The 55,617-nt window shown below is 63.9% G+C and carries 56 protein-coding genes, 2 tRNA genes and 1 pseudogene (2 of these 59 only partly in view); 25 read left to right on the forward strand and 34 right to left on the reverse strand.

Going from position 1 to position 55,617, the window contains the following annotated elements; translation table 11 throughout:
* Window positions 1-819 carry the 5' portion of a methylenetetrahydrofolate reductase gene (metF, locus tag K3148_RS02985; protein ID WP_221425848.1) on the reverse strand. 102 nt of this gene lie to the left of the window's left edge, so the window shows 819 of its 921 coding nt (coding positions 1-819); it begins with the start codon at window positions 817-819; its stop codon lies off the left edge, out of view.
* A complete protein-coding gene (locus tag K3148_RS02990; protein WP_221425849.1) occupies window positions 816-1,787 on the reverse strand; it encodes an ArsR/SmtB family transcription factor in 972 nt (323 codons plus the stop codon). The genes metF and K3148_RS02990 overlap by 4 nt, the downstream gene beginning before the upstream one ends.
* Before the next feature lie 258 nt (window positions 1,788-2,045).
* Between K3148_RS02990 and K3148_RS02995 the strand changes: the two genes are divergently transcribed.
* Window positions 2,046-4,085 carry a glycoside hydrolase family 3 C-terminal domain-containing protein gene (locus K3148_RS02995; protein ID WP_221425850.1) on the forward strand — a complete coding sequence of 680 codons (2,040 nt, stop codon included), beginning with the start codon at window positions 2,046-2,048 and terminating at the stop codon, window positions 4,083-4,085.
* On the opposite strand, the gene K3148_RS03000 is transcribed toward K3148_RS02995, so the two are convergent.
* The 6 genes from K3148_RS03000 to K3148_RS03025 form a co-directional block, all read right to left on the reverse strand.
* Window positions 4,082-5,083: a DUF2891 domain-containing protein gene (locus K3148_RS03000; protein WP_221425851.1), complete on the reverse strand. Its 1,002-nt coding sequence runs from the start codon at window positions 5,081-5,083 to the stop codon at window positions 4,082-4,084. The two genes, K3148_RS02995 and K3148_RS03000, sit on opposite strands and share 4 nt — an antisense overlap.
* Window positions 5,074-6,024, reverse strand: a complete 951-nt coding sequence (locus K3148_RS03005; RefSeq protein ID WP_221425852.1) for a DUF979 domain-containing protein — start codon at window positions 6,022-6,024, stop codon at window positions 5,074-5,076. The genes K3148_RS03000 and K3148_RS03005 overlap by 10 nt, the downstream gene beginning before the upstream one ends.
* Window positions 6,021-6,692 (reverse strand): DUF969 domain-containing protein, encoded by a 672-nt coding sequence (locus tag K3148_RS03010; protein WP_221425853.1) that lies wholly within the window; start codon window positions 6,690-6,692, stop codon window positions 6,021-6,023. The genes K3148_RS03005 and K3148_RS03010 overlap by 4 nt, the downstream gene beginning before the upstream one ends.
* On the reverse strand, window positions 6,689-10,246 hold the full coding sequence (locus K3148_RS03015) for a hydantoinase B/oxoprolinase family protein (RefSeq protein ID WP_221425854.1): 3,558 nt from the start codon (window positions 10,244-10,246) through the stop codon (window positions 6,689-6,691). Before K3148_RS03015 ends, K3148_RS03010 begins: the two co-directional genes overlap by 4 nt.
* 37 nt (window positions 10,247-10,283) lie before the next feature.
* Window positions 10,284-11,708: an aldehyde dehydrogenase family protein gene (locus K3148_RS03020; protein ID WP_221425855.1), complete on the reverse strand. Its 1,425-nt coding sequence runs from the start codon at window positions 11,706-11,708 to the stop codon at window positions 10,284-10,286.
* Between the two features lie 98 nt (window positions 11,709-11,806).
* Window positions 11,807-12,277: an Lrp/AsnC family transcriptional regulator gene (locus tag K3148_RS03025; RefSeq protein ID WP_221425856.1), complete on the reverse strand. Its 471-nt coding sequence runs from the start codon at window positions 12,275-12,277 to the stop codon at window positions 11,807-11,809.
* Between the two features lie 141 nt (window positions 12,278-12,418).
* Here K3148_RS03025 and cysG point away from each other — a divergent pair, with 141 nt between their 5' ends.
* From cysG to K3148_RS03050, 5 genes are read left to right on the forward strand one after another with little or no spacing between them, the layout of a single operon-like run.
* The gene (gene cysG / locus K3148_RS03030) at window positions 12,419-13,819 is read left to right on the forward strand and encodes a siroheme synthase CysG (protein WP_221425857.1); all 1,401 of its coding nucleotides are present in this window, start codon (window positions 12,419-12,421) and stop codon (window positions 13,817-13,819) included.
* Window positions 13,812-14,159, forward strand: coding sequence for a DUF2849 domain-containing protein (locus K3148_RS03035; RefSeq protein WP_221425858.1), 348 nt, complete (start codon window positions 13,812-13,814; stop codon window positions 14,157-14,159). Before cysG ends, K3148_RS03035 begins: the two co-directional genes overlap by 8 nt.
* Window positions 14,152-15,840 carry a nitrite/sulfite reductase gene (locus K3148_RS03040; protein ID WP_221425859.1) on the forward strand — a complete coding sequence of 563 codons (1,689 nt, stop codon included), beginning with the start codon at window positions 14,152-14,154 and terminating at the stop codon, window positions 15,838-15,840. The genes K3148_RS03035 and K3148_RS03040 overlap by 8 nt, the downstream gene beginning before the upstream one ends.
* Window positions 15,830-16,555, forward strand: coding sequence for a phosphoadenylyl-sulfate reductase (locus K3148_RS03045; protein WP_221425860.1), 726 nt, complete (start codon window positions 15,830-15,832; stop codon window positions 16,553-16,555). The genes K3148_RS03040 and K3148_RS03045 overlap by 11 nt, the downstream gene beginning before the upstream one ends.
* A gap of 2 nt (window positions 16,556-16,557) precedes the next feature.
* Window positions 16,558-16,962 (forward strand): DUF934 domain-containing protein, encoded by a 405-nt coding sequence (locus K3148_RS03050; protein ID WP_221425861.1) that lies wholly within the window; start codon window positions 16,558-16,560, stop codon window positions 16,960-16,962.
* 39 nt (window positions 16,963-17,001) lie between these two features.
* On the opposite strand, the gene K3148_RS03055 is transcribed toward K3148_RS03050, so the two are convergent.
* Window positions 17,002-17,091: transfer RNA gene (locus tag K3148_RS03055), tRNA-Ser, on the reverse strand.
* 161 nt (window positions 17,092-17,252) lie between these two features.
* Between K3148_RS03055 and hspQ the strand changes: the two genes are divergently transcribed.
* The gene (gene hspQ, locus K3148_RS03060) at window positions 17,253-17,633 is read left to right on the forward strand and encodes a heat shock protein HspQ (RefSeq protein WP_006833258.1); all 381 of its coding nucleotides are present in this window, start codon (window positions 17,253-17,255) and stop codon (window positions 17,631-17,633) included.
* A gap of 299 nt (window positions 17,634-17,932) precedes the next feature.
* On the opposite strand, the gene K3148_RS03065 is transcribed toward hspQ, so the two are convergent.
* The 3 genes and pseudogenes from K3148_RS03065 to K3148_RS03075 all read right to left on the reverse strand — a co-directional run.
* The gene (locus tag K3148_RS03065) at window positions 17,933-19,126 is read right to left on the reverse strand and encodes an O-antigen ligase family protein (protein WP_221425862.1); all 1,194 of its coding nucleotides are present in this window, start codon (window positions 19,124-19,126) and stop codon (window positions 17,933-17,935) included.
* Complete coding sequence (locus K3148_RS03070) at window positions 19,123-20,181, reverse strand: phosphatase PAP2 family protein (RefSeq protein WP_221425863.1); 1,059 nt, start codon at window positions 20,179-20,181, stop codon at window positions 19,123-19,125. Before K3148_RS03070 ends, K3148_RS03065 begins: the two co-directional genes overlap by 4 nt.
* Before the next feature lie 345 nt (window positions 20,182-20,526).
* Window positions 20,527-20,691, reverse strand: a pseudogene (locus K3148_RS03075) (IS3 family transposase); the annotation flags it as partial.
* Here K3148_RS03075 and K3148_RS03080 point away from each other — a divergent pair.
* The 4 genes from K3148_RS03080 (at window position 20,680) to K3148_RS03095 (ending at window position 26,047) form a co-directional block, all read left to right on the forward strand.
* On the forward strand, window positions 20,680-20,820 hold the full coding sequence (locus tag K3148_RS03080) for a hypothetical protein (RefSeq protein ID WP_221426740.1): 141 nt from the start codon (window positions 20,680-20,682) through the stop codon (window positions 20,818-20,820). The pseudogene K3148_RS03075 and the gene K3148_RS03080 sit on opposite strands and share 12 nt — an antisense overlap.
* A gap of 94 nt (window positions 20,821-20,914) precedes the next feature.
* Complete coding sequence (locus tag K3148_RS03085) at window positions 20,915-21,145, forward strand: hypothetical protein (RefSeq protein ID WP_221426741.1); 231 nt, start codon at window positions 20,915-20,917, stop codon at window positions 21,143-21,145.
* A 3-nt stretch (window positions 21,146-21,148) separates the two neighbouring features.
* Entirely contained in the window at window positions 21,149-21,364 is a 216-nt protein-coding gene (locus tag K3148_RS03090) for a hypothetical protein (RefSeq protein WP_221425864.1), read from the forward strand.
* 519 nt (window positions 21,365-21,883) lie between these two features.
* Window positions 21,884-26,047 (forward strand): endonuclease/exonuclease/phosphatase family protein, encoded by a 4,164-nt coding sequence (locus K3148_RS03095; RefSeq protein ID WP_221425865.1) that lies wholly within the window; start codon window positions 21,884-21,886, stop codon window positions 26,045-26,047.
* Here K3148_RS03095 and K3148_RS14010 read toward each other — a convergent pair.
* Window positions 25,986-26,315: an Arm DNA-binding domain-containing protein gene (locus K3148_RS14010; RefSeq protein WP_425594654.1), complete on the reverse strand. Its 330-nt coding sequence runs from the start codon at window positions 26,313-26,315 to the stop codon at window positions 25,986-25,988. The genes K3148_RS03095 and K3148_RS14010 overlap by 62 nt on opposite strands.
* 485 nt (window positions 26,316-26,800) lie before the next feature.
* Window positions 26,801-26,891, reverse strand: a tRNA-Ser gene (locus K3148_RS03100).
* A gap of 343 nt (window positions 26,892-27,234) precedes the next feature.
* On the opposite strand from K3148_RS03100, the gene K3148_RS03105 reads away from it, so the two are divergent.
* From K3148_RS03105 to K3148_RS03115, 3 genes are read left to right on the forward strand one after another with little or no spacing between them, the layout of a single operon-like run.
* On the forward strand, window positions 27,235-28,284 hold the full coding sequence (locus tag K3148_RS03105; protein ID WP_221425866.1) for a peptidylprolyl isomerase: 1,050 nt from the start codon (window positions 27,235-27,237) through the stop codon (window positions 28,282-28,284).
* The gene (locus K3148_RS03110) at window positions 28,281-28,598 is read left to right on the forward strand and encodes a DUF1905 domain-containing protein (protein WP_221425867.1); all 318 of its coding nucleotides are present in this window, start codon (window positions 28,281-28,283) and stop codon (window positions 28,596-28,598) included. Before K3148_RS03105 ends, K3148_RS03110 begins: the two co-directional genes overlap by 4 nt.
* Window positions 28,595-29,029 (forward strand): hypothetical protein, encoded by a 435-nt coding sequence (locus tag K3148_RS03115; RefSeq protein ID WP_221425868.1) that lies wholly within the window; start codon window positions 28,595-28,597, stop codon window positions 29,027-29,029. The genes K3148_RS03110 and K3148_RS03115 overlap by 4 nt, the downstream gene beginning before the upstream one ends.
* On the opposite strand, the gene K3148_RS03120 is transcribed toward K3148_RS03115, so the two are convergent.
* From K3148_RS03120 to K3148_RS03135, 4 genes are all read right to left on the reverse strand, one after another.
* Window positions 29,026-29,391, reverse strand: coding sequence for a VOC family protein (locus tag K3148_RS03120; protein ID WP_221425869.1), 366 nt, complete (start codon window positions 29,389-29,391; stop codon window positions 29,026-29,028). The two genes, K3148_RS03115 and K3148_RS03120, sit on opposite strands and share 4 nt — an antisense overlap.
* The gene (locus tag K3148_RS03125) at window positions 29,388-31,481 is read right to left on the reverse strand and encodes a RelA/SpoT family protein (protein WP_221425870.1); all 2,094 of its coding nucleotides are present in this window, start codon (window positions 31,479-31,481) and stop codon (window positions 29,388-29,390) included. Before K3148_RS03125 ends, K3148_RS03120 begins: the two co-directional genes overlap by 4 nt.
* Window positions 31,482-31,542: 61 nt before the next feature.
* Window positions 31,543-32,526 (reverse strand): hypothetical protein, encoded by a 984-nt coding sequence (locus tag K3148_RS03130; RefSeq protein ID WP_221425871.1) that lies wholly within the window; start codon window positions 32,524-32,526, stop codon window positions 31,543-31,545.
* A 90-nt stretch (window positions 32,527-32,616) separates the two neighbouring features.
* A complete protein-coding gene (locus K3148_RS03135) occupies window positions 32,617-34,518 on the reverse strand; it encodes a M1 family metallopeptidase (protein ID WP_221425872.1) in 1,902 nt (633 codons plus the stop codon).
* Window positions 34,519-34,685: 167 nt separating this feature from the next.
* Between K3148_RS03135 and K3148_RS03140 the strand changes: the two genes are divergently transcribed.
* The 4 genes from K3148_RS03140 (at window position 34,686) to K3148_RS03155 (ending at window position 38,241) form a co-directional block, all read left to right on the forward strand.
* The gene (locus K3148_RS03140) at window positions 34,686-35,615 is read left to right on the forward strand and encodes a glycoside hydrolase family 16 protein (protein ID WP_247711628.1); all 930 of its coding nucleotides are present in this window, start codon (window positions 34,686-34,688) and stop codon (window positions 35,613-35,615) included.
* 72 nt (window positions 35,616-35,687) lie between these two features.
* Window positions 35,688-37,130 (forward strand): cytochrome ubiquinol oxidase subunit I, encoded by a 1,443-nt coding sequence (locus tag K3148_RS03145; RefSeq protein WP_221425873.1) that lies wholly within the window; start codon window positions 35,688-35,690, stop codon window positions 37,128-37,130.
* Window positions 37,130-38,125, forward strand: coding sequence for a cytochrome d ubiquinol oxidase subunit II (gene cydB, locus K3148_RS03150; RefSeq protein WP_221425874.1), 996 nt, complete (start codon window positions 37,130-37,132; stop codon window positions 38,123-38,125). The genes K3148_RS03145 and cydB overlap by 1 nt, the downstream gene beginning before the upstream one ends.
* Complete coding sequence (locus K3148_RS03155) at window positions 38,125-38,241, forward strand: DUF2474 domain-containing protein (RefSeq protein ID WP_221425875.1); 117 nt, start codon at window positions 38,125-38,127, stop codon at window positions 38,239-38,241. Before cydB ends, K3148_RS03155 begins: the two co-directional genes overlap by 1 nt.
* Before the next feature lie 18 nt (window positions 38,242-38,259).
* On the opposite strand, the gene K3148_RS03160 is transcribed toward K3148_RS03155, so the two are convergent.
* From K3148_RS03160 to hemF, 3 genes are read right to left on the reverse strand one after another with little or no spacing between them, the layout of a single operon-like run.
* A complete protein-coding gene (locus K3148_RS03160) occupies window positions 38,260-38,925 on the reverse strand; it encodes a potassium channel family protein (RefSeq protein WP_221425876.1) in 666 nt (221 codons plus the stop codon).
* A complete protein-coding gene (locus K3148_RS03165; protein ID WP_221425877.1) occupies window positions 38,915-40,243 on the reverse strand; it encodes a TrkH family potassium uptake protein in 1,329 nt (442 codons plus the stop codon). The genes K3148_RS03160 and K3148_RS03165 overlap by 11 nt, the downstream gene beginning before the upstream one ends.
* Window positions 40,244-40,285: 42 nt before the next feature.
* Window positions 40,286-41,143 (reverse strand): oxygen-dependent coproporphyrinogen oxidase, encoded by an 858-nt coding sequence (hemF, locus tag K3148_RS03170; protein ID WP_221425878.1) that lies wholly within the window; start codon window positions 41,141-41,143, stop codon window positions 40,286-40,288.
* Between the two features lie 126 nt (window positions 41,144-41,269).
* On the opposite strand from hemF, the gene pdeM reads away from it, so the two are divergent.
* The 6 genes from pdeM to K3148_RS03200 all read left to right on the forward strand — a co-directional run bounded on the left by pdeM (window position 41,270) and on the right by K3148_RS03200 (window position 48,102).
* Window positions 41,270-41,974 (forward strand): ligase-associated DNA damage response endonuclease PdeM, encoded by a 705-nt coding sequence (pdeM, locus tag K3148_RS03175; protein WP_221425879.1) that lies wholly within the window; start codon window positions 41,270-41,272, stop codon window positions 41,972-41,974.
* A 135-nt stretch (window positions 41,975-42,109) separates the two neighbouring features.
* Window positions 42,110-42,628 (forward strand): translation initiation factor IF-3, encoded by a 519-nt coding sequence (gene infC / locus K3148_RS03180; RefSeq protein WP_083800395.1) that lies wholly within the window; start codon window positions 42,110-42,112, stop codon window positions 42,626-42,628.
* Between the two features lie 184 nt (window positions 42,629-42,812).
* Window positions 42,813-43,982 (forward strand): DUF547 domain-containing protein, encoded by a 1,170-nt coding sequence (locus tag K3148_RS03185; protein WP_247711629.1) that lies wholly within the window; start codon window positions 42,813-42,815, stop codon window positions 43,980-43,982.
* Window positions 43,983-44,069: 87 nt separating this feature from the next.
* A complete protein-coding gene (locus K3148_RS03190; protein ID WP_221425880.1) occupies window positions 44,070-45,590 on the forward strand; it encodes an SLC13 family permease in 1,521 nt (506 codons plus the stop codon).
* A gap of 314 nt (window positions 45,591-45,904) precedes the next feature.
* Window positions 45,905-47,218, forward strand: a complete 1,314-nt coding sequence (locus K3148_RS03195) for a cystathionine gamma-synthase family protein (protein WP_221425881.1) — start codon at window positions 45,905-45,907, stop codon at window positions 47,216-47,218.
* Window positions 47,219-47,397: 179 nt separating this feature from the next.
* The gene (locus K3148_RS03200; RefSeq protein ID WP_247711630.1) at window positions 47,398-48,102 is read left to right on the forward strand and encodes an ATP-grasp domain-containing protein; all 705 of its coding nucleotides are present in this window, start codon (window positions 47,398-47,400) and stop codon (window positions 48,100-48,102) included.
* A 3-nt stretch (window positions 48,103-48,105) separates the two neighbouring features.
* On the opposite strand, the gene K3148_RS03205 is transcribed toward K3148_RS03200, so the two are convergent.
* On the reverse strand, window positions 48,106-48,381 hold the full coding sequence (locus tag K3148_RS03205) for a PilZ domain-containing protein (protein ID WP_221425882.1): 276 nt from the start codon (window positions 48,379-48,381) through the stop codon (window positions 48,106-48,108).
* Window positions 48,382-48,468: 87 nt separating this feature from the next.
* Window positions 48,469-49,002, reverse strand: a complete 534-nt coding sequence (locus K3148_RS03210) for a J domain-containing protein (protein ID WP_221425883.1) — start codon at window positions 49,000-49,002, stop codon at window positions 48,469-48,471.
* 148 nt (window positions 49,003-49,150) lie between these two features.
* Between K3148_RS03210 and K3148_RS03215 the strand changes: the two genes are divergently transcribed.
* On the forward strand, window positions 49,151-49,297 hold the full coding sequence (locus K3148_RS03215; protein ID WP_221425884.1) for a hypothetical protein: 147 nt from the start codon (window positions 49,151-49,153) through the stop codon (window positions 49,295-49,297).
* Window positions 49,298-49,371: 74 nt separating this feature from the next.
* On the opposite strand, the gene pal is transcribed toward K3148_RS03215, so the two are convergent.
* From pal to hisA, 11 genes are all read right to left on the reverse strand, one after another.
* Window positions 49,372-49,884 (reverse strand): peptidoglycan-associated lipoprotein Pal, encoded by a 513-nt coding sequence (gene pal / locus K3148_RS03220; protein ID WP_221425885.1) that lies wholly within the window; start codon window positions 49,882-49,884, stop codon window positions 49,372-49,374.
* Between the two features lie 78 nt (window positions 49,885-49,962).
* Window positions 49,963-51,345 (reverse strand): Tol-Pal system beta propeller repeat protein TolB, encoded by a 1,383-nt coding sequence (gene tolB, locus K3148_RS03225; RefSeq protein ID WP_221425886.1) that lies wholly within the window; start codon window positions 51,343-51,345, stop codon window positions 49,963-49,965.
* The gene (locus tag K3148_RS03230; RefSeq protein WP_221425887.1) at window positions 51,342-52,136 is read right to left on the reverse strand and encodes an energy transducer TonB; all 795 of its coding nucleotides are present in this window, start codon (window positions 52,134-52,136) and stop codon (window positions 51,342-51,344) included. The genes tolB and K3148_RS03230 overlap by 4 nt, the downstream gene beginning before the upstream one ends.
* Before the next feature lie 9 nt (window positions 52,137-52,145).
* Window positions 52,146-52,625, reverse strand: coding sequence for an ExbD/TolR family protein (locus K3148_RS03235; RefSeq protein ID WP_221425888.1), 480 nt, complete (start codon window positions 52,623-52,625; stop codon window positions 52,146-52,148).
* A gap of 1 nt (window position 52,626) precedes the next feature.
* Window positions 52,627-53,325 carry a protein TolQ gene (gene tolQ / locus K3148_RS03240; RefSeq protein WP_221425889.1) on the reverse strand — a complete coding sequence of 233 codons (699 nt, stop codon included), beginning with the start codon at window positions 53,323-53,325 and terminating at the stop codon, window positions 52,627-52,629.
* Window positions 53,325-53,777, reverse strand: a complete 453-nt coding sequence (locus tag K3148_RS03245) for a YbgC/FadM family acyl-CoA thioesterase (RefSeq protein ID WP_221425890.1) — start codon at window positions 53,775-53,777, stop codon at window positions 53,325-53,327. The genes tolQ and K3148_RS03245 overlap by 1 nt, the downstream gene beginning before the upstream one ends.
* A gap of 97 nt (window positions 53,778-53,874) precedes the next feature.
* Window positions 53,875-54,252 (reverse strand): histidine triad nucleotide-binding protein, encoded by a 378-nt coding sequence (locus K3148_RS03250; RefSeq protein ID WP_221425891.1) that lies wholly within the window; start codon window positions 54,250-54,252, stop codon window positions 53,875-53,877.
* Window positions 54,252-54,566 carry a phosphoribosyl-ATP diphosphatase gene (locus tag K3148_RS03255; protein WP_221425892.1) on the reverse strand — a complete coding sequence of 105 codons (315 nt, stop codon included), beginning with the start codon at window positions 54,564-54,566 and terminating at the stop codon, window positions 54,252-54,254. Before K3148_RS03255 ends, K3148_RS03250 begins: the two co-directional genes overlap by 1 nt.
* A 19-nt stretch (window positions 54,567-54,585) precedes the next feature.
* Complete coding sequence (gene hisF, locus K3148_RS03260) at window positions 54,586-55,359, reverse strand: imidazole glycerol phosphate synthase subunit HisF (RefSeq protein WP_221425893.1); 774 nt, start codon at window positions 55,357-55,359, stop codon at window positions 54,586-54,588.
* Window positions 55,356-55,586 carry a hypothetical protein gene (locus K3148_RS03265; protein WP_221425894.1) on the reverse strand — a complete coding sequence of 77 codons (231 nt, stop codon included), beginning with the start codon at window positions 55,584-55,586 and terminating at the stop codon, window positions 55,356-55,358. Before K3148_RS03265 ends, hisF begins: the two co-directional genes overlap by 4 nt.
* On the reverse strand, window positions 55,586-55,617 hold the final stretch of the coding sequence (gene hisA / locus K3148_RS03270; RefSeq protein WP_221425895.1) for a 1-(5-phosphoribosyl)-5-[(5-phosphoribosylamino)methylideneamino]imidazole-4-carboxamide isomerase. 694 nt of this gene lie beyond the right edge of the window; only the last 32 of its 726 coding nucleotides appear in the window; the start codon falls outside the window, past its right edge — the gene reads right to left on this strand; it ends in the stop codon at window positions 55,586-55,588. Before hisA ends, K3148_RS03265 begins: the two co-directional genes overlap by 1 nt.

Genomic DNA, 55,617 nt, shown 5'->3' on the forward strand with positions numbered 1-55,617 from the left:
GCGGCGGCACATTTCGGCGGCGATGGTGGCGCTGACCAGCTGGCGCGCCTCGGGACGCTCGTCGAGCCCGTCGAACAGGCCCTCCATCCAATCGGGAATCGCCGTGCCGCACAGGCCGCTCATCTTCTGGACGGCGGCAAAGCTCATCACCGGCATGATGCCCGGCACGATCTCGCCGTCGATGCCCGCAGCCGCGGCCTTGTCGCGGAAATCGAAGAAGCATTCCGGCTCGAAGAAGAACTGGGTGATCGCCCGGGTCGCGCCGGCGTCAAATTTGCGCTTGAGATTGTCGAGATCGGCCTGGCGGTCCGGCGAATCCGGGTGCATTTCCGGATAGGCGGCGACCGAAATCTCGAAATCGGCGATCTTCTTGAGGCCCGCAATAAGGTCGGCGGCGTTTTCATAGCCACCCGGATGCGGGGCATAACCCGCTTCGGCATCGGGCGCATCGCCGCGCAGGGCGACGATGTGGCGCACACCCTCTTCCCAATATTGGCGCGCGACTTCGTCCACTTCCTCGCGCGTCGCTTGGACGCAGGTGAGGTGGGCGGCAGCGGGAATGCCGGTTTCCGCCACGATGCGGCGCACCGCGTCATGCGTGCGCTCGCGGGTCGAGCCGCCCGCGCCATAGGTCACCGACACGAAGCGCGGGTCGAGCGGTTCGAGCGTCTTCACACTCGACCACAGTGTCTCGGCCATCTTCTCCGTCTTGGGCGGGAAGAATTCGAAACTCACGTCGATATCCCCGGGCAGGCCGGAGAACAAACGGGCTTCCAGCGCGCGCTGAGCTTCGCGCATCTGGTCGAGCGTCGGGCTCATGCGGATTTCCTTTCTGCGGGCCGGCGCCGTTGCGCGACCCAAATATTGATCCCGATTTCCCCGTCGTCGAGCGAGATCGGGGATTGCGGTTCGAAGCCTGCATCGTCGAGCAGGTCCTGCATCTGGCCCTGCGCAAAACCCAATCGCGCATGGGCGTGCTTCTCGCGCAGAACCTCGTGCTGGTGGGCGTCGAAATCGACGATCGCGATGCGACCGCCGGCGCGCGTCACCCGCGCCGCTTCGTAAAGGGCAGCAGCAGGGCTGTGGGCAAAATGCAAGACCTGATGGAACAGCACCGTGTCGAAACTTTCGGGCGGGAACGGAAGGCTGGTGAAGTCGCCCTGCACCACTTCGACCTGTTCGGCCGAGAGGTGCTGGAGCTTGGCGCGCGCGACGCGCAGCATGGCGAGGCTCTTGTCGAGCGCCACGATATGGTCGGCCTTTTCGGAGAACAGCTCTGCCATTCGCCCCGTACCGGTGCCGATGTCGAGCAAGCGCCCCAGCCCATCGGTGCCGAGCGCTTCGGCCAGCGCGCGTTCGACCTGTTCGTCCGAGGAGTGTAGGCGTCGCAGCTCGTCCCAGTCATGCGCGTGCTCGGCAAAATACTCCTGCGCCTGCGCTTCGCGCGCGGTGCGGATTTCGGCGAGCCTCTGGCGGTCGCTTTCGCAAGCTTCACCGAAGGAGGGATCGAAGCTTTCAGCCCGCGTGAGCAAGCGGGCGATGTCGGAGCGCACCGGGGAACCTTCAGGTGGATCGCTCGCGGCGCGCAGGAATATCCAGCTGCCTTCGCGGCGGCGCTCGACAAGGCCAGCATCGACGAGGATGCCGATATGGCGCGAGACGCGAGGCTGGCTCTGGCCGAGCACTTGCGCGATCTCGCCCACCGCCAGCTCCATCGAGCCCAGCAGGCGCATGATCCTGAGGCGCGTGGGATCGGCCAGCGCGCGAAAGAGTGTCTCGGTTTTCATTCCAGCGGCATATAAGGATATTTTTATGTCCGTAAATGGACAAGCACGAAGGTTCGGCTTGTGTTCCCATAAGCACGGCTCTCTGCGGCGATTACCCTATATTCATCCTTTGGTCGCAAGCTGCCTGCCTGCGACTTCCTCGACTCACAGGATCGGACGAGGCGGCCGCGCGGGGTCATTTAGATTGGGCGCAGCTATGTACGGCATAAGGGATCAGCTTGGCATGACAGCCTCGCCTCGCCGTGCGCGCTTCATACGATGACGGCGGCCTTCAACCACATCGAATGCGAAAGGGTCGTCGCCGACCTGCTGGGGATGCTGTCGCCCGCCGAAAAGGCCGGGCAGCTCGTGATGCGCCCTGTGCCGCCGGTCGAGGACCGGGAGGCGACCGAAAGCTTCCTTGCCGATCTTCGTGCCGGTCGCATCGGGACGGTCACGGGTGTTGGCGATGCACAGGAGGCCGAAAACCTTCAACGGCTTGCGCAGACGGAAACGCGGCTCGGCATCCCTCTCCTCATTCCGGCCGAAACCGGCTCGGGCGTGGAAACCATTTTTCCTTCCGCGCTGGCCGTCGCGGCCAGCTGGGACGCCGATGCGGTCGAAGCCGCCGGTGCCGTGTTGGCACAGGAACTCGATGCGCGCGGTGCCAATTGGGCGCTCACGCCTCCCTTACCGCCGAGCGGTATCGGAGGACTCGAGGGTCCGCAGGCCGACACCGCGCACACGCATCTCGGCGCGCAGCTCGCCGCAGCGCATATTCGCGGCCTTCAGGGCCGCAGCAGCCTGCGCAGCCCGGGCGTGCTCGCCAATCTGGCGTTTGGCGCGTCCGCTCGCGGCCAGGCCATATCGGCAGAGAGCAAAGCGGTCGCCGCGCTTGAACTCGCCCATACCGCCATCGGCGAAGGCGCTGTCGGCAGCCTTGCCTGCGACGCCATCACGCGAGAAATGCAGCCGGCGTTCGAAACAGCCTTTGGCCTGCTCAAGGGACCCGGCGGCTTCGACGGCGTCTTCCTGTGCGAATGGAAGGCTCTCGCCGCTGAGCTGGCGGGGGATGAACTTGCGCAAGCCGACGAACGGGAAATCGATCCCGACACGTTGGTGGAGGCGCTGCAAACAGGCCGGATCGACCGCCACCGTGTTGACGACATGGCAGCGCGGGTCCTGCGGGCGAAATACCGCCTTGGCCTGCTAAGCTCGGCCATCGTCGGCAGCGTCCGCCCACAGCGTCACACCATGCCGACGCCGATCCATAACCGCGAAAGCGCGCTCGATCTCGCGCGCCGCAGCCCGGTGCTGCTGCGCAACGAACCCGCGCTGCTGCCGCTGGGTATCGATTCGGGGGATGTGCTGGTCGTCGGGCCGACCGCCGCCGACCGCCACGCCCCGCTCGATGGGCGCGCCGGGGTTGCGGCCAGCCTGCTCGACGGGCTGGAGCAACTGGGCGTGCCGCATCGCTATGTGCCGGGCCTCGCCCTGCGCGATGCGGACCAGCCAGTGGATGCGCTCATCGGGGCAGACAGCATGGCCATCGGCATGGCCTGCGAAGCCGCTAAGCGCGCGGGAACGATCGTGCTCGCCATCGGAGGCAACGCGCAAGGCGAACTCGGTGATGCCGAGAACGCCTTACTCGGCGGCCTTGCCTCCGTGACCGAGCGACTCATCCTCGTCGGCATGGGAGCCGCCCCTCTCGATCCGCGCCTGTCGGGGCGGACGCAGGGCACGGTCCTCCACGCCGGGCGGCTCGGCACGATGTCGGGCCACGCGATCGCCGAATTGCTGACCGGCGAGGCCTCGCCCTGCGGCAAGCTACCCCTCACCCTCGCCCGCCCCGATGGAGCGCCCGGCCTGCCCTTCGGCCACGGGCTCACCTATGGCGATTTCGCCCTCACCGACCTCCGGATCGAAGTCGGGCGACAGCGCATCTACGCCTCGGCGCTTTTGCGCAACGCTGGCGAGGTCGCGGGGCTGGAGACCGTGCAGCTTTATGTCGGCGGACGAGGCGCGGCGGACGAAGACCCCGAACCCCTGCGCTTGGCCGATTTCCAGCGCGTCCGGCTTCACGCCGGTGGCAGCGAGCATTTGACTTTCGAGCTGGGGCGCAAGGAAATCGGACATTTTGCCGCGAACGGCAGCTTCCGGATCGAGGAAGGCGACCTCACCATCGCGATGGGGCTGAGCAGCGCGCGGCTGATGACAGAGACTGTCGCAATTTCGGATGAACTCGCCCGCAGCCTCGCCGGAGCCGACCGGCGGCTGGGCAACCTTCCGATCCGTCCCGTGGTCCGTCGCCGGGCCTAGGAAGCTTCCCGGAGTTCGAGAAAGGCGAGCAAGGCAAAGCTGGCGAGCCAATGTTCGCCTGCATAGTCGCCTGCCACGTGGTCCAGCCCGGCATCGAGATGGCGCCGCGCCCTTTGCGCCACGAGCGCGCTCGCGGGATGACCCTCGCCCAGCGCCCGGCCAATGGCGGCAAGGCACCAACCGCGGCTGAGGTTGAGCCCGTCGAGGTGGGCGATCTTGCCGTCGGTCCGGTCCGACACCGTCACCGGACGGCAGTCGCGCTCCAGCCAGCCGTTGGCGAGCACCAGATCCTCGAACCATCCGGCGAATTGCAAATGGGGCATGACGCGGCTCATCAGCAGCGCGGCGGTCAGGACTGGCGAAAGGAAGTCGTCCCCGCCCGGCTCCCAACCCGCGTAATCGCGCCGATTGGCAAAGGCGGCGAGCGCCCATTCGTCGATCGTCGTCAGCAGCTTGGTATCGCGCGTGGTCGCCCATTCGCGCGCAAGGACCAATGCAAAAGCGGTGTTGAAGTGCGTGCCGACAGTGATCGGATAGGTCAGCACGCGCAGGTATTCGCCCAGCTTCTCAGCGAAGGCGCGCGCGAGCGGTTCGAGCCGTTTGCCCCAATTGTAGTCCGAGTGTCGCTCCACCTCGTGATGGAGGTATAGGAGCCATGCCCAGCCATAGGGCCGCTCGAAACCGCGCGCTTCCGGCCGGTCGAGATAGGCCACCTCGACCGCGAGCTTTTCCGGCGTGAAAGTCCTCTCGGCCAGCGCGGCGATGTCCGATGCTTCGGGAATGTCGGGGAACAGCCGCCGCAGGGTGAGCAGCGTCCACCAGCCATGCACGCAGCTGTGCCAGTCGAAGCTGCCGAAGAACACCGGATGCAAGTCGCGGGGCGACCGCACATCCGCATCGCCCGCCATCACGTGGTCGAGCTTGTGCGGATATTCGCGCGTCACATGGCCCAGCGCGATGCGCGCGAAGCGGGCGGCAATGTCCTCGGTCAGTTCCACAGCAGGAAGGCTCCGACATAGATGATGGCGACGTTGCACAGCCAGAGCGGGATGGCCGTGCCGATCTGCTGCCGGATGACGCCGTTCTGGTCTTTGAGTTCCAGCAGCGCGGCGGGCACGATGTTGAAGTTGGCCGCCATCGGGGTCATCAGCGTGCCGCAGAAACCCGCCAGCATCCCGACCGCCCCGATCACCGCGGGATTGCCGCCGTAATCCTCCACCAGCAGGGGTATGCCGATAGCCGCCGCCATCACCGGGAAGGCGGCAAAGGCGTTGCCCATGATCATCGTGAACAGCGCCATGCCGAGCGCGAAGACCACCACGGTCAGGAACACGCTACCCCGCGGGATCACCTCGCCCGCGATGCCGCCGATGATGTCGCCTACGCCCGCAAGCGCGAAGACTGCGCCAAGCGCCGCGAGCATTTGCGGCAGGATGCCCGCCCAGCCGATGGAATCAAGCAGGCGGCGCCCTTCCTCCGCCGGGGCGAGTAGCGGGGGATTCAGCCACACCATGGCAACGGCGATGGCTACCAGCACACCGATGCCGAACAGGATCAGCGTCTCGCGGCGCTCGGCGAATAAGCCAGTCTCGCCGAAGGGCGTGTAATTGTAGAGCAGCGTGCCCGCGACGGCGGTCATGGGCACGATCAGGGCGGGCAGGAAGAGCCGGTTGCCGAGCTTTTCGGAAAAGGCCTCGCGCTCTTCGGGCGAGGTTGTCGGCGGATCGCTCCGCTTGAGCAGGCCGAAGCCCGCAATGGCGACCATGGCGAGGACCAGAACGCCGTTCGCGAAATCGGACAGGTGCGTGCCGAAGAGGAAGCTTGCGGCCAGCAGCCCCCAGAAGCCGGCGTTGCCCCATTTGCCGTCCCGCGCCGAAAGCAGCGCCCAGACGACGAAGAAGCCGCCGGTCAGGATGTAGAGCCATTCGTAGTCGATCATCGCGCGGCCCTCCCGAGACGACGGTCGAGCGCGCGGATGCGCCAGCCGTGGATCAGGAAGGCGCAGATCGCCGTCGGGATCGCCCAGACCGAAAGCTGCAGCGGGGTGAGCGGATAGCCGTAGCTTTCGAATACGCCTTGGATCAGCAGGATCGAGGCGATGGCGAAAAAGATATCTTCGCCGAAGAAAAGGCCGACATTGTCCGTCGCCGCCGACATGGCGAGGACCTTTTCGCGGTCCTCTTCGGCGAGCGTGCCGTGCGACATTTCCGCCGCGGCCTCGGCCATGGGGGCGACAAGTGGCCGCACTGCCTGCGGGTGGCCGCCGATGTCCTTCATGCCGATGGCGGCCGTGAACTGGCGGAACAGGAGGTAGACGGTGAGCAGCTTGCCCATGGTCGCGCCTCGCAGGTTTGCGATCACCGCGCGTGCGCGCTGCTGCAGGCCGTAACGCTCAAGCAAGCCGATCACCGGCAGGATGATCCATGTGACGGAGATGTAGCGGTTGTCGTTGAACGCCTTGCCCAACGCCTCGACCACGGCGACGAGGTCGAGCCCTGCCAAGACGCCCGTCGCCAGCGCCGCGCCGACCACGACCAGCAGCGGATTGAAACGCAGGGCAAAGCCGATCACGACGATGGCGATGCCCAGCAGCGGCCAGTAATTCATTCCTGCTCCTCCCCGAAGCCGCCCCCTCCGGGCGTCAGGATGACGAAGGTATCGCCCGGCTGCATGTCCGCATGGCCGGTCGCCTCCAGTGTCTCGATCTCGCCCGAAGCGCGCTCCACCCAGTTGCGACCGGGCTGGGCATCGCCGCCGCCCCTGATGCCGCGTGGGGGGACCGCGCGCCGGTTGGCGAGCATATTGGCGCGCATGTCTTCGAGGAAGGTCACGCGCCGCTCCACGCCGTCGCCACCGCAATGCGCGCCGCGGCCTCCCGAACCGCGCCGGATTGCGAAGCTTTCGAGCCGCACCGGCAGGCGCGTTTCGAGGATTTCGGGATCGGTCAGCCGACTGTTGGTCATGTGCGTCTGCACGGCGCTGGTTCCCTCGTGGTCCGGCCCAGCACCCGAGCCGCCGCAAATGGTTTCGTAATACTGATGCGCCTCGTTGCCGAAGGTGAAGTTGTTCATCGTCCCCTGGCTCGGTGCGAGGCGCCCGGTGGCGGCGAACAGCGCATCGGTGACGACCTGGCTCGTCTCGACATTGCCCGCGACGACAGCTGCGCCAGGGCGCGGATTGAGCATGCTTCCTTCGGGCACGATGAGTTCAACCGGCCGCAGGCACCCGTCGTTCATCGGGATCTGGTCGTCGATAAGCGTGCGCAGCACATAGAGCGCGGCGGCGCGGGTGATCGAACGCGGGGCGTTGAAATTGTCGGGCAGCTGGTCGCTCGTGCCGGCAAAGTCGAACACCGCCGAACGGGCATCCCGGTCGATCCTCATGGCCACCTTGACCAGCGCGCCATTGTCCATCTCGTAGGCAAAACTGCCGTCCTCCAGCCGGTCGAGCAGGCGGCGCACGCTTTCTTCCGCGTTGGCGATCACATGGGCCATATAGGCCGCGGCGACATCAGCCCCCTGCGCCCGCGCCGCGCCCTGAAGCAGTTCCGCGCCGCGTGTGCAGGCGGCCAGCTGGGCGCGCAGGTCGGACAGGTTGCGTGACGGATTGCGCGCGGGATAGCGGGCGGAGGCCAGCGCCTCGCGCACCGCCTCTCCACGGAAATTTCCCTCGTCGACCATCAGGAGGTTGTCAATCATGACGCCCTCCTCCTCGATCGTGCGGCTCTCGGGCGGCATTGATCCCGGTGCGATCCCGCCAATGTCGGCATGGTGCCCGCGCGCGGCGACGAAGGCGTCAGGTTCGTCGCCTTTTTCGCTGTAGAAGACCGGCACGATCACCGTGATATCGGGCAGATGCGTGCCGCCCCGATAGGGATCGTTGAGCACATAGGCATCGCCGCGCCGGAACCCGCGGCCGTCGCGCCTCACTCCGCGCGCCTCGATCACGCGGGCGATGCTGTCGCCCATGCTACCGAGGTGCACGGGGATATGCGGAGCGTTGGCGATCAGATTTCCACGCGCGTCGAACAGCGCGCAGGAGAAATCGAGCCTCTCCTTGATGTTGACCGAGGTGGCGGTGGATTGCAGCACCACGCCCATTTCCTCGGCAATCGCCATGAAGAGGTTGTTGTAGATCTCGAGCCGGACCGGATCGACCTCGGTCCCCACAGCGCGGCTGCGCTCCAGCGCCTCGACACGGGTGAGGACCAAGGTGCCTTCTTCGGCCAGCTTCGCCTGCCAGCCCTGTTCGACAACGGTAGTCGATCCGGGATCGACGATCAGCGCGGGGCCCGACACGTGCTCGCCCTCGCCCATGTTGGCGCGGGCCAGCGTAGGCCAGTCGCCGCTCGCTTCGCCGGAGACGGGCACGGGATCGGCATGCGCCGTGGCTAGACCGCCCGAAATGCCGCTCGCCTCGACGCTCAGCGCCTCGACGATGATCGGCGCCTCTGCGTCCGAATAGCCGAAGCGCTGGCGGTGGAGCTTGCGGAAGGCTTCGTCCATCTCCTCCACCGCGCCAATGTCGACGGTGAGCATGGAGTCGCTGCCCTTGAAGCGCAGTCGGGCGCGGCTTTCGACTGTGATCGCCCCGCGATCGATGCCCTGCTCCGCCAGCGCACCGCGCGCTTCGGCTTCGAGCGCGGCGAGGCTTTGCGCGAAATGGCCTCTGAGCGGTTGGACGAGGCTGACCTCGCGGATCGCCTTCACCGGCGCGAGGCCGATGCCATAGGCCGACAGGATACCCGCAAGCGGATGCACCAGCACCGTCTCGATCCCCAGTTCGTCCGCCACCTTGCAGGCGTGCTGCCCGCCCGCCCCGCCGAAGCAGGCCAGCGCATAGGTGGTCATGTCATGCCCGCGCGCCACGCTGATCTTGCGGATGGCATTGGCCATGTTATCGACCGCGATGGCGAGGAAACCCTTGGCGATATCTTCGAGCGGCTTCGGGTCGGGAAGCGCGGCGGCCACCTCTTCTAAACGCGCGCGTGCGGCGGCAGGGTCGAGCGGCTCGTTCCCCTCCGGTCCGAACACGGCCGGAAAAAACGCTGGATCGACCCGACCAAGGAAGACATTGCAGTCGGTCACCGTCAGGGGGCCGCCCTTGCGATAACAAGCGGGTCCGGGATCGGCACCGGCGCTTTCGGGGCCGACGCGGAACCGGGCGCCATCGAAGCTGCAGATCGAGCCGCCGCCCGCCGCCACCGTGTGGATCTGCATCATCGGCGCCGCCACGCGCACGCCCGCCACAACGCTATCGCCGGTCAGCTCGTACTCGCCTGCGTAATGCGCGACATCGGTGCTGGTCCCGCCCATGTCGAAGCCGATAAGCTTCTCGTGCCCCAGAGGCTTTGCGGCGGCGACCATGCCGACCACGCCGCCGGCGGGTCCCGAAAGGATCGCGTCCTTGCCGCGGAACGCGCCGACTTCGGCCAGCCCGCCATTCGACTGCATGAAGCGCAGCCGGTCGGCCTCGGGCAAGGCGGCGCGCAGCGTGTCGGTGTAGCGCTTGAGGACGGGCGAGAGATAGGCGTCCACCACCGTCGTATCGCCGCGCGGGACGAGCTTGATCAGCGGCGCGACCTCGTGGCTGACGCTGACCTGCGCAAAGCCCAGTTCGCGCGCGATCCGCGCTAGCTTCTCTTCATGGGCGCGGTATTTCCAGCCGTGCATCAGCACGATGGCGATGGCGTCGAAGCCGTCTTGCCGCAGCGCCTCGAAATCGCGCCTTGCGGCATCTTCATCCAGCGAGACCAGCACCTCGCCATCCGCGCCGACACGCTCGGCCACCTCGACCACGCCTGCGGGCAACTGCTCTGGCAGGACGATGTGACGCGCAAAGATCTCCGGCCGCGCCTGCGTCCCGATCCGCAGCGCATCGCCGAAGCCTTGCGTGATCGCCAGCGCCAGCCGTTCGCCCTTGCGTTCGAGCAGCGCGTTGGTCGCCACCGTCGTTCCGATGCGCAACTCGGCGATCGGACCCTCGCCATGCTCCGCCATGAGGCGCCGCACCGCCTCGCTCGCGGCATCGCGATAGTGGTCGGGATTCTCGGAGAGCAGCTTGTCGGTCACCAGCCGCCCTTGCGGAGTGGTGGCTACAACATCGGTGAAGGTCCCTCCGCGATCGATCGCGAAGCGCCATGCGGGCTTTTGGTCGGTCATCGCGCGCACCCTAGGCGCGCGCGATGCGCATGCAAGGTCAGACCTCGGCGTTGCGCTTGACGGTAATCACCTGCGGATAGGTGAACTCCTTCAGTCCATCGATCCCGTATTCCGCGCCGAAGCCCGACTGCTTGTGCCCGCCAAAGGGCGCGAGCGGCGAGATGTGCAGGAATTCGTTGATCCACACCGTGCCCGTTTCGAGCTGTTCGGCGATTTCGACGCCCTTGTCGGTGTCCTTGGTCCAGACTGCACCGGCAAGGCCGTATTCCGAATTGTTCGCGCGTTCGATGGCCTCTTCCACGCTGCCGAATTTCATCAGCGGCATGACCGGGCCGAACTGCTCTTCGGCTACGATCCGCGCGTCTTCGGGCGGATTGTCGAGGATGGTGATCGGCACGTAATAGCCCGTGCCCGAAGGATCGACATCGCCGCCGGTCAGGAACTGGTAGCCGTTGTCCTTGGCGTCCTGGATCAGTTCGCACACGCGCTCGAACTGCTTCTTGTTCTGGATCGGACCGACGCCCGTGCCCTGTTGCGATCCGTCACCGACGACCACGGTCTTGGCGTATTCGGCGATGGCCTTGGAAAGGTCGTCGTAAATGTCTTCGTGGATGTAGATGCGCTTGGCCGCCACGCAGATCTGCCCGGCATTGGAAAAGCTCGACCAGAACAGCTGTTCGGCCACCTTCTCGACATCGGCATCGGGCAGCACGATCGAAGCGTCGTTGCCGCCCAGTTCCAGCGTAATGCGCTTCAGGTCTCCCGCCGCGCCTTCCATGATCTTCTTGCCCGTCGCGGTGGAGCCGGTGAAGGTGATCTTGTCGATATCGGGGTGCTCGGTGATGAGCGGGCCGAGCTCGTCGGGGCCGGTGATGATGTTGACCGTGCCGGCGGGGACAACGTCCTTGATTAGCTCGGCAATCCGCAGCGTGGTGAGTGGCGTGAACGGCGAGGGTTTGAGCACGATTGTGCAGCCCGAAATCAGCGCGGGCACGATTTTCTGGATCGCCATCATGACGGGAAAGTTCCACGGAACGATGCCGCCGACCACACCCACCGGCACGCGCCGCGTGCGGCTGAGGCGGGTGTCGTCGTCCTGGTTGATGACATCGTCGAGCGTCAGGCCCGACTGCGCGGCGGCGAGGCCGGCTGCCCCGAAGATTTCCATCTGCGCCTGCGCATGCGGCTTGCCCTGTTCGGTGGTCAGCAGGCGGAACAGCTCGTCGGCGTTTTCCTTGATCGCGGCCGAAATGCCCATGACGACCTTCTGGCGTTCCTCCGCCGAGGTCTTGCGCCAGCTCTTGAAGGCGGTGCGCGCGGCGGCGACGGCGCGGTCGAGTTCGTCCTTGCCGCAGGAGGGGACCAGCCCGACGACCTCTTCGTTCGCCGGATTGACGACGTCGAGCGTCGCGGCGGTGGTGACCATCTCGCCGTCGATCAGGTTCGAATAGGTCTTGGTCATGGCTCTCTCCTCAAAACGCCTAGAATCGGTTTCGGAGAGAAACGTAGTCTCTTGCCCGCGTTTGGCAAACGCCTTCCGCGAAGCTGCGGCGCGGCGTGCTATTCGGCAGGCAGGGGCAGCGCGGTCTTGGCGATCATCTCTTCCATTGAAAGAAGTGCGGTCACGCTGAAGATGCTGACGTCCTCGATCAGCGACCGATAGAAACGATCATAGCCCGCCGCATCGGCCACGCGCACCTTGAGCAGATAATCGATCTCGCCTGCCAGCCGGTGCGCCTCCATGATCTCGGGCCGCGCCTTCAAGGCGGCCATGAAGTCGGCCAGCCACTCCGCATCGTGGCGCGAGGTGCGCACGAGGACGAAAAAGCAGCTGCCCACACCCACCGCCTCGGCATCGAGGATGGCCACCTGCCGCTCGATCACGCCGGCCTCGCGCAGCTTGCGGATGCGGTTCCAAACGGGCGTTTTCGACGAACCGACGCGCGCCGCGATTTCATCGAGGCCGGGGGTCGCGTCCTCCTGCAGCAGGCGAAGGATTTTCCGGTCCAGCGCGTCGATCTTGATAGCCATTCCAAATCCCTCGCATTGGTGGACGATGTTTTCGAATTGCACGCCTCGAAGGGAAGATATTCCCTAAAACCCGCGCACGCCTCGTTAGTAGCGGGAAAATATCCTATGTCGCAATGCACAATCGAACCCCACGGATTCTGCATGCGCTATCTTCCAATCTTTCTCGACACCTCGGCCTCCCGGATCATCGTTTCCGGAGCGGGCGGGGCGGCTACGGCGAAACTGCGCCTGCTGGTCAAATCGCAGGCCCGGATCACGGTTTTCGGATCGTCGCCAACCGATCAGGTCCTCCGCTGGGCCGAAGAAGGCCGCGTCGAGCATGTCGAACGCTTCCCCGCGCCCGCAGACCTTGCCGGCGCTGACCTTCTCTATGTCGCGCGCGAGGACAGCGAGGACGCGATGGAGCACGATGTCGCCATGGGCCGCGCTGCGGGCCTGCTGGTCACCGCGGTCGACACCCCCGCCCTGTGCGATTTCATCACGCCCGCCATCGTCGACCGCGACCCGGTCGTCATCGCCATCGGCACCGAAGGCACCGCCCCGATGCTGGCGCGGCAGCTCAAGGCACGGATCGAAGGCCTGGTGAGCCAGTCGACCGGCGAACTCGCCAAGCTCGCCGCCACGCTGCGCCACCGGGCAAACGCGGTTGCCGCAGGCTCGAAGCGGCGCGGCCTTTGGGCGCGGTTCTTCGGCGAGGAAGGCCGCCGTGCCTTTGCGGACGGCGGCGCACCCGCAGCCGAAGACCTGTTCGAGACGCTGCTGGACGAAGCCGGGACACGCGGGAGCGAAGGCCATGTCGCGCTGGTCGGCGCAGGCCCCGGCGATCCCGAACTCCTCACCCGCAAGGCGCACCGCCTGCTGGGCGATGCAGACGTGGTCATCCACGACCGGCTCGTTTCGCCACAGGTGATGGAGCTCGCCCGGCGTGAGGCGCAGATCATCGAAGTCGGCAAGTCGCCCTATGGCACAAGCTGGAAGCAGGGAGACATCGACGCGCTCATCGTCACCGAGGCGCAGAAGGGCCAGAAGGTCGTGCGCCTCAAATCGGGCGATCCCGGCATCTACGGCAGGCTGGACGAGGAGGTGACCGCGCTCGAACGCGCCGGCGTTTCCTTCGAAGTCGTGCCCGGCATCACAGCGGCCATCGCGGGCGCCGCCGAACTCGGCCAGTCGCTCACCCGCCGCGGCCGCAACTCCAGCCTGCGTTTCCTCACCGGCCACGATATCGACGGTTTTGCCGAGCACGACTGGAACTCGCTCGCCGCGCCCGGCGCGACGGCTGCGATCTACATGGGCGTGCGGGCCGCGCGCTTCATCCAGGGCCGCCTGATCATGCATGGCGCGCACACCTCCACGCCCGTGACCGTGATCGAGAACGTCTCGCGGCTCGATCGCAAGCAAGTCGCCGCGACGCTGGCCGACCTGCCCGAAGCCATGGCCAAGGGCAGCATCAAGGGCCCGGCCATCCTCTATCTCGGCATCGCGCCGCGAACCGCGCAAGGCTCCGGCCTGATCGACGAAAGGACCGCCACCCATGCCTAAGGCACCCAAGCCCCAGCTGGTCAGCGCGAACGATTTGCTAGAAGGCCATGTCCTTTACCTCGGCCGCGAGGGTGTCTGGACCACCAGCCGCCAGCAGGCTGCTGTTTCGACCGACAAGGACGAGCTCGACGCGCTGGCCGCCAAGGCCTCCGCAACGCGCCAGGTGGTCGATGTCGCCCATGTCGAGGTGACGCTCGAAGACGGCGGCACCCCGCGCCCCGTGACGTTGCGCGAAGTCATCCGCGACCGTGGCCCCACCAACCGCCCGGACCTCGGGCGGCAGGCCGACCCCACTCTCCTCCAGACCGGCAGCGAAGCCGAAGGCACCGCCCATGTATAGCTATGACGAGTTCGACCGCACCTATGTGAAGGACCGTGTCGCGACCTTCCGCGACCAGGTTGCGCGGCGCATTTCCGGCGCACTGACCGAGGACGAGTTCAAGCCGCTGCGCCTGCAAAACGGCATCTATCTCCAGCTGCACGCCTATATGCTGCGCGTCGCCATCCCCTATGGCACGCTGAACTCCGCCCAGATGCGCCAGCTGGCCATGATCGCCGAGCGCTGGGACAAGGGCTATGGCCACTTCACCACGCGGCAGAACATCCAGTACAACTGGCCCAAGCTGGTCGACCTGCCCGACATCCTCGACGCGCTGGCCGATGTCGAGATGCACGCCATCCAGACCTCGGGCAATTGCATCCGCAACGTGACCGCCGATCATTTCGCCGGTGCCGCGAAGGACGAGATCGAGGACCCGCGCCCCGCCGCAGAGCTGCTGCGCCAGTGGTCGACCGATCATCCCGAATTCGCTTTCCTTCCGCGCAAGTTCAAGATTGCCGTAACCGGCGCCGAGGAGGACCGCGCCGTCACCCGCGCGCACGATATCGGCATCCAGATCGTGAATAACGAGGCGGGCGAGATCGGCTACAAGGTGATCGTGGGCGGCGGCCTCGGCCGTACGCCGGTGGTCGGCGTGACCATTCGCGACTTCCTGCCCAAGGAGCATCTACTCGCCTATTGCGAGGCGATCCTGCGCGTCTACAACCTCCACGGACGGCGCGACAACAAGTACAAGGCGCGCATCAAGATCCTCGTCATGGAAGAGGGGCTCGACAGCTTCCGCGCGCAGGTGGAAGAGGAATTCGCGGACCTGCTGGAACGCCATCACGGTCCCTCACTGATCCCCGACCCCGCAGTTGTCGAACGGATCGAACAGGCCTTCGCGCCGCCCGCCTTCGAGACCCTGCCCGACACGGACGACGCGCTCGACGCGCGACTCACCAACGATCCGGCCTTCGCCGAATGGTGCCAGGTGAACCTGACCGAGCACCGCGAGCCGGGCCACACGATCGTCTCGATCAGCCTCAAGCCCGTGGGCGAGGCGCCGGGCGATGCCAGCACCGCGCAAATGCAGGTCGTGGCCGATCTCGCCGAACGCTATTCGCACGACGAGGTCCGGGTCAGCCACGAACAGAACCTCATCCTCCCGCATGTCGCCAAGCGCGACTTGCCGGCGATCTACGACGCTCTGAAGGGCGCAGGCCTAGCCACGGCCAACATCAATCTGATCGGCGATATCATCGCCTGCCCGGGGCTCGACTATTGCGCGCTGGCGACGGCGCGTTCGATCCCTATCGCCAAGGATATCGCCCAGCATTTCGCCGACAGCGCCTATGCCCGCACCATCGGCGAGATGAAGATCAAGATATCCGGCTGCATCAACAGTTGCGGACACCACCACGTCGGTCACATCGGTATCCTCGGGCTCGATAAGGGCGGCAAGGAGAATTACCAGATTACGCTCGGCGGCGATCACACGCAGGATTTGCAGCTGGGCCAGCGCCTCGGCCCGGGCTTCGATGCCGAGGATGTGGTGCCTGCGATCGAACGGCTGGTCGAAACCTATCTCGGCCTCAGGCAGGACAAGGACGAAACCTTCCTCAAGGCCGTGAAACGTGTGGGCATCCAGCCGTTCAAGGACGCGCTCTACCCGCCCAAGGAAAGCGCCCGTGCTGCTTGAGGGCGATCTCTACGGCGATGCGCGCCTGACGCCGGAGCGCGAGGGCAAGACCCTCGCCTTCCTGGCCGAGTCCATCCTGCGCGACTATCCGGGCCGCGTCGCAATGGTGTCCAGCTTCGGCGCGGAATCCATCGTGCTGCTCGACATGGTGGCGCGCATCAATCCGAACACGCCGATCCTCTTGAATGAAACCGGGATGCTGTTTGCCGAAACGCTGAACTACCAGCGCGAGGTCTCTGCCCTATTGGGCCTCACGAATGTCCAGCTCGTCCGCCCGACCCGCCAGCGGTTGGCGGAGGAAGACCCCAACGGCCTCCTCCACCGCAACGACAGCGATGCCTGCTGCAATCTTCGCAAGAGCGAGCCGCTGCGCCGCGCGCTCGCGCCCTTCGATGCCTGGATCACCGGGCGCAAGAAGTTCCAGAACGACAAGCGGGCCGAGATGCAGCCGGTCGAGCAGGACGGCGCGGGCCGCGTGAAACTCAACCCCCTCGCCGATTGGACCCCGTCCGATATTCGCGACTATTTCGACCGCTACGACCTGCCGCGCCACCCGCTGGTGAGCCAGGGCTATCCCAGCATCGGCTGCGCGCCCTGCACCAGCCTCGTGCTGGCCGGCGAAGACGCCCGCGCCGGGCGCTGGCGCGGCACCGAGAAGACCGAATGCGGCATCCATTATGTCGAAGGCCAATTTATCGCCGGAGCAGGAATCTGAGCATGACCCTCGTTACCCCCGCAGGCTTCCGCCCCGACGACAACCGCAGCTACGCGCCCCATGACGAGCTGCCCGCTGGCAGCGACCTCGCCGTGGACCTGCCGAACGACGCCGACCCGACCGTGCTGGCTCCGCGCATCGGCGACATCGCGCTGATCCGCATCCCCTTCCCCACCTATGGCGACGGGCGCGGCTTCAGCATCGCGCGCGAATTGCGCGAAATGGGGTATGCAGGAACGCTGCGCGCTTCGGGCTATGTCATCTCCGACCAGTTCCGCCACGCGCTCCAATCGGGTTTCGACGAAGTCGAGATCGACGACGCCCTCGCCGCGCGCCAGCCCGAAGAGCTGTGGCAGGTCGAAGACTGGAAATCCTACCGCGCAAAACTGGTGCAAGGCGCCGCCTGATCGCGCTGCGCAGCCCGGTCGATTTTCAGGAAAGGTGACTGGCGGAGAGGGAGGGATTCGAACCCTCGATACGGTTGCCCGTATACTGCATTTCGAGTGCAGCGCATTCGACCACTCTGCCACCTCTCCGCATGTCGGGTGCGCTTGATGGGCCATGGGCCCCGGTCGAAGCGAGCGCGGCCAATAGCCACCTCTTGCGCCCTTGCCAACCCCTTTCGCGCGCGAAAACGGGGGATGGATTGCCGCTACCCCTTGTCGATTTGCCGCGGCGCACCATATCCTGCCTATTCATGGACAGGGCATCGTTTTTCTCCGCACAGGCCGGCCGCACTCTCGAGGCGCCGCGCCGTATCCTCACGCGCTTCGCCATTGGCGACGTGGTCCGACACAAGGCGTTCGACTTTCGCGGCGTGATCTTCGACGTCGATCCGGTTTTCGCCAATAGCGAGGACTGGTACCAGTCGATCCCCGAGGACATCCGTCCCGACCGCAACCAGCCGTTCTACCACCTGCTCGCTGAAAGCGACGAGAGCGATTACGTCGCCTACGTCAGCCAGCAGAACCTGGTGCGCGATTCGCTGGCCGGGCCCGTTTCGCATCCCGATGTGCACCAGTATTTCGAACAGTTCGAAAACGGGCGCTACCGGATGCGCAACCGCCTCACGCACTGAGGCCCCATCGCAGCTTAACGGAATGGAGCCGGACTGCCCCCTGGCGATCCGGCTCCCTCCCGTGACGAATTCAGGGCTAGGTCGTCCGCCCCGGGAGTGACTGCGCGCGCCCGCTTGGGGTCGGGCTGCGACGGGAAACTCCGTACCCATGCTGGTAAGCGGCGAAGGTTAACGACCTGCAAGCATTTGACGATTTTTTTGAGAAATTTTTGGCTTCGCTAACAAGCCGCCAATCGAGCCTATGCCGGCGCACTCCAGAGTTTCCAAAGCACGACAATCGAGCGAGCCGGTTGGAGCCCCTACTGCTTCGCCCTGGCTTGTCGTAATAACTTGTCTTCCCGATAAAGCGCGGCGCAGCACATCACGAACAGCGTTAGGGCTGAAGTATAGAACAAGGGTCCGTCGAGAAGTCCCAAGGCAAGAGTACCAGCGACGGCTGCGAGGGCGGGAACATTGCGATGCTGACCCTGGATATTTATCCAAATGCCGCGACCGACAAGGTAAGACACCGCGAGAGCGCCAATCACTCCAAATTGCACCACCATCTGAAGATAAATATTGTGCGGATGAAAGGCAGGCCAAAGGTCTTGGACGTGATAAATGAACTGTCCGTCGCCATGGCCATAGAACGGCTCCTGGCGGATCAGATCCAAGGCCCGCTCCCAGAGCATCATTCGCCCCGCTTCCATGTTCACTGAACCGGTGTAGCCGAGAACCGTGAGAATAAGCCGCTGAATGCCCCAATGGTCTTGAGGCGGAATATATATGAAAGAGAGCGGAACACTCGTGGCGTAGAGGCAAGCCACAGCGCCAACGTTCTTTTTCCAACTCGGAGAAAGAACGGCAGCGGTCATGGCAGCAAGCAGGCACGCCAGGATGGCAGCTCTGCCGCCTGCCAAGTTTGCGAATGTGAAACCGGCCAAAATAGCTATCAGGAACTGCCAGCGGCGATCACTGGTAAAGGCCAATCCTGCGGCGATGCCCACCTGAAAAACGACGAGATATCCGAGATGGCGTACGTGCCTGACAGACACGAAAAAGCGGCGCCAATCATAGTCCGGGTTTCCTGCCTCAATGGCAATGACAAGATAGCAGAGCGCTATCCAAAGAGATAAACCGACAAGGATCGCGCAAAACAATCTTCGGTAATCTGGCACTATCGAAACCATCAGCCAAGCCAACACCAGCAGTGCGATGTTTCGGAACAAATAAACACCGGCGACGACAGGTTCGGAGGCGGAATACCGAAGAGAAAGAAGAGATGCCCCGACAATTACGCTCGAAGCAATGATGACACCCCAGCTCGGACGGGATAACTTGGATTTCTGCCGCGACCCAGCCAGCACAACGGCTGCGATGAGCGGACATAAATAGAGCCAAATCCAAGGCAGAAAATTGACGGAATGCGGAATTTGATAGGTCAGCAAACCGATCGCTGTCGGCATAATCGCCAGGACGACGTACATCGGAGAGCGTTCGTTTTGTGACGTCATGATAAAACGCTAGCTGGTTTTTCAGGCGTTTCGAGTCGATCGGACAGCGAAGACAAACCCTTGCCGCTTACCCACCAGACGAGAAGCACAAAAATGGCAGAGACTGGCCCGTCTGTTGCGTAATGCCAGCCCAGATGGATAGAACCTAAATAGATAAGTAACGCATAGGCCCAACCAATAACAGTAAGGATAGGTTTGCGATAACTCTGCAACCACAAGGCAAATAGTACCGCGATTGCCACATGCATCGATGGCATAGCGGAAATTCCGCTTATCAGGGTCGGATTGTCCATGGTTGAGATCAGGATATCCTTCACCGCCAGAACGCGTGGCACAGAAGCCTGCAATTCAGCGATCAGTGGCAGGAAAGAATTATCAGCGTAGAAGTCAGCCACCATTATGGGACCCACTGATGAGGCTAAGGTAGCTGTCAGACCACCAAGTAACAACCAGCTGAGCTGAAAACAAATAGCGAAGCGTATCTTGCGCATCTCGTCAAAAGAGAGTGCGATCCAGACCGCCAATCCGATGTGAACGAAATGCCAACCGTCATATAACCAAGCAATGGCCGGTGTGGCCCAGCCGCATAGTGCATGAGTAATCCGCCAGGGATCCGTGCCAAATATCCATCGGTCGACATCGATCAAAAAGGGATCGGCGTAAAACGGCCTGACTTCAGGAATACTTTTCTTAATTCCACTTCCGGTTTCGAGTGTGATCGCCAAGGATAGAAATACCATGCATGAAGTAAGAACCCAGAGCCAGTGCGCCCTGATATCTAAGAGAAGTCGATGAAAAGGCGAAGGGTGTCGTCGAACCGCTAGCAGGACAATCCTTCCGAGGAATATCAACGCCATGCCGATCAGAGAGAGGATGATGAAGGCCTCGCTCCGATTGTTCTCTGGAACTGGCACACTTGCGGCAATGACAGCGACAAACGCAACCGCCGCATAGCCCCAGAATTTTTCGGTCTGAAATGGTGACTGTGGTTCGCTGGCATCGCGCCCTTCCGGAATCGGATCGCGGCTTCCAAAAAGCGTAATCGCTTTCTTCATGTGACAGTCCCGATCCTTCCTGCCTTGCCTGCATAGCGAATGCTCCTTTCTTTTTCGTCAAGCCGAAGCATCGTCCTCAAACCGGCTGAAAAACTTTACAGGCGAGCGCGGTCAGGCATCAAGATCTTTCGCCAGCTTTTCGAAACTATCCTCGCGCCGTTCTGCGACTTAGCGTCCGAGCTGCCCTCACAGCCTCGGCGCTCGGTGGCATTCGCTTTCCTCGACGTAGCCGGTTGACCGGCCAGTCGCTTCTTTCTCAAAAACGCGTCAGTGTCCATCGTCAGAACCTCTGGCACAACTTCCAGCGTAGGATTGCGGAGTGTGGGCGTCGCCTTGGACTGATGTTTAGGCAGCGAGTTTGCGGTGTTGCAAGTGCCGATATTCGAGCATCTTTCGCCTGATCCTTTGTCGTTGTTTAATGGTGGCCGATCTTTTGCCAAATTGGGCGTCGGCAGGTGTCATGTTGTCGAGGCTCTCATGGTAGCGTTGATGGTTGTAATGTTCGACGACGACGCGGAAGAGGCTGACAAGGTCGACATCGCGAGAACCGAAGGTGACCTCGCTAGCTATATCTATGGTCTGCAGATCAGCAAGCACGGCGTCTTGGCGCTTCCGGTCGCGCTCGCGCGTAGTTTCTAGAAATCGCGACGCTCCGGGACTTTCTCTCGGCAAATTGAACCTAGAAAGTGCGAGTGTCGCCAGAAATGATCCCGAAACCACTGCGGCCCCGCTTATGCACTTTGCAATCGACTGGGCCGACGGCTCTGCGCTATCTTTTGGTGAAATCAAAGCCGAAAGCGTCGGTCGCTCCGCAAGGGCATTCGCTAAAGTCGCAGGGCAGGAATATGCCGAGATGTGCGACAAAAATGGTGTCGCCCAGCTTCCGGATGCATCCGATGCCGAGATAGAGAGCGACATTCGGGTTCCAATCCTGAGCGGAGGGCTCGATGTCCAGACTCCTTAAGTTTTGAGCGAAAAAGTCGCCGGGCGCTTGTCACATGCGATCCACGTGATCTTCGCCAGTGGCCCTCACGGCCAGATCTTGAACATCAATCGATGCGCTATTCAGGTCATAGCCGATTTTCCGGATAATCCGCGAGACAAGCTTGACCATCGCTGCTTTGCTGGGGAAAAGCCCTTGCCGCTCATCCTGCCTGAGATCGAGATGAACCCTTCTCCGTAGCGATTGCGAGATTGGTGCTATGCTCGCTTGATTAGGTATATATGCCCATTAATCTCCTGGGAGAGCGGTCGCTCCGCTATCAGGCCTTCTTTGTCAATTCAGTGAGTCCGCAACTAGGGCGCAAAGCAGACCTTAAGTGGTTAGACATTGCCTTTTTGATACGGCCGAATACCGCGGCACAATTTGAGGCGAATAGGAAATTTTTGCAGCGGAATTCCGCCATTTTGGCGGCTCAACTCGGAGAACCACCAACTTTTCGGATGTAACGCACATCAGCCTACTCCGACCCGTATATTTCTAACCTTCGAGGCAAGGACCGGCACACGGTCTCACTCGTCGTTCGATCGCCCTTTTGGCCTACCCGCTGCACCTCAAGATGTCCCGAAACGGGACGTAGGCCACTAATCGGCGTATAACGCGTCGCGAGTCATTCATTTGTCTTAAGATTTCCTTACCACTTCGACCCGCGAGAGCGACCCGTCCGGAGTCGCGCTTTCCTTTTTCTCGAGGGGTCACATCATGGTTGCAGACGCCAGCACGCGCGTATTCATCAACGAATTCCATTACGATAACGCCAGCACAGACACCGGCGAATTCATCGAGATCGCCAACCTCGATCAAATCGACCTCACCGGCTGGACACTGGTGCTCTACAATGGTTCGAACGGCGCCCCCTACGACACGATCGCACTTTCGGGCAGCGACGAGTTCCTGACCGTCAATTTCCCCAGCAACGGCATCCAGAACGGCGCGCCCGACGGCATCGCCCTGGTCGATGTGGGCGGGAATGTGGTCATGTTCCTTTCCTACGAGGGCACGATGACCGCCGTGGGCGGTCCCGCAGACGGGCTCGTCAGCACCGACATCGGCGTGGCGGAAACCGGCAGCACCCCGGCAGGGGATTCACTCCAGCTGACCGGCGAAGGCTCGACATATGGCGACTTCACCTGGGCGGCGCCTTCGGCCAGCACCTCGGGCGCGGCAAACACCAGACAGATCATCGCCAGCAACGAGCCGCTCGTCTTCATCAACGAATTCCACTACGACAACGCCAGCACCGATGTTGGCGAATTTGTCGAGATCGCCGGCACGGCTGGGCTCGATCTCACCGGTTATTCGCTGGTTCTCTACAACGGCTCGAATTCGTTGCCTTACACTACCGTGTTGCTTGATGGCTTCGTGATCGACGACGAAGGGACCGGGTTCGGGGCAATTGCGGTCGAATTCCCGAGCAACGGCATCCAGAACGGCTCGCCCGACGGTATCGCACTGGTCGCGCCCGACGGCACCGTGCTCGAATTTCTCTCCTACGAGGGCACTCTCACCGCGCTCGGCGGCCCCGCGGATGGCATGACCAGCACCGATGTGGGCGTTGCGGAAACCAGCGGCACGCCTACCGGACAATCGCTCCAGCGCACCGGCTCCGGCAGCGAAGCCATCGACTTCACCTGGACTGGCCCGCTCGAAGAGAGCCGCGGCACGCTCAATGCAGGCCAGACCTTCGGCGACACGCCTCCGCCGCCCCCGCCCCCGCCGCCTGCAACCGGCGACGCGAATGTCTTCTTCAACGAATTCCACTACGACAATTCGGGGGGCGATGTCGGCGAGGCTATCGAACTCGCCGGTGCTGCCGGCACCAGCCTCGAAGGCTGGAGCATCGTGCTCTACAACGGCAACGGCGGCGGCGCTTATCGCACCGTCAGCCTGTCGGGCATCATCCCCGACCAGGACGATGGGTTCGGCACCATCAGCTTCGACATGAGCGGTCTCCAGAACGGTTCGCCTGATGGCTTTGCGCTCGTCGACGCAGACGGAAATGTCGTCCAGTTCCTTTCCTACGAGGGCACCATGGTCGCCTCGGACGGTCCGGCCGCGGGCATGACGAGCGAGGATGTGGGCGTCGAGGAGGCTGGCAGCCCTGCTGGCTTCTCGCTGCAGCTTTCGGGCACGGGTTCGAATTACGAAGACTTCAGCTGGACCGGCCCGGTCGGGGACAGCTTCGGTTCGGTCAATGCCGGACAGGATTTCACTCCGCCCAACCCGAACGGCAGCTTCTATATCGACGACGCGAGCGTGGCCGAGGGCGATGCTGGTATCAGCCTCATGAGCTTCACTGTACGCCGCACCGGTGGAACCGAAGGCGAAGTCAGTGTCGATTATTCGGTGATCCTCGGAGACAACGCGCAGTCGGCCGACGCCGCAGACTTTGCCGGCGCCTTGTCGGGCACTGTGATCTTTGCAGCAGGCCAGTCGAGCGCGACGATCACCATCGAAGTGGCTGGCGACACGCAGCCCGAACCGACCGAATTTTTCGGCGTCGAGCTGACAAATCCAACCGGCGGCGCCGATATCCGTGACGGCGAAGCTACCGGGACGATCATCAATGACGAGGCCCTGAACCTCCAGATCGGGGAAATCCAGGGCGAGAGCCATCAGTCGATCTATGTCGACAATATCGTGACCACGACCGGCATCGTGACCGCCGTGGCGCGGAACGGGTTCTATATGCAGGATGCCGATGGCGACGGGAACGCCGCAACGTCGGACGCGATCTTCGTGTTTACGCGCTCGGCCCCTACGGTCGTCGCAGGCGATGCACTGACGGTTACCGGCACGGTGAACGAATTCACCCCGGGCGGCGATGAGAGCAATCTCTCGACCACCCAGCTGATCGACGCCAGCATCACGGTGGAAAGCAGTGGCAACGCCCTCCCGGCAGCGGTCCTCATCGGCCCCAATGGCGTGACCCCTCCCACCGAGATCATCGATGATGATGGCCTTTCCGACTATGATCCGGCGAACGACGGCATCGATTTCTGGGAAAGCCTCGAAGGTATGCGCGTCACTGTCGAGAACCCGGTCGCAATCGACAGCACCAACAATTTCGGCGAGCTTTGGACCGTTGCCAGCGACGCAGCCGGAACGCTTACAGCGACGAACGTGTCCGAGACCGGCCTCGTGGTAATCGACGGTGGTGAAGGCGGCCTTGGCGAATTCGACAGCGGCGCAGGCTCTGACTTCAATCCGGAGCGCATCCAGATCGACGGTGGTTATGAGCTCAACGGCGTAACCTTCGACACGCCCGATGTGACACCCGGCGCGACTCTCGAGAACGTGACTGGCATCATCGACTACGCTTTCGGCAATTACGAACTGCGTCCGACCGAGGCCGTGACCGTGGCCGCGCCGAGCACCAACCTTGGCGAATTCTCCATGCTCGAAGGCGCGGTGAACCAGCTGACGGTCGCTACCTACAATGTGCTCAATCTCGACATCAACGATGCCGATGGCGACACCGATGTCGCGGACGGTCGTTTCGAAGCTATCGCCTTCGACATCGGCGTCGCGATGAACGCTCCGGACATCGTCATTCTAGAGGAAATCCAGGACGACAGCGGTTCGTGGAACGACGGGACGGTTTCGGCCGAAATGACGCTTCAGCAACTGGCCGATGCGATCTACGACCAGACCGGCGTGGTCTATTACGTGGTCGACAATCCTTATGTCGTTGACGGGCAGACGGGTGGCCAGCCAGGCGGCAACATCCGCGTCGCTTTCCTTTATCGTGCCGATAGCGTCACGCTGGACCCGGCCTCGGTCTTCACTATCGACGATCCGGCATTTGCCCGCACGCCGCTGGTTGCGACCTTCGGCTTCAACGGCGAAGAGGTGACGGTAATCGGCAACCACTTCACCTCGCTGATCGGTTCGGACAATATTTTCTCCGCCAACCAGCCTCCCGAGATGGCCGGCGCCCTGCAGCGTGCCGAACAGGCTGCTGCGCTCAACGCCTATGTTACCGCGCTGCTGGCGCAGGACCCGGATGTCAACATCGTGGTTGGCGGCGACTTCAACGATTTCCAGTTCGAGGAAACGCTTCAGATCGTCACCGGCGAACTCGACTACGCAGGCGGCATGGTCAGCGATGGCAGCGATGTCGAACTGGCGAACCTCGCCTATCTGCTTGAAGCGAGCGAGCGTTATTCGACCCTCTTCCAGGGCAATGCCCAGATGATCGATCACATACTCGCCAGCGAAAACCTGATGGACGGTGCAGCGATCGATGTCGTGCACCGGAACATCCACACGGCCTCTGGCGTGTCGGACCATGACTCGGTCCTCGCCCGGTTCAACATCGGCTTCCAGGAGATCGACGCGGGCAGTGGCGCCGATGTGGTCGAAGGCAATGACGGAAACGATCGTATCTTCGGCGGCAATGGCTCTGATGTCCTTATCGGCAATGCCGGGATCGACGAGCTGTTCGGTGGAAATGGCTGGGACCAGCTCTTCGGCGGCGACGGCGACGATGTCCTGAGCGGCGGGAACGGCAAGGACTACCTCGACGGCGGTGAAGGCAGCGACCTGCTGTTCGGTGGACGGGGCGCGGACACCTTCGTGCTGCGCGCCTCGGAAGGAACCGATATCATCGCCGACTTCGGAGATGGTCCGGATGCAATCCGAATTGACGGAAGCAACGGTTCCAATGTCGAATTCACGCAGTCGGGCGCAAACACGGAAATCCGTCTCGATGGAACGCTCGTAGCCGTGGTTCTGGAAGCGGATGCCGATGATGTTGCGGCCGCAACGACCTTCAGCGATCCGCCGGAGGCAGCATTCGCCCCTATCCATGAGATCGCGATCGCCGACCTATCGGCGAATATGGGCGAATTCTCCGTCTTCTAATCAAGTCGCAAGGGGGCTTGCGCTCCATGCGTGCCGCAGGCCCCCACGTGGGCGATGAAGTGCAGAACGGCTCATCCACACGGCAGCCAATCGACAATTCAGGATGGCTGCCGAGAACGATCTGTTTTTGCTTTCCGCCAATATGATATCGATAGCGCCAAGAACGATGCCCGGTTTGCGGGAGATATAGAGATAGGCCATCCGCATCAGTCAGTTTGTAATCTTTGCATTTTTCTTTGGCTCCGCGGCGTTGGGCAACGGTGAGAATATGAAAAAATTCCCTCTTGGACTTCCAACTTCCTTCTTAGGAGTATAATTCATCGCCCCACTCATGTCTTAAGAAAATGGGTATTGATTGAGCCCGTTTGCTCTCATTTAAGATGGATTTATTCAAAAGCCTATTGACTATCGAGTCTTCGAGAGTGAATTTAGGCATTCACCGGGAGAGGTCAGGGCTTGTTGCCCCCATTCGCAGTTCTGATGCCCCTGCTGGCGCCCCAAGTTCTTCGAGCCCGATTGAGTTCGCTAGAAATCAATTGATCTAGAATCTAGTCAGCGAATGGCGCAATCTTTAGGCTGCTGCGCCGTAGTAAGCCTTATTTGACCTGTGTGGTTTCTGAGGGATGGCGGAGCAGGAGGGATCGGCCTGCGCTGCGCTTCGGCCCTCTGCGCGAGCTTACGCCCGCTTCGAGTTCGAACCGGCGGGTTCTCGGCCTCTCGCGGATCCACCATCGGGCCCGTCCTGTAGAAGGGTGGCGGAGCAGGAGGGATTCGAACCCTCGATACGGGGTTACCGTATACACACTTTCCAGGCGTGCGCCTTCGACCACTCGGCCACTGCTCCGCGTTCCTGTTTGCGCCCTCGCCGTGCCGCGTGAGCGCACGTGGTGTGGATCGGACCGCCCGGCCTTACGCAGCGCATCGCGCGGGAGGCCAAACAAGAATGCGCGCCTCTAGCGACAAGGGACATGGGGCGCAACCATTCGTGTCGCGGTGGGCCGCGTAAAATTGCGACGAACCGTTGGAACCGCCTCGCGCGCCTGCGCATTTCATCCGGTAGACCCCCAAGTCGCGGTGCTGCGCGGAAAAGCATTCCCTGCGAACACCGCTACAGAGCCCCTTCTCGCCCCGCACAATGCGCGAGAGGGGGCTTTTCTTTTGGCGCAAGCCTGCCAAGCTGCGCAGCCATGACCAAGCACCTGATTTCGCTCGCCGCGATGCTCGCCCTTGCCACCCCCGCTGTTGCGCAGGAGGAGGCCGAAACCTTCCCCGGCCCCGGCGAAATCGTCGCAGGCGCGAGCGCCGAAGAATGGATTGCGATTCGGCCCGAGGACCTGATCGTCATGACGCTGGCGCCCGATGCGATGGGCGAGAAACGCAAGGTCGTCATCCAGCTCATGCCCGCCCCCTTCAGCGAGGACTGGACCGCCAATATCCGAACCTTCGCGCGCAGTGGATGGTTCGACGACATCTCGGTCAACCGCGTGCAGGACAATTACGTTGTCCAGTGGGGCGATGCCAATTACGACAATCCCGAAAGTGACGGCGAACCCAAGTCCCTGCCCGAAGGCCTCGTGCCGACCGACGAGGCGCATTACACCGTTCCTGCCGAGGCCATCGGCCTCCCGCGTCTGCTTGCGGACAGCAGCCGCGATCGCGCGCTCAAAACCGACCAGCCGATCGTGACCGCCGATGCGACGGCGGGCATGATCCTCGCCAACGGGCTGACCGATCCTTACGCTCAGCTCTCCCTGCCCTACAAAGGCTGGCCGCTCGCCTCCGACTATGGCCAGGGCGAAAACGAGGCGACGGCGCGGGTCTGGCCAGTCCATTGTTACGGCATGGTCGGGGTGGGCCGAAACCTCACGCCCGATGCGGGTACCGGCGCGGAACTCTACACGGTCATCGGCCATGCGCCGCGCCATCTCGACCGCAACATCGCGCTGGTAGGGCGGATCGTGGAAGGGATCGAGCATCTTTCCAGCCTGCCACGCGGCAAGGGGCAGCTGGGCTTCTACGAGGACGAAAGCAGGCGCACATCCATCCTCACCGTGCGCGTCGCCGCCGACCTGCCCGAAGGCGAACAGCCCCGTTTCGAATATCTCGACACCGAGGGCGAGACCTTCGCCCGCTACGCCGACGCGCGCGCCAACCGCCGCGATCCCTTCTTCAACATTCCCGCTGGCGGCGTCGACATCTGCAACATCACCATACCCGTGCGCCGCGTGGGCAAGTGAGCGAGAGCCTGGCCTGCACCCTGCCGCTTACCCGCTGGCAGGGGGATCGCGGCACCTATCACCTCGTCACCATCACCGGTCAGACGGCCGAAGCCATCGCCATGCACGAGCGGATGCACCGGCTGGAATTCGGCGCGCGGCGCGGCTTCGGCTCGGTGAAGGTCGTGGCGCGCGTGGGCGAGACTGAGTGGAAGACCTCTGTCTTCCCGCAAAGGGCCAAATCCGAATGGGTGCTACTTATCTCCAGAAAGGTGATGCGCGCCGAAGACCTTGCCGAAGGAGACCCGGTGGCTTTCGAACTGGAGCTGCTGTGAGCCGGGGCCAACATCACAAGCGCCTCGCCTGGGTAACTGCGGCAGGCCTTGGCCTCGCGGCAGTTGCAGGCGGCCTGGGTATCGCGATGCCACCCGGTGAGACGCTGTGGCATCTCATCGCTGCCCCACAGGAAGATGGTTTGTGGGAATTCAAAACCATCGATGGCCGGGATGTAAGCCTGGTCGGATACTCCATCCGCGTACACTGGGGCGAAGTCAGCCAATGGTATAATGGCTGCAACTACTGCGGTACTTCGGATGACGGCGGACAGATTTGTACTTTGCAAGCCTGCATCGAGCGGCCATCCGACAGGCTTTACTATCGGTTTCTACATGGCCCCTATACGATGGAGGTCGAGGGTGACCGCATGGTACTGACCGTTCCGGGCCACCGCGCCGTGCTGCAGCGCTTTACGGAACAAAAGTTCTAGAGCTTTTCCATCAGCTCGATGCGGTTGCCGAACGGGTCGGCGATGTCGCCGCGCCGATAGCCATCGAGCGGCTTGCCTTCCTTGAAGCCGACGCCGCTCGCTTCCAGCTTGGCCACCAGCGCGCCGAGGTTCTCGACCAGCAGCGCAGGATGCGCGCGGCGGGCGGGGAGGAAGCCGTCCTCCACCCCGCAATGAATCGCCAGCCCCTCACCTTCGAACCAGCAGCCGCCGTTGAGCGCCAGGTGCGCTGGCTTGGTCACTTCCTCCAGCCCCATGACGCCGGTCCAGAATTCGCGCGCATGCGGTTCGCCGCCATGCGGCATGGCGAGCTGGATGTGGTCTATTCCAAGGAGCAAACTCATGCGCGTTCGGCCTGTGCGACCGAGTCGCTCGCGCGAAGGGCGCTGAGGATACGGGTGAGGTGGGCAAGGTCCTGCACTTCGAGGTCGACCTCATAGGTCGTGAAGGGGTGGTCGAGCTGGGTCTGTTCGAGGCTTTTCACATTGACCGCGTTCTGCGCGAAAATGCCCGCCATTTCGGCCAGCGTCCCGGGCCGGTCGTAAAGCGTGACGCGCAGGCGGCCGACCGCGCCGCGTGAACGCTTGCCCCAACTGAGGTCGAGCCAGTCGTCGTCGATCCCGGTCGCCAGCTGGTGGCAGTCGATCGCATGGACCTCGACGCCCTTGTCGGGCTTGCGCAGGCCCACGATCCGGTCGCCCGGCACGGGGTGGCAGCATTCGGCCAGGTCGTAGCCCACGCCCGGCGTCAGCCCGCGGATCGAGAGCGACTTGCCGCTGCGCAGCCATTCGTCGTCCTCGTCCGCCATGCCTTCCGTGCTGCCCGGCATCAGCGCTTCCATCACCGCGCGATCGGTGATCTTGGCCGCGCCGATGGCGTAGAAAAGATCGTCCGGCTCATCCATTTCAAGCCGCTTGAGCGCATCGCGCAGCGCTTTCTTGCCGATCTTGGCGGGCACGCGGGTGACGATCTCGTCATAGAGCTTGGCGCCGATCTCGGCCACCTCGCCGCGCTCCTTCAGCCGCACCGCACGGCGGATGGCGGCGCGCGCCTTGCCGGTGATGACGAAGCCGAGCCAGCTCATCTGCGGCTCGGCGTCCTTGCCCTTCAGGATTTCGACCACATCGCCATTGTTGAGCTGCGTGCGCAGCGGCATGTGGCGCCCGTTGATCTTTGCGCCCACCGTCTGCGCGCCGAGGTCGGTGTGGACCGCGAAGGCGAAATCGACCGCAGTCGCGCCCTTGGGCAGCTGGAACAGCGCGCCCTTGGGGGTAAAAGCGAAGATGCGATCCTGATAGATCGCCATGCGCGTATGCTCGAGCAGTTCCTCCGCATCGTGGCTGGCATCGACGATCTCGATCAAGTCGCGCAGCCAGCCGACCGCGCCATCGGGACGGTTGCCCTGCTTGTAGGCCCAGTGGGCGGCAAGGCCGAATTCGTTGGTGCGGTGCATGTCGCGTGTGCGGATCTGCACCTCCACGCGCATCGACTTGCCGTAGATCAGCGAGGTGTGGAGGCTGCGATAGCCGTTGGTCTTGGGGGTGGAGATGTAGTCCTTGAACTTGCCCGGCAGGAACTGCCAGGTCGTGTGCAGGACACCCATCGCGCGGTAGCAATCGGCCACATCGTCGCAGATCACGCGGAAGGCCATGATGTCGGTCACCTGCTCGAAGCTGACGTGGCGTTCGGCCATCTTGCGCCAGATCGAATAGGGATGCTTTTCGCGGCCCGAGACCTCGACCTGCAGCCCGGCGTTGGCCAGCGCATGCTTCATGTCGAGTGCGATGGCATCGACCTGCCCGCCGTCCTCGTCGCGGATCTGCTGGAGCCGGTTAGTGATCGTGGCGTAAGCTTCCGGCTCGATCTGCTCGAACGCGAGCAGCTGCATTTCGCGCATGTATTCGTACATGCCCACGCGCTCGGCCAGCGGGGCATATATATCCATCGTCTCGCGCGCGATGCGCTGGCGCTTTTCGGGCTTCTTGATGAAGTGGAGCGTGCGCATGTTGTGCAGGCGGTCGCCGAGCTTGACTAGCAGCACGCGGATGTCCTCGCTCATGGCGAGCAGGAACTTGCGCAGGTTCTCCGCCGCGCGCTCGTTCTCGGGCATCTGCTCGATCTTGGAAAGCTTGGTCACCCCGTCCACCAGCCGCGCGACCTCGGTGCCGAAATTCGCCTCGATATCGTCGATAGTGGCAAGCGTATCTTCGACCGTGTCGTGGAGCAGCGCGGTGGCGATGGTTTCCTGGTCGAGCTTGAGGTCGGTCATCAGCCCGGCCACTTCGACAGGGTGGCTGAAATAGGGATCGCCGCTGGCGCGCGTCTGGGTGCCGTGCTTCTGCACCGTATAGACATAGGCGCGGTTGAGCATCGCCTCGTCGGCGTCGGGGTCGTATTCGAGGACCCGCTCTACGAGTTCGTACTGGCGCAGCATCGTGGCGCTACGATGTGGGCAAACCCTGCTGCAATGCAACGAAAAATACGTGTGCTCCGCCCTAAATCCGGCTTTCGAGCGCTTCGAGCAGCGGCGCTGGCTGGTCGAGCCGGAATGCGACCCGCTCCACCAGGCGCGGCTTGCCGAAGATTGGCCGGTATTCAAGCGGGCGGCCAAGACGCAGGATGACGTTGGGATGCGAGAGGATCGCCGCGTTGAGCACCTCCCTGCCCTTCGCCTCATGATGCGTGACCGACGGTTCGATGGCCGCGATCGCATCGAGCGGGACGGACATGTCGATGACGCTGCCCGCTCGCACGCGCAGGTTGCGGTCGTCGAGCAGGACGGGATAGAGACGGAAGGCCTTCATCAGCGCGATCAGGAAGAGCGCGCCCCAGATGCCCAGCGCCAGCAGGACCCATGCCGCTCGCTCGCTCCAGTGGCTGACGAGCAGGTCGACCACCACGATCTCGATCAGCTGGAGGATGAGGAAGGCTGCGATCATCGGGTTGATCACCCGGTGATAGGCGAAAGCGGTCGCGCCTTCCGGCACTTGCGGACTCGCGCCCCAGCTGAACAGGGCGAGGCGCATCATCGCGCTTTCATGGGCTGCGAAGCGCACGAGCGGGGCGGGCAGCACCTCGGCTGCGGCGGCCTCGAACGAACGCGTGCGCCGGAAGGCGAGCGCGGCGAGCCACAGGCTCCACCCCTGATAGGCCCCAACCGTCAGCGCCATCGCCGTGACCACAGCGGGCATGGAAAGCAGCGCCTCGCGAACCGGTTGGGCCGCCGCGAGAGTGGCAACGATGCAACCGGCCGCAATCGCGCCGAGCAGTGCGCGCAGGCCCGGCCGGTTGCGCGGGGCCTTGGCGATCAAAGCCAGCGCAAGCGCGTCGGCAGCGATCCAGAGGAACAGCAGCGCCGCGGTACGCGGATGGCTTGCCGCAATCTGGCTGTGGGTGGCGAGCCGCGCGGCGAGGATGGCCAGCAGCGGCGCGAAGAGAAGCAGGACCGGGGCGAACCTGGCAGCGACGCGGGACGGCATGGCACTTCTCCCTTTTTCGGGAGACGGCCTAGCCGCACTCTAGGCGCCACTCAATCGCAAGCCCTGCACGCTTCCGTGCGCGCCGCGCAATTACTCGCCGTCGAGAATACGGTCGACCCCGGCGCGGGTCACCGAATGGTAACTCTCCCGCGTCTTTGCGTAGATGCGCGTCGCGATCGGACGGCCCCACTCGCCCTCGCCCCAAAGCACGCCGAACAGCGGGCGGACGAACTTGGCGCGGCCCACACTGGCGAGGAATTCCTCGGCCTGCGGAACGGCGGGATCGTAGCGGTTCTCCAGCGCCATCTCGAGCCAGAGGAACAGGATTTCGTTATTGCCCGTCGCCGAAAGGCCAAGCGCGGCAGCGAGCGCTGCCAGCTGGTCATGGCTGAGTTCGGCGGGGAGGTTATCGAGGAAACGGATCTGCTCGGCAGCGGTCCAGCCGCTCCAGCCCGACGGCATCATGCCATGATCCGCGTAATGGCCGACCGCCGCATCGACCTCGGCAAAGGCCGCAGGGTCGGGCTTGGCGACGTTGGCGGGAAGGCCCGGCTCGAAGATCCATTCGCGCAGGGTGAGACGCTCGGCCTCGGCATCGGACGCGACGAGATTCTCCATCATGTCCTCGAGGAACAGCTCGCTGGTGGCGGGCTGGAAGGCGTGGTTGTCGAACCACTGCTGCAACCATGCGTCGAACCGCTCGCGGCCCACGATCCGTTCGACCGTGCGCAGGAAGAAGGCGCCCTTGTCATAGGCAATGGCGCTGCCGAGCTCGTATTCGCCTTCGGTGCTGAGCGCGGTGCCCGGCGCATCCTCGCCCACCTCGCCCAACGTTTCGACGATGTTGGCGTACATCAGCGCGGCTTCCTGCTCGGCGCGCTGCTTGCCGTAGACCGCCTCGACGATGCGGTTCTCGAAATAGGTGGTCACGCCTTCGTTGAGCCAGCTGTCGCCCCACACGGCGTTGGTGACGAGATTGCCCGACCAGCTGTGCGCCAGCTCATGCGCGACGAGGCCGTTGTTGGACCGATCACCAGCGATGAAGGTCGGCGTGAGGAAGGTCATCACCGGGTTTTCCATGCCGCCATAGGGGAAGGCTGGCGGCAGGACGATCATGTCGTAGCGGCCCCAGCGGTATTCGCCGTAAAGCTCCTCGGCGGCGACGACCATCTCCTCGGTATCGGCAACCTCGGCATAGGCGCGTGGCAGGACGGAAGGTTCCGCCCAGACGCCGGTGCGCGGGCCGATCGCCTTGAAGTCGATATCGCCCGCAGCCAGCGCAATGAGGTAAGGCGGCACCGGCTTATCCATCACGAAGCGGAAGACGCGGCGGCCATCGCCAAGGTCTTCCGGCTCGCCCTGGCGCACGCCGCTCATCACCACGTCGAGCGGCTTTGGCGCGGTGATGCGCGCTTCCCAGGTCTGGCGGATGCCGGGGCTGTCCTGCGTCGGGATCCAGGTGCGGTTGAGGATCGCCTGGCCCTGGCTGAAAAGGAAGGGGTTGACCTTGCCGGAAGTCTGTTCGGGCGTGAGCCACTGCAGCGCGGCAGCGTCGGCAGGTGCGGTGTAGTCGATGCGAATGCTGCGCGCGCCGTCGAGCGCGATACTCAGCGGGGCGCCCTTGCCGCCCTTTTCGACATTCTCGCCGACTTCATAGGCCAGCGCGCGGCCCGAAGCGTCGGTGACCCGTGCGATATGCAGCCCGTTGCTGTCGAGCACCAGCGTCTCTTCGCCCGGCTGCACCAGCAGCGATAGCGTGGCCGAGCCCCCTACCCTTTGCGCGGCGAAGTCGAGCCCGAGGTCGAGCGCGACATGGGTCACGCGGGCTTTCTGCGGTTCGGCATAGGTCAGCGTGTCCAGCGCTTCGGGCCCGGACAGGATCGGCGAGACCATCGGTTCGGGAATGGCGGTCGAGACCACCGGTTCGCTCGTCGCGGTGGTGCAGGCGGCGGTGGCGAGCAGGAGGGCAAGGCTGGAAACAAGACGGCGCATGACAATTCTCTCCGGATGGATTTTCCGGCCCAGGCCGGTTCTATCACTCAATCACCCGGCCCTATCGACGATCCCGGCATGGCTTTCCACCCCCGGCGTGGACGAAATCTTGAAATCGTATCCACGCGCTAGCAAAAGCTGCGTCAACCCGTATGGTACGCTGACTTGTGAACGTTCTCAACGAGCTTGGAGAGGCCCTGATGAACCACTATTCGACCTTCGCCCTTCCCTTTGCGCTGGCCATTGGCGCTGCGACGAGCGCCTGCGCGCACCCGGCCGACGCCGGTTCCGCGCTTGCCGAGGCGATTGCGCCCGAGCGCGAGCTGATCTTCGCCGACGAGTTTAACGCGGGCACGCTCGACCGCGACAAGTGGATCGTCATCGGGACCGATTTCTGGGTCAACAACGAACAGCAGGCCTATGTCGACACTCCTGAAGTGATCGCCTTCACCGATGACGCCGCCGGGGCCGAGGGCGGCGCGCTGATCCTGCGCCCGGTGTTCAAGCCCGGCGCGGATCCCAACAAGGAGCGCAACGCGCCGTTCATCTCGGGCCGGATCGAAAGCCAGGGCAAGTTCGACTTCGAACACGGCCGCGCCGAAGCGCGTATCAAGATGCCCGACAATGTCGGCGTCTGGCCCGCCTTCTGGCTGCTCGGCAACGACCAGTGGCCGGGCACGGGTGAGATCGACATCATGGAATATGTCGGCGAGAAGGACTGGATCGGCGTGGCGCTGCACGGCCCCGGCTATTCGGGCGAAACGCCGCTAGTGAACAAGTTCTTCTTCCCCGACGGTGTCGATGTGACCGACTGGCACACCTACGCGGTCGAATGGACCGACAGCCAGATCGACTTCCTGATCGACGGCCATGTCCACTACCGCGTCACCCGTCCGATGGTCGAAAACTATGGCGAATGGCGTTTCGACAACGACAAGTATCTCATCCTCAACTTCGCCATGGGCGGCGCCTATCCGTTCAAGACGAACCGGATCGAGACGCCCTATAACGGCATCCCGGCGGAAACGGTCGAAGCCGTGAAGCGCGGCGAGGTCGAGATGCTGGTCGACTGGGTGCGGGTCTACGCGGAGGAGTAACTTGCGCGGCGCGCAACACATGGTGCTTGCTGTCGATTAGGCAGGGCGGGAAACTTGTATTAGGAAGCCTGCATGTTCGAGGCTTTCGACGCACTGTTTCTCGCCCGGCTCCAGTTCGCCTTCACGGTGAGCTTCCACTTCTTTTTCCCCGCCTTCTCGATCGGCCTCGCGAGTTATCTCGCGGTGCTGGAGGGGCTGTGGCTGAAGACCGGCAAACAGCTTTATCTCGACCTCTTCAAATACTGGCTGAAGATTTTCGCGATCGCCTTTGCCATGGGCGTCGTCTCCGGCATCGTGATGAGCTACCAGTTCGGCACCAACTGGTCGGTCTTCTCCGATGTGGCAGGGCCGGTGATCGGGCCGCTGATGGCGTATGAGGTGCTGACCGCCTTCTTCCTCGAGGCGGGCTTCCTCGGCGTGATGCTGTTCGGCATGAACCGCGTGGGCAAGAAGCTGCACTTCGCGGCCACCTGTATGGTCGCCATCGGCACTTTCATTTCCGCTTTCTGGATCCTCTCGGTCAACAGCTGGATGCATACGCCCACCGGATTCGAGATGGGCGCGAACGGCCAGTTCCTGCCGGGGCCGAGCTGGTGGGACATCGTCTTCAATCCCAGCTTCCCCTACCGCCTCGTCCACACGGTGATGGCCGCCTATCTCACCACCGCCTTCGTGGTCGGCGGCGTGGGCGCGTGGCATCTGCTCAAGGACCGCGCCAACCTCCACGCGCGCAAGATGTTCTCCATGGCCATGTGGATGGCCGCGATCGTCACCCCGCTGCAGATCTTTGCCGGCGACATGCACGGGCTGAACACGCTCGAGCACCAGCCGCAGAAGATCATGGCGATGGAAGGCCATTACCAGAGCCACCCCGACGGCGCGCCGCTGATCCTGTTCGGCATTCCCGACAGCGAGGCGAAGACCGTGCGCTACGCCATCGAAATACCCAAGGCCTCCTCGCTCATCCTCAAGCACGATCCGGATGCACCGCTCGCCGGGCTGGACACCATTCCCGATGACGAAGAACCACCGGTCGGCGTGGTCTTCTGGTCCTTCCGCGTGATGGTGGGCCTTGGCTTCGCCATGCTCGGCGTCGGCATGTGGAGCCTGCTCGCGCGCTTCCGAGGGAAGCTTTACGACTGGCGCTGGCTCCACCGCGCCGCGCTGGTCATGGCGCCCTCGGGCTTTATCGCCGTGCTGGCCGGATGGATCACCACCGAGGTGGGCCGCCAGCCCTATGTGATCTACGGCCTGCTGCGCACCGCCGACGCGGCCAGCCCGCTCGACGCGCCGGCGGTGGCCGCCTCGCTGCTAGCCTTCATCCTCGTCTATTTCACCGTCTTCGGCATCGGCGTCTGGTATATCCTGCGCCTGATGAGCCACACGCCGCATGTGGGCGAACTGGGCGTGAAGCGCGGCGACACCGGCCCGATCCGGACCGCCGGCATCACGCCGGGCCCGACGCAGAACCCGGGCCATGAGAAAACCCTGCCCGACAGCGAGGAGGACGCGTGATGGACCTCACCACGATCTGGGCCTTCATCATCGCCTTCGCGATCTTCGCCTATGTGGTGATGGACGGCTTCGACCTCGGCATCGGCATCCTCTTTCCCAGCTTCGATCCGGGGCGCGAGCGCGACCGCGCGATGAACTCGATCGCGCCGGTCTGGGACGGGAACGAGACCTGGCTGGTACTCGGCGGCGGCGGCTTGTTCGCGGCCTTCCCGCTGGCCTATGCGGTGGTGCTACCCGCGACCTATCCGCTGATCATCGCCATGCTGCTGGGCCTCGTCTTTCGCGGCGTGGCCTTCGAATACCGCTGGCGCGACCCTGCGCATCGCCGGTTCTGGGACGCAGCCTTCACCGGCGGCTCGCTGGTGGCGGCCATGGCCCAGGGAATGACGCTGGGCGCGCTGCTCCAGGGCGTCGAGGTGGTCGACCGCGCTTATGCGGGCAGCTGGTTCGACTGGCTCACCCCCTACACGCTGCTGTGCGGTGTGGGCGTGGTGGCGGGCTACGCGCTTCTCGGCAGCACCTGGCTGGTGTGGAAGCTCGACGGCGAAGGGCAGGCGCACGCGCGCAAATTGGCGCTTCGCTCGGCCGCGGCGACGCTGGTGCTGATGGGGGCGGTCAGCCTCTACAACGTCTTCCTCAACGCCGAATACGCCGAACGCTGGCTGACCGCGCCTGAGATCTACTTTGCAGCGCCTGTCCCGATCCTGACCGCGATCATCGCTGTCTCTTTGGTCCGCGCCATCACGCGCGAGCGCAACTCCAAGCCCTTCTGGCTAGCGATCGCGCTGTTCTTCTTCGGCATGGCGGGCCTCGGCGTGACCATGTGGCCCTATGTCGTACCGCCCGGCCTCACCATCTGGGACGCCGCCGCGCCCGAACGCAGCCAGGTCTTCATGCTGGTAGGCGTCGCCATCACCATGCCGCTGATCCTGGCCTACACCGCCTGGGCTTACTGGGTCTTCCGCGGCAAGGTCGGTGACGAGGGCTATCACTGATGGAAGAACCGCAAGCCCCGCTGTGGCAGCGGCTCGTCTGGATGGCGGGCATCTGGGCGGCGAGCGTCGCCGTGCTGGGCGTGGTGTCGTGGCTTCTCAGGCTCTGGATTGCCTGAAAGGCGCGCTCACCATCCTTAACTGTCCAGCGCGGCGAACGACTCCAGCTTGTCGACCCGCCCTGAAACCACCAGCATATCGCCCGGCAGGATGATCGTGTCGGGTACGGCGTGGAGGAAGTCCTGCCCTTCACGCTTTACCCCTATAACGGTCACCTCGAATTTCTTGCGGCATTCGCTGGTCACCAGCGGCAGACCGACGATGCGTTCGGGCGCCGCCAGCCGAGCGATCGCGAACTCGTCTCCGAAGCTGATGAAATCAAGCAGTCGCTCGTTCAGCAGGCGGGCGACGCGCTCACCCATCTTCTGTTCGGGAAAAACGACATGATGCGCGCCGGTCCTCTCGAGGATGCGCCCATGCTTTTCGTTGGTAGCCTTGGCCCATATGCTGCGCACGCCAAGGTCCGATAGCGCCAGCACGGCGAGCACGCTGGCTTCGATGTCGCTGCCGATACCGACAACGGCGGAGGAAAAGCTCTTCGCGCCGAGTTTCTCGAGACAACGGCTGTCGGTGCAATCGGCTTCCACTACCTGCGTAAGGTGCTGCGCGTATTCCTGGACCCGCGCGCCATCGGTATCGGCCCCCAGTACCTCGTGCCCCATCCGCTCCAGAGTCCGCGCGACCGAACCGCCGAAACGGCCGAGGCCGATGACCAGGACGGGATTTCGCTTGTTAGCCGACAATGGGGTTCTCCTCGGGATAACGGAACGGGCGCGGTTCGGCGCTCAGGGCAAGTGCGGTGGCAACGGTGATCGTGCCCACGCGGCCCACAAACATCAGGAACGCCAAGACAGCCAGCGCGGATGGCGGCAGGTCGGCGGTGATGCCGGTTGACAGGCCGACGGTGGAGAACGCCGAGATCGTCTCGAAAAGAACTGCCTCCATCGGCAGTTCCGTTATCGCGAGGATATACATCGAGGCGAGAGCGATCAGCAGCGATGCTGCGACAGTCACGGTCAGCGCCTGTCGTTCCACGCCCGAGCCGAAGCGTCGCCCGAAGATCTCGGCATCGCGCCGGTGGCGTACTTCCGATGCGACAACGGCAAGCAGGACCACGAAGGTGGTTATCTTGATCCCGCCGGCAGTACCCGCGCTGCCGCCGCCGATGAACATGAGGATATAGTTCATCAGCAGCGTCTCGCCGCGAAAAGCGCCGACATCCAGACTGTTGAAGCCAGCCGTTCTGGGCATAACCGAATGAAAGGCGGCATTCAGCAGCTTCGCGCCCATGCCCATCGGGCCGAGCGTATCGGGATTGTTCCATTCCTTGGCCGCGATGGCGACAAAACCGATGAGCAACAGCACCAGCGTGGCGGAAACGGTGATCTTCGAATGCAGCGTCCACGCGTTCCAGGATAATCCGTGATGACGCAAATCCTGCATAACCGGGAAGCCGAGCGCGGTAATCACAACCGCCACCATGATTGGGCCGAGTATGAGACCGTCTTCCTGATAGCTCATCACGCTGTCGGAGAAGCTCGAAAAACCGGCGTTGTTGAACGCGCTCACCGCGTGGAAGACCCCGTGCCACAGCGCCTCGTCGATGGGGAAACCGTAGGTCAACGCGAAACGTAGCGTGAGGATTCCCGCAACAACCGCTTCGACAAGCAGCGTGATTTTGAGGACCAATGCCAGAACCGAGCGCGCGTCGCCTACCTCGAGACGGCTGCGTTCGACACTCGTCGCAATCCGGTCGCGAAGCCCGAACCCGCGCCCCGCCATCAGCCCGAACAGAGTCGCTGCCGTCATGATGCCGAAGCCACCAATCTGGAAAAGCAGCAGAATGACGCCCTTGCCGAAAGGGGTCCAGAAGGTCGCCGTGTCGACAACGATCAGCCCGGTCACCGCCACCGCGGAAGTAGCCGTGAAGAAGGCGACCACCGCCGATGCGCCCTGCCCGTCGATCGTGGCGAAAGGAAGCATGAGCAAGCCTGCACCGATCAGGATTGCGGCTGCGAAAAGCAGCGGAATCATCCGGACCGGATCGCTCAGCGCGCGCATGGGCAGGCCTCTAATGCCCGGCTAAGTAGCGGGGAAGCGAAATCAGCTCCACGTCGCCTCGGGCGGCAGGCTCATCAGGATCGCGTCGATATTCCCGCCGGTCTTGAGGCCGAACAGCGTGCCCCGGTCGTAGACGAGGTTGAACTCGGCGTAGCGGCCGCGCCATTCGAGCTGCTGCGCCTTGTCCGCATCGGTAAATTCGCTTTCCATCCGGCGGCGCACCAGCTTGGGGAAGATGTCGAGAAAGGCCTCGCCGACGTCCTTGGTGAAGGCGAGATTGCGCTCGAAACCCGCATCATCCTCGCATTCGAGGTGGTCGTAGAAAATGCCGCCGACCCCACGATGCACGCCGCGATGGGGGATGTAGAAATAGTCGTCCGCCCACTTCTTGAAGCGGTCGTAATAGGTCGGGTTGTGCGCGGCGCAGGCGGCGCGGAAGCGGGCGTGGAACTCCTCGGTATCTTCCTCGTAAGGCAGCGGCGGGTTGAGATCCGCCCCTCCGCCGAACCAAGCAGCCTGCGTGGTCAGGAAGCGAGTGTTCATATGGACTGCCGGCACATGCGGGTTGGCCATATGCGCGACGAGGCTGATGCCGGTGGCGGTGAAGCCCGGATTTTCGGGCGAAGCGCCGTTGATGGAGGCCGCAAACTCGGGCGCGAAATTGCCGCGCACGGTCGAGACGTTGACACCGACTTTCTCGAACACCTTGCCCTTCATCAGCCCGCGCGTGCCGCCACCGGGATCCTCATTGCCCGCTTCCTCGCGGTTCCAGCTGTCGTACTGGAAGGTGGCCTCGCTGCCCGCTTCGCGCTCGATGCTTTCGAATTCGGCGCAGATGCGATCCCGCAGGGTCTCGAACCAGGTGCGGGCGGTGTCGGTCTGCTCGGTCCAGTCGGTCATGGGTACTCTTGGCTTGGAGGATGGATGCGCGCCCGAAAGCCGATTGCGGGCCAGCGCGCATTGATTGAAGTCAATTCGTCGCAAGCAGCCTTGCCATCGCGGCGGCGAGGCGGCAATAGCACCTCCATGGTTCCCCTTTCGTTCGCTGGCGAGGAATGGCTCCTCACCGAAGGCCGTGCGCTTTACTGGCCGCGCGAACGCGCGCTGCTGGTCGCCGACCTGCATCTGGAAAAGGGCAGCTTCTTCGCCGGGCACGGACAGCTGATCCCGCCCTACGACAGCCGCGAAACGCTGGAGCGCGTAGCATTGGCCATCCGCGAGACCGGTGCGCGGCGGGTCATTACGCTGGGCGACAATTTCCACGATTCGCAAGGCTCGACCCGGCTGGAGCCGCACGCCTGCGGCATGCTGGAGGCGCTGACCAAGGCGGTCGACTGGGTGTGGATCACCGGCAACCACGATCCCGATATGGAGGCGCGTTGCGGCGGCACGCTGGTCGAGGAGATCGAGATCGGCGGCACCATCCTGCGCCACCGTGCCAAGAAGGGGGAGACCCGGCCCGAACTTTCCGGCCACTACCACCCGCGCCTCCAGCTGACCGTCCACCGCCGCCATATCCGCCGCCCCTGCGCGGTGGTCAGCGCGAACGAAGGCGCGGACGGCAGGCCATCGGGCCGCATGATCCTGCCCGCTTTCGGGGCCTATACCGGGGGCATGAATGCCGCAGATCCGGCCATCCTCAAGGCGCTGCAACCGGCCGACCGGATCGACGCCGTGGTCCCCGCCAAGGGCAAGCTTGCGCGCTTTAACCTGTGGTCGAAAGCAGCCTGAAGGCAACGCAGCCGCGAAAAACCGCGCGCGTTAACCCCTTGCCCCTTCCGAATCTGCGGAACAGCGCCTACATGGGCGCATTCTTAAGTGGCACCAAAAGGAGATAGCCCCATAGCCCGTCCACCCCGGCGCAGCATGCAAATGCCCGTGAAAAGCGGCCCGCGCTACGATAACATGATCAATGTCCCCAAGGTCCGCGTGATCGATCACGAAGGCGAGAACCTGGGGGTGATGTACACCCGCGAAGCGACCGAGCAGGCCAACGAACTGGGCCTCAACCTCGTCGAAGTGTCGCCCAACGCAGACCCGCCGGTGTGCAAGTTCCTCGATGTCGGCAAATATCGCTACGAGGCGCAGAAGAAGGCGAACCTCGCGCGCAAGACGCAGAAGACCCAAGACATCAAAGAGGTCAAGATGCGCCCGAACATCGACGATCACGATTACGACGTGAAAATGCGTAACGTGAACAAGTTCATCGAAAACGGCGACAAGGTGAAGTGCACGCTGCGCTTCCGCGGCCGCGAAATGGCGCACCAGCAGCTGGGTATGGACCTACTCAACCGCGTGCGCGACGACGTGGAAGAAATCGCCAAGGTCGAAAGCTTCCCGCGCCTCGAAGGCCGCCAGATGGTGATGGTGCTCGCGCCGAAATAAGGCGCAGAGGAATTGCATAAATGGGGGGCGGTGTCGGTGGATGCCGCCCTTTGTCGTTCGTCGGGCGTAAAAGTAATTAAACGAGAAGACCGAGTATCCGGTCGAGATGTTCTGGCCCCGTTAAAGGTTTGCCTTCTAGGCAGCAGCCCAACGATTGATCGCGCTACTTTCGGAGATCCTTGCCGTGCGAACCCTGTTACTCCCGCTTGCCGCGCTCTCGCTGACCGCCTCGCCTCTTGCCGCGCAGACGGCGTCTGCCGAGGCGCCGACGAGCGCAGCCGTGACCTCCGGCGAATTCGCGCGCTTCATCCCGCGCGAGGACAACCGAAAGCGTCTCGACTGGCAGCTGTGGACCGACGCACTGCAATATATGGTCCTGAACATGGGCCAGTCGCTGCGCGAAGCGGAAGGCAAGCCGCTCGCGCAGACCGGCACTCGCCAAGTTTACGGTCACGATTCGCGTATCCGTCTCGAAGGCAATCGCGTCATGTTCTCGCTCATGGCGGACGAAGCGATCGAACCGATCGCCGAATACCGCCGCGATCTCGAGCGCATCGGGGGCGAGATCGACATCGCCACCCTGCCTCGCAAGGAGCAGCTCGCCTACTGGATGAACCTGCACAATGTCGCGACCATCGAGATGATCGCGGCCAATTATCCCGCGAAGTCCCCCTCGCGCATCAAGATCGGTGACGACAAGGTGCCGATGGACCGGGCGAAATTCATCACCGTCGGCGGCGTTGCGATGAGCCCGCACGACATCCGCACCCGGATCGTATTCCCCAACTGGTCCGACCCCAAGGTCATCTACGGCTTCTTCCGGGGCGAACTGGGCGGGCCGTCGATCCGCAAGGAGGCGTTTACCGCCGACACGGTCGACATGCTGCTGATCGATGCCGCGGGTGAATTCGTGAATTCGCTGCGGGGCGTGGAGAAATACGGCAAGAACTTGCTGGTCTCGAAAATCTACGAAGAAGCGGCACCGTTCTTTTTCACCGACTTCGAAGCCGATCTGCGCGCGCATCTTCGCACCCACGCGCAGGAAGAGGTGGCCGGCCTGATCGACCGGGCCGAAGGCGTGAAATACAACGCCTATGTCGACACCACCGCCGATCTTGCCGGGGGCGAGCGCCAGCCGATCTACTACGGCTCGACAACCCTGAGCTCGGCGGATTCGCTGCGCGTGCCGCCCTCCGTGGCCCGTCTGCTTGGCGAGCGTTACGAGAAATACGAGAAGCTGCGCCGCGAAGGCCTGCTGCGCGGCCGCGTGATCGTGCTGCCGCCGACGACTTCGGAGCGCGCGCAGGAACTCGAAGACGCCGCCGAGCCAGAGACAGAACCGCAAGGCATCTGACCGGTTTCCCCGGCCTCAGGGCCGGGCGCCATTGGCCAGAAGCCCCGCGGCTGGTAGCGCTTCCCGTCTAACGGGAGGAGAGCGGCCATGGTCGCACAACGCATCGGTTTGATTGCGGGCGCTGCCGCGCTTGCCTTGGCCATCGTCGCGCCCACGCCTGCGGGCATGAGCCGCGAGGCGCTGATCGTTGCCGGGCTGGTCGTACTGATGGCGGCCTGGTGGATGACCGAGGCCCTGCCGCTGACGGCAACCGCCCTCATGCCCTTCCTCGTCCTGCCCTTCGCGGGTGTCATGGACGCCAAGGCCACGGCGAGCGCCTATTATTCTCCGATCCTCTTCCTGCTTCTCGGCGGAGCCTTTATCGCCCTCGCCATCGAGCGCACCGGCCTGCACAAGCGGCTGGCGTTGGCGATCCTCAACGCGCTGCATGAGCGCGGCGGGCAGACGGGGCTGTTGCTCGCCTTCATGATCGCCGCCGCGATCCTCTCGATGCTGATCTCCAACACCTCGACCGCGCTCATCATGATGCCGATGGCGCTGGCGGTGCTGGCGGGCGGAGAAGTAACCTCGGCCTCAAGCAGCGCAGCGTTAGGCCGGACAGGAGAAGTCTCTCCGGCCTCAAGCAGCGCAGCGGTAGGCCAAACAGGAAATACCTCCCCGGCCTCAAGCAGCGCAGCGGTAGGCCAGACAGAAGGCCTCGCCGGCGCCTTGCCCATGGGCATCGCCTTTGCCGCGAGCATCGGGGGGCTCGGCACGCTGGTCGGATCGCCCACCAACGCGATTGCGGTCGGCCTGCTCGACACGATGATCGGGGCAAAGATCAGCTTTGCCGAATGGACGCTTTACGGCCTGCCCATCGTGATAGTCGGCGTGCCGATCGCCGCCTTCCTCATCGCGCGGGTCCAGCGCGTCGCGGCGCACCCGTTCGATGTCGAGGCCGCGCGCACCGCTATTGTCGATGATCGCCCCATGGGCACACCCGAGCGCCGCCTGATCCTCGTTGTCGGAGTCACCTTCCTCGCCTGGATGACGCGCCTGCTGGTCGCGCCCTATCTTCCCGACGGATCCTGGACCGACGGGACCATCGCCATTCTCGCCAGCCTAGCGCTTTTCCTCCTGCCCGACGGCACAGGGCGCCCGCTGCTGGTCTGGAAGGAAGCCGACCGCGCGCCCTGGGGCGTCATCATGATGTTCGGCGGCGGTCTGGCGCTGGCCGCGGGCATGGGCGCGAGCGGGCTGGCCGAATGGCTGGGCAACGCGCTGCTGCCATTGGAGGCATGGCCGCTGTTCCTCGTCGCGCTGGCCGTGGTGGCAATGGTGGTTTTGATCACCGAATTCGCGAGCAATGTCGCGACCGCCAGCGCCATCATCCCGGTGGTCGCGGCGCTGGTGGTGGCGCTGGGCGTCGATCCCGTGCTGCTGGCCATGCCCGCCGCGCTCGCGGCCAGCTGGGGCTTCATGTTGCCCGCCGGCACCGGCCCCAATGCCATCGCCTGGGCAACGGGCCGCATCCGGATCGAGCGCATGGTGAAGGCCGGGCTATTGTTCGACCTCGTGGGCATTTTCCTGATCGTGCTGGTGGTCTGGGGCGTGGGCGCGCTGGTATAGGCGCGCAGCGTTTTCCTACCCCTGCCCTTTCGCGCTACTCCGGGCGCCATGGACACGCCCGCCCTTCTCGCTCTTCGCCTCGAACCGCAGCTGCGTGCGGACGACGCGTTTCTTTCTCCAGGACCGTGCTCCATGCGCTCCATCCTGTGGGGATCGTCGCAGTTGAAACCAACTCGCGTCCAACATATGGAGCGCTTGCAAACAGCGAGCCGGTGGAGAGGCGTTCCTGCGGAGGTTAGGAACGGGTGCCCCGGGCGCGGAACAACTGGCTCCCGCCTTCCTGGGAGCGGACTTGCAGGAAGGATGCTCTCCTCATGAGCGACAACGACATCGACCCCACCAGCCCGCGCATGGCCCCCAAGCGCGAAGTGACCAAGATCAACGGCCGCCCGCTGAAGCCCAGCACGCTGATGATGGGTCACGGCTTCGACCCCACGCTTTCGGAAGGCAGCCTCAAGGCCCCGATCTTCCTCACCTCGACCTTCGCCTTCCCCAGCGCCGCCGACGGCAAGCGCCACTTCGAAGGCATCACCGGCAAGCGTCCGGGCGGCGCGGACGGCCTCGTCTATTCGCGCTTCAACGCGCCCAACCAGGAGATCCTCGAAGATCGCCTCGCGGTGTGGGACGGCGCGGAAGAGGCGCTCTCCTTCTCCAGCGGCATGACCGCGATTGCCGTGCTGCTGCTGGCGGCCTGCAAGGCGGGCGACGTGATCGTCCACTCCGGCCCGCTCTATGCGGCCAGCGAAGGCTTCATCGCCAAGACCATGGCGAAATACGGCGTCAGCTTCATCGACTTCCCCGCCGGCGCGACGCGCGAACAGCTCGACGAAGTGATGGTCAAGGCCAAGGCTCTGGCCGAGGAGAAGGGCGGCGAAGTGCCGATGATCTACCTCGAAAGCCCGGGCAACCCGACCAACGCGCTGGTCGACATCGAGGCGGTCAAGGCTGCGCGCGACGCCCACTTCGATCCCGACAAGTGCTCGATCGCGATCGACAACACCTTCCTCGGCCCGCTGTGGCAGCGCCCGCTCGACCACGGCGCGGACCTCGTGGTCTACTCGCTGACCAAGTATGTCGGCGGCCATTCCGACCTCGTGGCGGGCAGCGTCTCGGGCAAGAAGCGCTTCATCGACGCCATCCGCATGCTGCGCAACACCATGGGCGGCATCTGCGATCCGAACACCGCATGGATGCTCTGCCGTAGCCTCGAAACCGTGGAATTGCGCATGCAGCGCGCAGGCGAGAACGCGGCCAAGGTCTGCGACTACCTCGCGAAACACCAGAAGGTTGAAGGCCTGGGCTATCTCGGCATGATCAAGGACGCACGCCAGCAGGACATCTATGACCGTCACTGCCTCGGCGCCGGCTCCACCTTCTCGCTGCTGCTTAAGGGCGGCGAGGCGGAATGCTTCCGCTTCCTCGACAGCCTCAAGATCGCCAAGCTGGCCGTCAGCCTCGGCGGGACCGAAACGCTGGCCAGCCACCCGGCCTCGATGACCCACCTCTCGGTCGCCGAAGGCCGCCGCGCGGAACTGGGCATCTCGGACAACCTCGTGCGCATCTCGATCGGCATCGAAGACGCGGACGACCTCATCGCCGACTTCGAACAGGCGCTGGAGGCGGTCTGAGCCGCATAGGCTTCCTCGCCTGCAAGGACACGCTCCCCGGCGCCGGACCGCGCCGGGGAGACGCGTTCGAGCACGATATCGAGGTCGGCGCGCTGCGGGCGGCCTTTGAGGTAGCGGGGCTGGAGCTGGTCGAGATCGACTGGCGCGCGCCGCTCGAAGCCTTCGACGGGCTTGCGCTGGTGCTGCTGGGCACCGCGTGGGATTACCAGGACCACCTGCCCGAATTCCTCGCCAGGCTGGAAGCCTTGAGCGAGGCGGGCATGTCAGTCTGCAATCCGCCCGAAGTCGTCCGCTGGAATGGCGACAAGCGCTATCTCAAGGCGCTGGCCGACCAGGGGCTCCCGACGATCCCCACCTTGTGGTTCGACGACGCCACGCGCGGCGAACTGGCCATCGCGCTCAATGCCTTCGAGACGGACCGCGTCGTGGTCAAACGGCAGGTCGGCGCCGGCGGCCTCGGCCAGCACAGCTTTGCCAATGATGCCCTGCCCGAACCCGGCTGGCGCATGGGGCACCCCTGCATGATCCAGCCTTTCCTCCCAAGCGTGGTGGAGGAAGGCGAATACACCTTCGTCTTCATCGACGGCGGTTTCAGCCATGGTGTGCTGAAGCGCGCGGCCGAAGGCGAATACCGGATCCAGTCGCTCTATGGCGGCAGCGAGTTCGACTATACCCCCTCGCCTCAAGACCTTTCGCAGGCAGAAGCCGTGGTGGCGGCCCTGCCCTTCGACGACCTGCTTTATTGTCGCATCGACATGGCGCGCCTGCCTTCGGGCGAACTGGCGGTGATGGAGGCCGAGGCGATCGAGCCCTATCTCTATCCCGAGCAGGGGCCGCAGCTTGGGGCGAAACTGGCGGACGCGATCACCCGCCGGCTTGGCTGAAAATCAGAGTTCGAGCACCGCGCGAACGCGGCCGCTGAGCTTGTGCATGAACTTCACACCGGCCTCGTTACCGCGCACCCAGACGACCTGGCCGGCAAGCTCGTTGCGCTCGTCGATCTCGAAAAAGATGGTCGAGCCCTTGTTCACATAGCCGTCGAACAGTTCGATCCGGCAACCGGTCTCGGAGATGTCGCACAGGATCGCCTGCGCCGGATGGACCGGCGCACGGCAATTGAGCACGATATCGCTGCCCTGGCGGTTTGTCGTTCTGGTCTGCATCTCTAGCCCTTGTTCGTGGGCCGTATTTAGCGGCTAACCGGCAAAGAAAGGGTTAATGTCGCTTTCATACATATGGGCCGGGTTCGATCAGCCCTTCCATTCGCGCCGTTCCTCGGCCGCTTTGAGCACTTCGTAAGCGAGCTGGTATTTCTGGAAGAGATCCGCGGCCTCCCTGTCACCCGGCTTCACATCCGGGTGAACCGCCTTGGCCTTTACCCGCCAAGCCTTTTTCACCGCGGCGAAATCGGCATCAGCGTCCAGTTCGAGCACTTCGAGCGCGCGCATCTCATCGGCACTGCGCGAACCGTCGCCCGATCCGCCCCAGCCGTAATGCTGGGCCTCGGCATAGCCGGCGTTCTCAGCCTGCTCCGACTTGGCGCGAGCCGCCTTCTCCGCCTTGTCGAGACCTTCGAAATAGTCCCATTTGGAATTGTATTCCGCGGCGTGCTTCTGGCAAAAATACCAGCGCTCCGGGCTGTTGGGCGATTTGGGCGCGGGGCAATCGCCCTTCTCTTCGCACCCGTGCCGGTCGCACAGGCGCACGGTCGCCGCCTCGCGACTCTCGTCGTAGCCACGCCAGCGCGGGAAACCCCAATCGTTGGAGCGGCGCGCCTTAGGCACGGGCGTGCGCCAGAGATGTCGTTTGTCGAGCGGGCATGGCGGTCAATCTAGGGATGCTGGCGCAGTTCGCAAGGCTGTGGAACCAGTTGCAATGTGAAATGTTGCATTGCAACGGAACCTTAGTGAATTCGGGATTAGAGGCCCCCTTATGAGCAAGCAGTTGACCCTCTCCGCCACTCTCGCCGTGCTGAGCATGGCTGCCCTCGCCTTGGCTGCGACTTTCGGCAATATCGAAGCCGCAGGCGCGCATCACGCGGCGCAAATGCCCTTCGCCGGATACGACGCCGCGCGCTGACTTTCGCGACAAGCGACACGAAAAAAGCCCCGGTTTGCGCCGGGGCTTTTTCGTTGTCGAAGGACGGTCGGCGATCAGTTGATCGTCACGGTCGCGGCACGGCGGTTCTGCGCCCAAGCGGCTTCGTTCGAACCGAGCGCCACCGGACGTTCCTTGCCGTAGCTGATCGTGCGGATACGGCTGGCCGGAATGCCCAGCGAGACGAGGTAGTTCTTCGCCGAGTTCGCACGGCGTTCGCCCAGCGCGAGGTTGTATTCGCGCGTGCCACGTTCGTCGGCATGGCCTTCGATGGTAAAGTTCACGTTCGAATACTGGCTGAAGTACTGCGCCTGCGTCTGCAGCTTCGCGCTATCCTCGGCATCGATGTTGTAACGATCGGTGTCGAAATAGACGACCGTGTTGGCCTGGCCAACGGCCTGCAGGAAATGTTCCATGCTGCCGACGGCGGGGCCGGTCGGGGTGGGCGTAGGAGCCGGAGTCGCGGTTTCGACCGGCGGCGGCGGAATTTCTTCGGGTGCCTTCTTCTGGCAAGCCGCCAGCGCGAGCGCCGATGTAAGCATCACAGTGGTGGCAATACGGGTATTCATAGTGCTGTCCCCTTTTAAACAGCGGTGGAACTCTTTTGGCCCCCGGTTTCATCCATCCCCACGGATAAAGGAATGATCTTACGGCAGGATCGGTCCCCAGGCCGGATCGGACGCGTCGACCGGCGTGGGCAGGCTGCGCTCGTTCTCGCCGGTGAGGTCCACCTGCCAGAGCGAGGTCTTGCCGCTGTTCCGCTCGGTGCGGAAGAACTGGATGATGCGACCGTTGGGCGCCCAGGTCGGCGCCTCGTCCTGCCAGCCGCGCGTCAGCGTGCGGACATTCCCGCCCGAGGGGCTCATAACCGAGACGTTGAAGCTGCTGGCGTTGGTGAAGGCGATCTGGTCGCCGCGCGGGCTCCACTCGGGCGTCGCGCAGCGCGACCCGCCAAAGCTGATGCGGCGCTGGTTCGAACCGTCCGCATCCATCACGTAACACTGCTGCGCGCCCGAACGGTCGCTTTCGAACACGATCCGGCGGCCATCGGGCGAATAGGATCCGCCGATGTCGATGCCGGGCGTGTCGGTCAGGCGTTCGCTGCGGCCACCCTGCGACGAGACACGGTAGATGTCGGTGTTGCCGCCCACAGCCATCGAATAGAGGATCCAGCGGCCGTCCGGGCTCCAGCGCGGGGCGAAGGTCGGGTTGTCGCTCTGCGTCACCAGCGTCTGCTTGCCGGTACCGATGTCGTAGACATAGATACGCGGATTGCCGTCGACATAGCTCAGGTAGACCAGGCGCTTGTAATCGGGCGAGTAACGCGGCGTGAGCGCGGTCGAGCGGCCTGTGGTGATGAAGCGGTGGTTCGCCCCGTCGCTGTCCATGATGGCGAGGCGCTTGACGCGATTATCCTTGGGGCCGGTCTCGGCGATGTAAGCGATGCGGCTGTCGAAGAACGGGCTTTCGCCGGTCAGGCGCGAGTAGATGAGGTCCGAGCATTTGTGAGCCGCGCGGCGCCAGTCGGCGGGCGAAACCACCCAGCCTTCCGCCACGAGCCGCTGCTGCAGCGCCATGTCGTAGAGATAGCAGCCGACCGTCAGCCGGTCGTCGCTGCGGGCGCGGACATAGCCGTGAACCAGCATTTCCGCCCCGCGCACGCTCCACGTGCCCCAGACGGGCGAGGTGATGTTCGCGAAATCGGGACGCGGAAGCGAGTCCGGACCGGTCGGCTTGAACAGGCCGTTGTTGCGCAGGTTTGCCGTGATGACGCGCGCCATTTCGAGACCTAGCGCCTCGGTGCCGCTGGCGTTTGCCGGGGTGGCGACATTGCGATCGGTCGCGAAGGCGGGAATGGCGATGCCGAGATCGTCGAGATTGCCCTCGAAGCTGACGGAGCCCGACAGGCCTTCCTCTTCCTCGATGGTCTCGACCTCCTGGCCCTCGGCCATGGGTTCACCGAGATCCTGATTCTGCGCCGCCAGCGGGCTGGCGATGAAGGCGAGGGTCGTAAAAATCAGTTTCTTCATTGGGATAGCTTCCAGTCGAAATCTACCGTGACCACCTTCCACGCCTCGTAATATTCTTCGGGCAAGTCGAAAGGGGCTGCGAGTTGGACCGCGCGGATTGCGTTTTCCGCGTGGCGGGATGCCTGGGCGCGATTGGCATCGGTGATGCCGCGCTGCCCGCGCAATTGAGGGGCGCCGGCAAGGCTGCCGTCAGGATTGAGACGGAAGCGGACCTGCGAGACGAGCAGTTCGCGATCCGCGCCGTCCACCGGGCGCCAATGCGGGCGAAGCTGTCGGCCAACGGCCTGGAACAGCGAAGCCTTGGTGCTTGCCCCGATCTGGGAGGCCGGCGCGCGGGTTTCGTTCGTCGTCGTGCTGTCGCCGCTTCCGGCGAGGAAATCGCTGCCGACGCGCGAGCCGCCGCTGCGTTCGCTGCTGCGCGGACGGGTCGTCTCGCGCGGAGGCTCGCGGCGGGGAGTGGTGACGCGGCTGGGTGCGGGAACGGGGGACTGCACGCGCTGGGTCGGGCGCTCGACCACCGGATCGCTGGGCGCTTCGAGGATTTCCGGTGCGGGAGCGGGTGTATCGGAGAGCGTGGGCGCAATCGCGGCGCGGCTTTCCGGCACGGGATCGGGCGCGGTCGCTTCCAGGCCGACATCTTCGGCAAGGCTGACCGTCATCCGCTCGACCGGCGGCGCTGCGGGCGCTTCGAACAGCGCCTGCACGACAAGGGCGGCGAGCAGCGCAAGATGCAGCGCCACGGCGACGATCAGCCCCGTCCGCTCCTCTGCCCTGATGCCTGTCCTCTCCATTGTCTCGGGCTATTCCTCGGATGCTGAACCGGTGTTGACCGGCGGGCTCGACTGCCCCCCATTCGTCACCAGCGAGATGCGGTTGAGGCCGGCGCGGTTGAGTTCGCCCATCACGGCCATCACGCGCCCGTAATCGAGGCTGCGGTCGGCGCGCAGGGTAATGTCCGGACCCTCACCCGTGCGGGGTATGCCTTCGAGCGCCTGCGGAAGTCCGCCAACGGCAACCTGCGTATCGTCGATATAGACATAGCCTTCGCTATCGATGCTGATCGATACCTGCTGCTGTTCCTGCGGCAGGGCATTCGCCCGGCTGTCGGGCAGCTGGATCGGCACGCCTGCAGTCAGCAGCGGCGCGGTGACCATGAAGATGATCAGCAGAACGAGCATAACGTCGACGAAGGGTGTGACGTTGATTTCGGACATGGGCCGCCGACCGCCGCGCCCGCGACGGCGGCGCGTGCCTTTGCCAGAAGCGAGCGCCATGCCCATGTCAGCGCTGCTCCAGCTGGCGGCTGAAGCTGGCGTGCAGCTTGTCGGCGAAGCGGTGGAGGCGGCTTTCGAACCGTTCGACCGAATGGCTGAAGCGGTTGTAGGCGATCACCGCAGGGATGGCGGCGAAGAGGCCGATGGCGGTCGCAAAGAGCGCTTCCGAAATGCCCGGCGCCACCACCGCGAGCGAGGAGCTTTCCTGTGCCCCGATCTGGAAAAAGCTGTTCATGATGCCCCAGACCGTGCCGAACAGACCCACGAACGGGGCCACCGCGCCGACCGTGGCGAGGAAGTTCAGGCGCTCGGCCACATCGTCGGCTTCCTGTGCAATCTGGCTGTCCATCGCCGCGGCGATACGTCCGCGCAGGGCCTCGCGATCCCGCACTTCGCCCTTGGTCGAGCGGCGCCATTCGGCCACGCCTGCCTGCGCCACGCGGGCCGAGGGAATGTCGCGGTTGCCACGTTCGGACATGAAGCTGTCGAACTGGTCCGCCTGCCAGAAATCGCTTTCGTACTTGCGCTGCGCACTCTTAAGCTTGTTCATGCGCAGGCTGAACGACACGATGATCGCCCAGACCCAGATACTGGCGAGGATCAGGCCCGCCATCACGGCCTGGACAACGATATCGGCGTCGAGGAAAAGCTGGACCGGATCGAGGCGCGTCGGGGCGCCAACAGCAAGAAGGGACAGGTGGTTCATCACTCTCCGCTCGAATTGACGAAGCGCGCAAAGGCCGCGCGCCATTCTTCCGGCTGGCGGATGGGCCTGCCGTTGGGTGAAACGAAACCGACGCGCAAATGTGCCTCGGCAAGCAGCTCGGCGCCGCGATAGGCTTTCTGGTGCATCCGGCAGGAGGCGGCCTTCAGCTCGGTGCAACGCGTCTCGATCAGTATGTCGTCGTCGAGTTTTGCGGGGCGCAAATACTTGAGTTTAACCTCGGAAAGAGCATAGGCACCTTCGCCCGCCTCGATCGCGGCGCGCTGGTCGATATCGAGCCGGCGCAACAGGTCCGACCGCGCGCGCTCGAACCAACGCAAGTAATTGGCGTGATAAACGATGCCCGACAGATCGGTGTCTTCGTAATAGGCGCGCACCGCATAAAGATGCGTGTCGCCGTCGAGTACGCCATCTGGGGAATTGGGCCGGGTCATTCAGCGAGGCGCTCTAGCGCAGCGGGGATTCACTGCAAAGCCGCCAATCGGCTTCACAACATGAACGGCGGTGAAACGAGAGACTAGCGCGACGAAATTATCGTGCGATCATCGGGCCGAGCGGCTGCCCGCCGAAAAGATGGACGTGCAGATGCGGAACTTCCTGTCCGCCATGCATGCCCACATTGGCCATCATCCGGTAGCCGGGCTCGACCAGCCCCTTGTCGCGCGCCACCGTGCCCACGGCGCGCACGAAACCGGCGATCTCCTCGGCGGATGCCTTGGCGCTGAAATCGTCCCAGCTGACATAGCGGCCCTTGGGGATCACCAGCGTGTGCACTTCGGCCTGCGGGTTGATGTCCTCGAAGGCGTAGGCCCATTCGTCCTCGTAGACCTTGGACGAGGGGATCTCGCCGCGCAGGATTTTGGCGAAGATATTCTCGTCGTCGTAAGGCTGCGTGGGGTCGATCGGCATTATTCGCTCCTGCTGGCCTTTTCCTCGTGGCCCGACACGCCTTCACGGCGGTCAAGCTCGTACATGACCTCGTCGAGGCTCACGCCTTTCGCGGCGAGCATCACCATGAGGTGGAAGATGCTGTCGGCGGCTTCCGCGATCAGCTCTTCGCGCGAGCCCGACAGAGCGGCCACACAGGTTTCGACCGCTTCCTCGCCGAACTTGCGCACCATGACCGGCAGGCCGCGATGGTTGAGATGCGCGACATAGCTCTGGCCGGGATCGGCCTTACGGCGCTGGTCGATCGTTTTCTCGAGGCGGGTCAGCGTATCCATGGGGTTTCTCCTTGGGCCTTCAACCGCGCGCGGGCAAGCCTGCGGCGCGCAGCGCGCGATGCGCCTCGCCGATCGAATGCTGCCCGAAGTGGAAGATCGAGGCGGCGAGCACGGCGCTTGCGTGGCCCTGCGTTACCCCTTCGACGAGATGGTCGAGCGTGCCCACGCCGCCGCTGGCGATGACGGGGACCGAGACGCTGTCGGCAATCGCGCGGGTCAGTTCGAGGTCGTAGCCCTGCTTGGTCCCGTCGCCGTCCATCGAGGTGACGAGCAATTCGCCCGCGCCGAGTTCGGCTAGAAGCTGCGCGTGTTCGACCGCGTCGATGCCGGTCGGCTTGCGACCGCCATGGGTGTAGATTTCCCAGCCGCGAAAGCCCTCGCCCTCGGTCCGCGCGCGTGCGTCGACGGATGCCACGACGCACTGGCTGCCGAACTTCTCGGCAATTTCGCGTACGAGTTCGGGGCGCGAAACGGCAGCGGAATTGACCGCCACCTTGTCTGCGCCCGCCAGCAGCAGCGCGCGCGCATCCTCGACACTGCGCACCCCGCCGCCGACGGTGAGTGGCATGAAGCACACCGCTGCCGTGCGCCGCACCATGTCGAGCAGCGTCCCGCGACCTTCATGGCTGGCGGAGATGTCGAGGAAGCACAGCTCGTCCGCGCCCGCACGGTCATAAGCTTGCGCCTGTTCGACCGGATCGCCAGCATCCTTGAGATCGACGAAGTTCACGCCCTTCACCACGCGCCCGTCGCGCACATCGAGGCAGGGAATGACGCGGATGCGGACGGTCATGGGAAAAGCACTCCGACGACAAGCGCGAGCAGATATGCGAATACGAAGACGAGTCCGACCCATTCCAGGACCAGCATCGCGATGAATGCTTTGGGCGATTCCTCGAAGGAATAGGTGAACCTGCCTATTCCCGCTTTGCGCTCATGCAGCGCTCTGCTGGCAATCCGGAATTGTCCGACTACCAAAGCGATGAGGATTGCAAAGGCGAGAAGAGCGTAGAGAATCATCACCGCGCCGCCATCGCCAGAGCCGCGGCAA

The sequence above is a fragment of the Qipengyuania aurantiaca genome (assembly GCF_019711375.1).
Lineage (GTDB): Bacteria > Pseudomonadota > Alphaproteobacteria > Sphingomonadales > Sphingomonadaceae > Qipengyuania > Qipengyuania aurantiaca.

Excerpts from the sequence above, each read along its gene's own strand:
- K3148_RS03245 (WP_221425890.1), bottom strand. The coding sequence starts at position 53,777 with ATGACCCGGCCCAATTCCCCAGATGGCGTACTCGACGGCGACACGCAT.
- K3148_RS03025 (WP_221425856.1), bottom strand. The coding sequence starts at position 12,277 with ATGGCTATCAAGATCGACGCGCTGGACCGGAAAATCCTTCGCCTGCTG.
- K3148_RS03020 (WP_221425855.1), bottom strand. The coding sequence starts at position 11,708 with ATGACCAAGACCTATTCGAACCTGATCGACGGCGAGATGGTCACCACC.
- K3148_RS03010 (WP_221425853.1), bottom strand. The coding sequence starts at position 6,692 with ATGAATTACTGGCCGCTGCTGGGCATCGCCATCGTCGTGATCGGCTTT.
- tolQ (WP_221425889.1), bottom strand. The coding sequence starts at position 53,325 with ATGAACCACCTGTCCCTTCTTGCTGTTGGCGCCCCGACGCGCCTCGAT.
- K3148_RS03145 (WP_221425873.1), top strand. The coding sequence starts at position 35,688 with ATGTTCGAGGCTTTCGACGCACTGTTTCTCGCCCGGCTCCAGTTCGCC.
- K3148_RS03255 (WP_221425892.1), bottom strand. The coding sequence starts at position 54,566 with ATGGATACGCTGACCCGCCTCGAGAAAACGATCGACCAGCGCCGTAAG.
- K3148_RS03205 (WP_221425882.1), bottom strand. The coding sequence starts at position 48,381 with ATGCAGACCAGAACGACAAACCGCCAGGGCAGCGATATCGTGCTCAAT.
- K3148_RS03195 (WP_221425881.1), top strand. The coding sequence starts at position 45,905 with ATGAGCGACAACGACATCGACCCCACCAGCCCGCGCATGGCCCCCAAG.
- K3148_RS03135 (WP_221425872.1), bottom strand. The coding sequence starts at position 34,518 with ATGCGCCGTCTTGTTTCCAGCCTTGCCCTCCTGCTCGCCACCGCCGCC.
- hisF (WP_221425893.1), bottom strand. The coding sequence starts at position 55,359 with ATGACCGTCCGCATCCGCGTCATTCCCTGCCTCGATGTGCGCGACGGG.
- K3148_RS03080 (WP_221426740.1), top strand. The coding sequence starts at position 20,680 with ATGTTCGACGACGACGCGGAAGAGGCTGACAAGGTCGACATCGCGAGA.
- K3148_RS02995 (WP_221425850.1), top strand. The coding sequence starts at position 2,046 with ATGACGGCGGCCTTCAACCACATCGAATGCGAAAGGGTCGTCGCCGAC.
- K3148_RS03070 (WP_221425863.1), bottom strand. The coding sequence starts at position 20,181 with ATGAAGAAAGCGATTACGCTTTTTGGAAGCCGCGATCCGATTCCGGAA.
- hspQ (WP_006833258.1), top strand. The coding sequence starts at position 17,253 with ATGGACAGGGCATCGTTTTTCTCCGCACAGGCCGGCCGCACTCTCGAG.
- infC (WP_083800395.1), top strand. The coding sequence starts at position 42,110 with ATGCAAATGCCCGTGAAAAGCGGCCCGCGCTACGATAACATGATCAAT.
- hemF (WP_221425878.1), bottom strand. The coding sequence starts at position 41,143 with ATGACCGACTGGACCGAGCAGACCGACACCGCCCGCACCTGGTTCGAG.
- K3148_RS03235 (WP_221425888.1), bottom strand. The coding sequence starts at position 52,625 with ATGGGCATGGCGCTCGCTTCTGGCAAAGGCACGCGCCGCCGTCGCGGG.
- K3148_RS03130 (WP_221425871.1), bottom strand. The coding sequence starts at position 32,526 with ATGCCGTCCCGCGTCGCTGCCAGGTTCGCCCCGGTCCTGCTTCTCTTC.
- pdeM (WP_221425879.1), top strand. The coding sequence starts at position 41,270 with ATGGTTCCCCTTTCGTTCGCTGGCGAGGAATGGCTCCTCACCGAAGGC.
- K3148_RS03050 (WP_221425861.1), top strand. The coding sequence starts at position 16,558 with ATGACCCTCGTTACCCCCGCAGGCTTCCGCCCCGACGACAACCGCAGC.
- cydB (WP_221425874.1), top strand. The coding sequence starts at position 37,130 with ATGGACCTCACCACGATCTGGGCCTTCATCATCGCCTTCGCGATCTTC.
- tolB (WP_221425886.1), bottom strand. The coding sequence starts at position 51,345 with ATGAAGAAACTGATTTTTACGACCCTCGCCTTCATCGCCAGCCCGCTG.
- K3148_RS03065 (WP_221425862.1), bottom strand. The coding sequence starts at position 19,126 with ATGACGTCACAAAACGAACGCTCTCCGATGTACGTCGTCCTGGCGATT.
- K3148_RS03155 (WP_221425875.1), top strand. The coding sequence starts at position 38,125 with ATGGAAGAACCGCAAGCCCCGCTGTGGCAGCGGCTCGTCTGGATGGCG.
- K3148_RS03190 (WP_221425880.1), top strand. The coding sequence starts at position 44,070 with ATGGTCGCACAACGCATCGGTTTGATTGCGGGCGCTGCCGCGCTTGCC.
- K3148_RS03165 (WP_221425877.1), bottom strand. The coding sequence starts at position 40,243 with ATGCGCGCGCTGAGCGATCCGGTCCGGATGATTCCGCTGCTTTTCGCA.
- K3148_RS03125 (WP_221425870.1), bottom strand. The coding sequence starts at position 31,481 with ATGCTGCGCCAGTACGAACTCGTAGAGCGGGTCCTCGAATACGACCCC.
- pal (WP_221425885.1), bottom strand. The coding sequence starts at position 49,884 with ATGAATACCCGTATTGCCACCACTGTGATGCTTACATCGGCGCTCGCG.
- K3148_RS02990 (WP_221425849.1), bottom strand. The coding sequence starts at position 1,787 with ATGAAAACCGAGACACTCTTTCGCGCGCTGGCCGATCCCACGCGCCTC.
- K3148_RS03120 (WP_221425869.1), bottom strand. The coding sequence starts at position 29,391 with ATGAGTTTGCTCCTTGGAATAGACCACATCCAGCTCGCCATGCCGCAT.
- K3148_RS03085 (WP_221426741.1), top strand. The coding sequence starts at position 20,915 with ATGCACTTTGCAATCGACTGGGCCGACGGCTCTGCGCTATCTTTTGGT.
- K3148_RS03105 (WP_221425866.1), top strand. The coding sequence starts at position 27,235 with ATGACCAAGCACCTGATTTCGCTCGCCGCGATGCTCGCCCTTGCCACC.
- cysG (WP_221425857.1), top strand. The coding sequence starts at position 12,419 with ATGCGCTATCTTCCAATCTTTCTCGACACCTCGGCCTCCCGGATCATC.
- K3148_RS03230 (WP_221425887.1), bottom strand. The coding sequence starts at position 52,136 with ATGGAGAGGACAGGCATCAGGGCAGAGGAGCGGACGGGGCTGATCGTC.
- K3148_RS03265 (WP_221425894.1), bottom strand. The coding sequence starts at position 55,586 with ATGATTCTCTACGCTCTTCTCGCCTTTGCAATCCTCATCGCTTTGGTA.
- K3148_RS03005 (WP_221425852.1), bottom strand. The coding sequence starts at position 6,024 with ATGATCGACTACGAATGGCTCTACATCCTGACCGGCGGCTTCTTCGTC.
- K3148_RS03040 (WP_221425859.1), top strand. The coding sequence starts at position 14,152 with ATGTATAGCTATGACGAGTTCGACCGCACCTATGTGAAGGACCGTGTC.
- K3148_RS03250 (WP_221425891.1), bottom strand. The coding sequence starts at position 54,252 with ATGCCGATCGACCCCACGCAGCCTTACGACGACGAGAATATCTTCGCC.
- K3148_RS03015 (WP_221425854.1), bottom strand. The coding sequence starts at position 10,246 with ATGACCGACCAAAAGCCCGCATGGCGCTTCGCGATCGATCGCGGAGGG.
- K3148_RS03215 (WP_221425884.1), top strand. The coding sequence starts at position 49,151 with ATGAGCAAGCAGTTGACCCTCTCCGCCACTCTCGCCGTGCTGAGCATG.
- K3148_RS03095 (WP_221425865.1), top strand. The coding sequence starts at position 21,884 with ATGGTTGCAGACGCCAGCACGCGCGTATTCATCAACGAATTCCATTAC.
- K3148_RS03035 (WP_221425858.1), top strand. The coding sequence starts at position 13,812 with ATGCCTAAGGCACCCAAGCCCCAGCTGGTCAGCGCGAACGATTTGCTA.